This is a genomic window from Rhizobiaceae bacterium (assembly GCA_023953835.1).
Lineage (GTDB): Bacteria > Pseudomonadota > Alphaproteobacteria > Rhizobiales > Rhizobiaceae > Mesorhizobium_G.
This window is the reverse complement of record JAMLJB010000004.1, coordinates 1-54,427: the sequence shown is the minus strand read 5'-3', so window position 1 is coordinate 54,427 and position 54,427 is coordinate 1. Positions and strand designations below refer to the sequence as shown.

Sequence of the window (54,427 nt, the reverse complement as noted above, 5' to 3'; positions counted from 1 at the left end):
GGTCTTCGGCCAGATACGAATAGGCCAGCCAAGGACCGAGATGACTTCGGTGAGGGGCGACATTCGATCATCCTTTCTATTTTCTGGAATCATCGAAATTTAAGGTATGAAAGAGCTATGCCGCCCTATGTTCGGAGGACTGCGCGCACTTGGCGTCGAGACAGCATTCGTCCACCAGAAAACCGACGAGCCCGTCCATGGCGGGATAGTTGGCGCGGCAGATCAGCGTCGTCGCATGTCGCTCCTGCGTCACCAGCCCGGTGACGATCAGCCGCTGTAGATGGTGCGACAGCGTCGAGCCCGGGATGCCGAGCTTTTCCTGAAGTCCGCCGACCGCCAAACCGGCGTCGCCGGCCCTGACGAGAGCACGATAGACTTGCAGCCGGGTCGGGTTGCCCAGCGCCTCGAGCTGTTTCGCTGCTTTTTCGAGTTTCATGGAAATAAGGTATGCTTCGAGGGTAAAGCCGTCAAGCATAATTTCGAAAAATCTCGAAATATAGCCTCAGATCGAACGCTGGCTCACCCGCTTGGAGACCTCTTCCGCGCTCTCCACGCGCTCGGAATAGCGGTCAGTGAGGTAATCTGCCTGATCGCGCAGGAGAAGCGTGAATTTCATCAGTTCCTCCATCACGTCGACGATCCGATTGTAATAGGGCGAAGGCTTCATCCGCCCGTCGGCGTCGAACTCGTTGAACGCCTTGGCCACCGAAGACTGGTTGGGGATGGTGAACATGCGCATCCAGCGTCCGAGCACCCTCAACTGGTTGACGGCGTTGAAGCTCTGGGAGCCGCCGCAGACCTGCATGACAGCGAGCGTGCGGCCCTGCGTCGGCCGGACCCCGCCCATGGAGAGCGGCAGCCAGTCGATCTGCGCCTTCATGATGCCGGTCATCGAGCCGTGGCGCTCCGGCGAACACCAGACCTGGCCCTCGGACCAGAGCGACAGCTCGCGCAACTCCTTGACCTTCGGATCATCGGCGGTCGTCGAGTCCGGCAGCGGCAGCCCGGCGGGGTTGAAGATGCGGACGTCGGCTCCGAACCGGCGCAGGATGCGGGCGGCCTCCTCCGTGGCGAGCCGCGAGTAGGATTTTTCGCGCAAGGAGCCGTAGAGCATGAGGATACGCGGCGGATGGCTCGCGCGCGAAACCTCGAACAGCGCTGTCTGGTCGATCGCGTGGAACTGTGCTTCGTTGATGTTCGGGAGCGTGTCGAGTTGGGAGGTGTCGTCGGTCATGAAACTCCGTTTCGCCACTTCCTCCCTAGCAGCTATTTCGATAAACTTAAAAATATGGATAGAACACCTTCCGCCGATGATCAACCTCTATTTCCGCTTTTGTCGAAATTTTCAGGCGACGCGCTTGCCTGCCTCGTCGATAATTACCTCGCCGTCCTCCTTGGTGAAGGGGCCGATATTCGGATTGGGGAGGATGTCGAGCACGCCCTCGGACGGACGGCAGAGCCTCGTGCCGAGGGGCGTCACCACGATTGGACGATTGATCAGGATCGGGTGGGCCAGCATGAAGTCAATAAGCTCGTCGTCGCTCCATTTCGGGTCGGCAAGACCGAGTTCGGCATAGGGCGTGCCCTTTTCGCGCAGCAACTGGCGCGGCGTCATGTTCATGGCGGCCAGGAGCTCGACCAACCTTTCGCGCGACGGCGGCGTCTTCAAATATTCGATCACTTCCGGTTCCTCGCCGGACTGGCGGATCATGGAGAGCGTGTTGCGGGAGGTGCCGCAGTCCGGATTGTGGTAGATCGTGATCGTCATTCGGCTGCTTTCAAGTTTTTTGAGACGAAGGATGCCGCTCGCTCAGGCGCCGGCAGCAACCAGCCGGCCAGCGCCATTGCGACGAGTGCTCCGAGAAGTTCGGCGACAATGAAACCCGGCACATCCATGGGGCGGATGCCCGAGAACGTATCGGTAAAGGCGCGGGCGATGGCGACGGTCGGGTTGGCAAAGGAGGTCGACGCGGTGAACCAGTAGGCGGCGGTGATATAGAGGCCGACTAGCCAGGGAATAGCGTCGGAGCGGAAGCGCAGACCGGCAAGGATAGTGAAGACGAGGCCGAAGGCGGCGACCGCTTCCGCGATCCACTGACCTACACCCGTGCGCGCATGCGTCGAAAGCTGGAACAGGGACAAGTCGAACATTGCATGCGCGATCAGCGTCCCTGCCACGCCGCCAACAACCTGGACAGCGATATAACCTGTCGCAGCATCGATCCGGATTTCGCGCCGGAGGGCAAAGACGACCGTGACCGCGGGATTGAAATGCGCGCCCGAGACCGGGCCCAGGATGGTGATCAGGACGACGAGGATCGCGCCTGTGGGCAGCGTGTTGCCGAGCAGGGCGAGCGCCGTATCGTCGGTCAGCCTGTCGGCCATAATGCCGGAACCGACAACGGTGGCCACCAGAATTGCGGTTCCGAGCGCCTCGGCGACGAGACGCCGCGACAGGCCGATGTCCATTTTTTCAGCCTGCTTCGGGCAGGTTGCGCCCGATCTCGTCCAGGTGCTTCTGCAGCGAAAGCTTGTCGATCGCCTTCATCGGCAGGCTGACAAAGATCGAAATCCGGTTGTTGAGCATGCGGAAGGCCTCGGCGAAAGCGAGATGCTTCTCGGCGTCCGTGCCTTCGGCCGCGGCTGGATCGGGCACGCCCCAGTGCGCCGTCATCGGCTGTCCCGGCCAGACCGGGCAGGTCTCGCCCGCTGCGTCGTCGCAAACGGTAAACACGAAATCCATCTTCGGCGCATCCGGCGCGGCGAACTCGTCCCACGGCTTCGAGCGCGCGAAGGACGTGTCGTAGTTCAGGCTCTTGAGCAACTGGATGGTATAGGGGTGCACTTGGCCCTTTGGGTGCGAGCCTGCCGAATACGCCTTGAAACGGCCGGCACCGAGCCGATTGAGGATCGCCTCGGCCATGACCGAGCGCGCGGAATTGCCGGTGCACAGGAAAAGCACGTTCAAGGGTTGGTCCGTCATCGTTGGTTCCTCAGCAGTTGCAGGTCACGGCTTTGATCACGGGTTGGCAGAGCTCGGGCGAGCCGTTGCAACAGTCTTCCATCAGGTAGGCGAGCAGGTCGCGAAAGCCGGTCATGTCGGCGACGTAGCGCACGATACGGCCGTCACGCTCGGCCCTGACCAGTCCCGCATGCGAGAGGATCTTCAAATGCGCTGACGTCGTGTTCTGGATGGCGCCCAATCGTGTTGCGATCTCGCCAGCCGGAACGCCTTCCTGCCCGGCACGAACCAGCAGCCGGAAGATGTCCAGCCGCGTTTCCTGTCCGAGCGCGGCGAGTGCCGCCAATGCCAATATCTTATCCATATATCCATGATTCCAGATTAATTACCTGTAGGTACCGCATATGACACCAGTGTGACAAGTCTTATGTCAAACAAGCGGCTCGAAACGAAGGCTATCGCCGTACTCGACGGCGTCCTTGTCGGGCGGCAGCAGCGCAATCCCGTCGGCGAGAGCCATGGCGGGAAGACTGGAAGACGAGCCCCGGCCGAGCATTTGGATCATGGGGACGCCGTGCGTATTGCGGGTTTGGATTCGCACGGGCACGAACTCCGTTCGGCCGAGCGGTTTCCTGTACGAGAAGCCGGAAATGGCGGGCTGTAAATCCGGGTCAACATGGTGGAGCCCGGCCGCCTTGCGGATGGCGGGCAAGACAATCTGCCGGAATGTCACGAGTGCGGCATTCGGATTTCCGGGAAGAGCGGCGATGAGGGTCGCGCCGACGCGGCCGATTTTCACCGGTTTGCCGGGCCTCATCGAGACCTTGAGGACGTCCAGTTCGGCGCCACTATCGCGCAGGACCGCTGCCACATGATCTTCTTCTCCGGCCGACACGCCACCGGTCGTTATCAGCACGTCCGAACCGGCGGCGGCGCGCTTTAAGCTGGTCAGCAACCGTTGACGGTCGTCAGGGACGATACCCCAATCCACGAATTCGACCCAGACCAGCGAAGCGAGGCTTGCGATCAGCATGGTTCGATTTGAATTGTAGATCTGGCCGGGCTTGAGCTCCTCGCCCGGATCGCGCAGTTCGTTGCCGGTCGAGACAATTGCGACGCGAACTTTCCTAAGAACATCCACCCCGCCAATGCCCGCACCCGCAAGCAGCGCCAGTTTCTGCGGTGAAAGCGCAGCACCGGCACCCAGCAGCAGATCCCCGCGACGCACGTCTTCGCCCATCGGGCGAACATTCTGTCCTGGCCTTGGCCGGTCTGGAATGATCACCGAATTGCCGTCTCGCTGGCATCGCTCCTGCATCACGACGGTATCGAAGCCTTCGGGTATCGGCGCGCCTGTGAATATTCTGATCGCCGATCCGGCTGGCCCGACAATGCCGGCATCCCCGGCGCGCATGCGCCCACGGACCGGCGGCGTCCACGGTCCGGATCCTTCCAGGTCGGCCATGCGGATCGCGTATCCGTCCATTGCGGAGTTCGCAAATGGCGGCAGTGCGATCGGCGAAACGATATCGCCGGCAAGGACTCGCCCCGCGGCGTCCAGCAGCGGGAGCCGTACGACCTCCGTCACGGGGCAAACGGCCGCGATCGCCTTGGCCGAGGCCACGTCAACGGTAATCACCTCTCTGCCTGTACCGGACGAGCAAAAGGCATGGGGCGACTGAGCGGTTGCGTCCATCGGTGCGCCTATCCCGAAACGCTTTTGAGGTAAGCGATGACATCCTTGATCTGCTGCGGGTCCTTCAGGCCCGGAAACGCCATCTTGTTGCCCGGCACTTTCGCCTTTGGATCCGCGAGATATTCGGAGATGTTCTGCTCGTCCCATACCAGACCGGCGGTCCCCGCCTTCTTCATGGCGGCCGAATAATTGAACCCGGCTTGCGAACCGGCTGCTCGTCCGATAACGCCTTTCAGCGTCGGGCCAATCTTGTTGATCCCCTTTTCGGCGTCATGACAGGCCATGCAGCGCGCGAACACCTTCTTGCCAGCGTCGATGTCCTGAGCCCAGCTTGCACCGGTTGTTGCCAGCAGCAAAAGCACGACAATGATCGCTTCTCCTATCCGCGACAAATTCAATCTCCAGATCGTTGACGACGCAATGACTGCCGTGGCCGGGCCACGGCAGCGCAGATATGAAGAAGCACTCACGCGGCGCTGTAGTGCTTGTCTTTGAACGACAGGTGCTTCACCGACGCAGGCGCGTCGGAGATCTTCCTGATGTTCCCCCAAGTCTGCTTGTAGTTCGGGATGATCAGCTCGTTTGTGCCCGCATTGACGACGTTGCCCTGCACGCCCGTCGGGAAGGCGAAGAGCATGAAGGTCTCGCCCGGGCGCGCCGTCGGCGTCGGGTAGACCATCGCCTGTGTCGAACCGGCGTCATTGTAGACCTCGACGAGATCGCCCTCCTTGACGCCGACCTTTGACATGTCATCCGGATGCATCTCGATGAACGGGAACGGCCAGCGGTCCATGACGAAGTCGTTCTCGACGTCGAGATAGGCGGATTGCCAGATCTGGTTGGCGCGGCCATTGTTGATCAGGAAGGCGTATTTGCCTTTCTGCTCTTCCTTGCCAGGCGCCTGAAGGCCGCGCCATTCGGCTTTGAGGAATCGAGCCTTGCCGTCCTTGGTGTTGAACTTGCCGTCCGCGAACAGGCGTTTGGTCCCGACGATCTTGCCGCCCTCGAAGCCCGTCGCCGGCTCCTGGAAGCCATTCGTGCCCATGGCGCGCAGACGTTCATAGGTGACGAATTCGCCACCGCCGGCATTCTTGTGATAGCCGTCCATGAAGGCGTCCTCCTCGGTCTTCCAGTCGAAGCCGTCGAACTTCGCCGCGATATCGGCCTTGCCCATTTCGGTGAAGACGCGCTGCAGATTGTTGGCGATGCGCGCCGCGATCAGGCAGTCGGGCATAGCCTGACCGGGCGGGTCCATGTAGCGCTCGGTTAAGCGCATGCGCCGCTCGCCGTTCATGGAGGTGAGGTTCGCCTCGCCGCTGGTGGCTGCCGGCAGCACCACATGGCAGGCCTGTCCGATTTTGGTCGGCACGATGTCGATGTCGACTGCGAACAATCCGCCCTCATCGATGGCCTTGACGATCGCCTCGACCATTGCTGTGCGGTCGCCATAGGGCACCGAATTCATTGCGTCCTTCACCTTGTCTGTGCGCTGCTTGTAGACGCGCTTGAACTGGTCGGCGTTGAGCGTGGTCTTATAGTGGTCGCAGCCCCAGATATGATGCACGCCGCCCTGCCCGCCGATCAGCAACTGGTCGACATAAGCCGCTGGGCGTCCGACATGGCTGTCGGAAGGCCGCACATAGCCTTCCTGATGACCGCCGAGACGCACGACCCCGCCGCCGGGCCGTCCGACATTGCCGGTCGCGAGCGCGATGTTCACCAATGCTCCGTTGGTGCGGTAGTTGTCGTTGCCCCAGATCAGGCCCTTCTCGTAGGCGAACATGGTGCGGCGACGCTTGCCGCCCTCCTTCGGCTCGGCGATCCAGCTTGCCGCCTTGCGGATGTCATCGGCCGACACGCCGGTGATTTCCGCCGCTTGCTCCGGCGTCATGCGGTTTCCTTCAACGGCGGTCTTGAAGTCGGTTAGGGCGGCCGGGTGGGCGCCATCGGCCGGCGACCCGTCCGCGTCGGACGCGATGGTGCTTGCTGCGATGAAGCCCTTGTCGACCCAGCCCTTGTCGGCGATTTCGGTGAAAATCGCGTTGAACAGCGCCAGGTCGGTGCCCGACTTGAGCTGCAGGTGGAGCACATTGTCCTTGCCGGCCTCCGCCTCGCACGCTGCAATGGTGACGGTGCGACGCGGATCGACGATGACGATGCGCGCCGGCGCATGCGGCTCGTCGGGCAGTTCCTTCTGCTTCTTGTCCATGGAAGTCCCGCGCAGGTTCGGGATCCAGTGATTGAGGAAGTAGTTGGTTTGCGTCTCGAGCGAGTTCATGCCGACGGCGAAAATCGTGTCGGCAAGCTCGGCATCCTCATAGCAGTTGTTGAGCTCGCCGACGCCCATGTCGCGGGTGGCGTGGACTTCGGAGTTGTAGGCGGGGCGATTGTGGATGCGGATGTTCTTGATCTTCATGGCCCCGAAATAGAGCTTGCCGGTGCCCCAGGTGTTCTCATAGCCGCCGCCGGCGCCGCCGTGGTCGTAGGCAGAGACGAACAGTCCGTCCTCGCCCTTGTCGGCGATGATGCGGGCCGTCACTCGCGCGACGAGGTCGAGCGCGTCGTCCCAACTCGTCGGCTGCATCTGGCCGTAACGCCAGACCAGCGGGTCGGTGAGCCGCTGCATCTGCGTCGAGCGCTGGCGCGAAAAACTCATCTCGGCGATGCGCGCACCGCGCACCGAACCGAGGCCGGAATTGACCACACAGTCCTTGTCCGGCTTGATGACGATATGGACGTCCTTCCCGTCCTGCTTGACGATGTTGTACATCGACGGCGCGTACCAGGCGGCGGTCTCGGCGCCCTGCTGTTCGGCCAAATTAACGCCGAAGGCGTTTGCGGACGCCTCCGTCCCGCCCTGCTTGTTGACCGGCCAGGAATAGGCATGATAGCCGCAGCCGACGATGCAGTAGTGGCAGGTAACATTCTGCTTTTTTGCGTCCGCCGGGATAATCGGAAGGCGGTCGATCTGTCTCTTGTAAGCCATATTCGCCTCCCTTTCAGAGCACGTTGGACAGCCGGCCGTAGAGGAGTTCATCGACTCCTTCGGCATAGATGTCGCCCTTGTCGTCGACCCGCAGGACGTATTGCGGCAGGTTCTGGGTGGCATGGCCCCAGATCTGCTGCCCGCCCGCCTCGCAGTCGAAGCGCGAGTAGTGGCCGGGGCAGGAAAGCGTTCGATCCTCGGCGCTGTAGTTGAGCGGAAAACCCTTGTGCGGGCAGGTGGTGGTGAAACCGACGATGTCACCGTCGGGTCCGGCGCCGCCCTCGACGGGTTTGCCGAGCTTCAAGAGAACGCCCGGCGCGTCATCGTCGGGATAGGCGACGTCGAATGGCTCGTTCGGCTTGAGGTCGGAGACGTTGCCGAGCTTGTTCGACGGATATTCAACCCGCGCCATGGCGGGAGCCGGCTGGGCGGCCGCTTCGCGCGGCAAGGCCGCCGTTGCCGCCACGCCGGCAGCGGCAAAGGCGCCGCCGCGCAGGAACTGGCGCCGGCCGACATCGACCAGCTTTTCGCATCTTGATGACATGGAGTCCCTCCCATCGGGTACATTGACTTCGACAGGTGTTTTGCAATCGGCATGCCAGATGCGGGGATCGCGAAAAGCGCAGGGATTTTCAGATCGCGAGACGCAAGAGCAGTGAAGGCCGTTCGGATTCCCGAACTTACTGCGGCGCCGAAGGTTCAGAGTTCCGAACGTTCCTTGCCGACCAGTCCCATGCGATTCATCTTTTCCCAGAGCGTCGTTCGCGAGATGGCGAGCAAGGCAGCCGCCTTACCGATCTGGCCCCCTGTCTGGTTCAGTGCCCGCTCGATCTGACGCCGCTCGGCCGCGTCGCGCACCTCTGCCAGGGGTGTGAAACCGTCCGCGAAGGGCATCGCAGCTTTGTCCGAGAACAAGTCTCCCGGCAGGATCCATTCGCTGTTGGTGATTGCGACCGCACGCTCCACCCGGTTCCTGAGCTCGCGCGCGTTGCCAGGCCAGTCGTGTGCGAGCGCCGCGTCTTCTGCCAGCGCGCTGAAACCGCGAACCGCCGAGTCCATCCGGCTTATCGCATTGTTCAGAAACCGCTCCATGAGCCAGGAGATGTCCTGCGGGCGCTGCCGGAGTGGTGGAATTTCGACCGGCAACACCGCAAGCCGGAAGTAGAGGTCCTGGCGGAAGCCCGACGCCGACGCCTCCTTGGCAAAATCGCGATGGGTCGCGGCGACGATGCGAGCACGGAACGGTATCGCTGCTTCGCCGCCGATCCGATGAAAGCTGCCGTCCTCGATCAAGCGCAACAGCTTCGCCTGCAGCGGGAACGGCATGTCGCCGATCTCGTCCAGGAAAAGCGTTCCAGTTCCCGCGCGCTCCGCGTAGCCGAGATGGCGCGTTTGGGCGCTGGTGAAGGCGCCTTTCTCATGACCGAAGATCTCGCTCTCCATGAGCTCGGCGGGAATCGCCGCGCAGTTGACGGCCATGAAAGGAGCCGACGCACGCGGCGAGATCTGGTGCAGCAGCCTGGCCGCCACCTCCTTGCCCGAACCGGTCTCGCCGGTGATGAGCACAGGCATGTCATGCCGGGCAAAGCGGTGAAGCAGGTCTTCCGCGTGACGGATGGCCGGCGACTCACCCAGGTAGTAGGTCGATGGTCTATCGCCGGCTGCAGCACTGCGCCGACCTGCCGCGATGCGGGTCAGGAATTCCTCCATCGCGAATGGTTTTGTCAGGAAATCGGCGGCGCCCAAGCGCATCAAGCGCACGGCCTGGTCGATCTCGCCATAGGCGGTAACGAACATGAATGGTGGCGTGCCCGGGTGCTTGGCGAGTTCGCCGAAGACGACTTCTCCGGACATGTCCGGCAAGCGTATGTCGCAGACGACCAGATCGATCGCATCCGGCCCGGTCGAGATCGCGTCAATGCCCTCCCGGCCCGATTGCCACCAGTCCACGACCATGCCTTCCAGTTCCAGACGCTGAACGATCGAGCCGCCCATGACGGGATCGTCCTCAATTAGGCCGATATGGGTTCGGTCACGCGGCATTGGCCTGCTCCCTCAATACAAACGGCAGCGACAGGACTACGACCGCTCCGACAGCCGGCGTCGAGGATACGGATATACGGCCGCCGAGTTCGTCGACCGTGCGCCGTACCACCCAGAGGCCCAATCCCCTCCCGGTCCGCATCGCCGGACCCGGATCTCCGCCGGTGAGAATTCCGGCTATCGCCGGCGGAATGCCCGGCCCTTCGTCGCGGATTTCGATGTTCAGCTCGCCGTCGGAAGCGGCAGCATCCAGGCCGATCGCACCGCCCTCGGGCGTCGCCGCGCTTGCATTGAGCAGCAGGTTGAGCAAAGCCTGCCGGACCGGGCCGCCGTTGATGGCGGCGACCCGGCCCGCTCTCCAGTCGACCGTCCAGCCGAGCCGCTGCCGCTTGCGCCGGAGTTCCGGCGCAATGAGCAGGCGGACATCCTCAAGATCGGCCGCGGTCAGCGGCCGCGCCGATCGCTCCGGACGATAGGTGGCGAGAGCCGCGGCCACCACGTCACGAATGCCATGCAGGCCGCGCTCGATCAGCGCGATCGAGGTCTCGCGCACGCCAGGCGTGCTGCCGTGTGTCTTCAGCGTGTCGATGGCGTTGAATAGACCCCCGAGCGGATTGTTGATCTCGTGCGCCATGCCAGAGGCCAAACGCCCCAAGCTGGCAAGCTTTTCTTCTTCCGCCAATTGCATGGCGAGATCGGCATTGTCGCACTGCGCCTTAACAAGTGCATTGTAGCCGTTGAAGAGATTGGCGACCTCTTTGTCCCCCGTCGGTATCTGGTTTACCGCAATTGGCTCGGCCGGGCCTTCTGCGGCCGCACGCATATGATTTTCCAACAGGCCCATGGGCGCCGTAATCCGGCGAACGAGCCAGAAGCCGCCGAATGCGAACAAGGCGGCGAGGCTTCCATTGGTGACAAGCAGCGTGAGCAGGATTTCCCGCCGCTCGTCGAACAGATGCGAGACGTCGAAGCGGGCATAGATGGTGCCGACCTTCTGCCCTTGGTACGCGAGATCCCGTCGCGTCGAGCCTATCATCGTCTTGCTGTCGATGGCGACTTTGCGTTCCGTAAATCGCGCCGTGTAATCGTCTGCAAGACGAGAATAGGTGGCGATCCGCTTCGGGTCGCTTGCGGCAAGGACCCTTCCGTCGATGCCGGCAACAACTGTTTCGACGGGGGCCAGGGACCGGTAGGCGGACGAGGACCGGTCGAGCGCGTCGAAGATTTCCCAGACATCGCCCCGCATGACCGCAGGTATGATCGCTGCCGAAAGACCGTCCAGGTAAGTCTCGGCAAGACCGTTCAGAGATTCGCGTTGGCTGGTCGAAAGGCGGTCGAGAACCCGCTCCGAGATCGCGGCGCTGATGATTATCATCAGCAGAACCACCAGCACCGGCACCCGATAAGAAATCGGCATGGAGCCCCAGTTTCGCAACAGGTTCATCCCAACCGCCTCACAATATCCATCTTGGCGGCGATCGTGTCGAAGAGCCGGGGCTGGGTCACGACGAAGCCGTCAAGGCGCAAGAGGTCGAGCACTTTCTTGCCCTCCGGCTCGTCCGCCATGCTCGTCAATGCCTCCTGAAACACCGCCAACCGCGGTTCTCCCGCCAACACTCTGGGCGAGGCGACAGGCGGGAACCCAAGCCACTCAGAACGGCGAAGGACGCGCGTCTGCCCGACCAGGGCCGGCTCCGTCTCCCGCATGACTTCCCAGACATACCCGTCGACGCTGCCAGATTGCGCCAAGCCGGCAGCAACGGCGCGCACGACGTTTCGATGTCCATAGGTAAAGAAGTGGTGCGAGAAGAAGCGGTCGGGCGTCAGCCGGTTTTCGGCAAGCAGAGCCGTCGTCACCAGATAGCCGGAATTGGAGTCGGGATCGGAAAAGGCGTGGACATCGCCGCGCAGTTCCTTCCAGTCGCCGACTTTCCGGCTTGCGGGGACGATGATGTAGGACTGATAGAGCGGCTTGCCATGCCAGGACGGTGTCGCGACCAGATCAAGTTCGCTCTCGAATTGCACATAGGGGTACCCGCAGATCCACGCCGAATGCAATTGCCCCGATACCAGCAGAGCGGTGATCTCCTGGTAAGTCCGGCGCGTGACCAATTCCACAGGGCCGTCAAGGCGCTTTTCGAGATAGTTCTTCAGGTGATCGAGGAGCTCAAGGTCGTTAAGAGGGCGTTTGGAAATTAACCTTGAGCGAGCCGGTTGAGCATGAGGCGGGCTGCTGCGATGTCGATCATCGTCTCTGACGTCTGTACACGGTACTCATAGTCCTTGCTAAGCCGACGATTGCGACCGAGCCAGGCGAAGCTGCGCTCGACGATCCAAGTCAAGCCCGTGATCTTGAAGGCGCGCTGACGACGCTTGACGATCTGCAGCCGCCAACCTTGCTGTTCTGCCAGCGCGCGGGAGAGTTTCTTGCTCTCATGACCCGCGTCGGCGATGATGGTGGTGATCGCCGGAAAGAGCGCGCGCAATCCGTTTGTCAGCAAGGCACCGGCGCGCCGATCCGAAACATCGGCAGCTTCGACGCGGTTGGCGATCGGCAGGCCGAGCGTGTCGACCAGAATGTGACGCTTTCTGCCCTTCACCCGCTTGAAGGCGTCAAAACCGCGGGTTCCGCCGACCTCGGTGGTCTTGACCGACTGTCCATCCATGATCACGACGGTCGGACATTCCGCGCGACCGGCCCGAAGTCGGGTAAGCCGGTAGAGTTCACGTTGCAGACAAACCCAGATGCCGGTTCGCTGCCATGACCGAAAGTACCAGTAGACCGTGTTCCAGGCAGGGAAATCTCTCGGCAGTTGGCGCCATTGGCAGCCGGTACGCAGCAGATAGAAGATCGCGTCCAGGACGGCACGAAGACTGATCCGTCGTCGTCGGCCGCGCCGGCTCGCTTTCGGCAGTAGCGGCTCAACAATCGACCATTGTTCATCCGTCACGTTCGATACGTACTGGCTACCGCCCATCCCTTGCCTCCGTTCAACGGACGGCAAGGAACACCGCAATCCTTAATTTCCAAACGCCCTCTTAGCGGTGCAAGCGGGGAACGTCGGGAGGGCGTAGCCCGACCAGAGTTTCCCGCTTGCAGCGTCGGCCATTTTTGAGAGGGGTTTCAGCCGGCCTTTCGGGCACGGCTTTGGGCGAGGCGATAGCTTTCGCCGTTCATCTCGAGGATATTGACGTGGTGGGTGACGCGATCGAGCAGCGCGCCCGTCAGACGTTCTGATCCCAGCGTTTCGGTCCATTCGTCAAAGGGAAGATTGCTGGTGATCAGGGTTGCGCCGCGCTCGTAGCGTTGCGAGATCAGCTCGAACAGCAATTCCGCGCCGGTCTTGGAGAGCGGCACGAAGCCCAGTTCGTCGATGACGAGGAGCTTGTAGCCGGCCATCTGCTTCTGGAAGCGTAACAATCGCCGCTCGTCGCGTGCCTCCATCATCTCGCTGACCAGCGCGGCTGCTGTCGTGAAGCCGACGGACAGGCCCTTCTGACAGGCGGCCAGGCCGAGGCCGAGGGCGACATGGGTCTTGCCCGTGCCGCTGGGACCGAGCGCGATGACGTTCTCGCGCCGCTCGATCCATTCGCAGCGTGCCAGTTCCAGCACCTGCATCCTGTTGAGCTTCGGGATAGCGGCGAAGTCGAAACTGTCGAGGCTTTTGACGACAGGGAATCTGGCCGCCTTGATGCGGCGTTCGACCTTGCGGCGATCCCGCTCGATCATCTCCCTTTCGGCGAGCCGAGCAAGATATCCGGTATGATCCACGCCCTCGGTGGCGCAGTGCCGGGCCAGCTTCTGATACTCGCGCAGGAAGGTCGGCAGCTTGAGGGTCTTGAGGTAATGGGAGAGCAGGATTTCGGGGGCTTCGGCGCTCATGCCGCTTCTCCCGCATTCGTCGACAGAAGACGCATGTAGGCCTTCGCCGAGGTCGTCTCGACGTTCGCCTTCGGCAGGTAGGGGTAGATGGACAGATCCAGTCTCGGTGGCCGGCGCTCCACCCGGCACAGGAGAAGATGCTTGACGGCGTCGAAGCCGACCGCACCGAGATGCAGGGCCTGCTTCACCGCCGCATGCAGATCGGCGAGTTCGAAGCTTTCCAGCAGGCGCAGCACCTGCACATACTCGCGCCGGCCGTGCTTGTTCATCCTCGCCTCCATCAGGCGGCGCAGCGTGGCGAACTCCCCGGGAAGGTCCCAACCCTGCAAGGGCGCTGCCTGATCCAGTGAATTGATCTTCTGCTCGATCAGCGGCAGGTAGTGCAGCGGATCGAAGACGACGTCTTCCCGCTCCCAGCTGCGGGAATGGCGAGCGATGATATCGCCGCGGCAGCCGATCACCACCTCGTCGACATAGCCCCGGACCCAGACGTCCTGATGGCCGAAGGCGACCGGCACCGAATAGTCGTTGGTCTTGTAGCGCACCAGCGACTGCGCCGTCACTTTGGCGCTGGCCTGGTCGCAGGCATCGAAGGGCGAAGCCGGCAATGAATGCATGGCAGCAAGATCGCGCTGCAGCCGTTCCCCGATCGTCTCGTTCTCGCCGCGCAGTCTGTCATGCTGACGCTTGCGGCATTGCTCTTCCAGCCAGACGTTGAACTCATCCCATGTCGCAAACTGCGGGATCGGCACCATGAAGTTGCGCCGCGCATAGCCGACGAGGCCCTCGACGCTTCCCTTGTCATTGCCCTTGCCGGGACGGCCGTAACGGTCCCGGATCAGGTAATGAGACAGGAAGCCGCTGAACAGCACCGCGCGCTTGCGCGTGCCGTCGGGCAGGATCTTCGCCACCAGGCAGCGGTCGTTGTCGTAGACGATCGACTGCGGCACCGCGCCGAAGAAGGCGAACGCATGGATGTGGCCATCGACCCAGGCCTCCGACACCGCCGCCGGATAGGCACGAACATAGCAGGCGTCGCTATGTGGCAGGTCGAGCACGAAGAAGCGCGCCTTCCGTTCTATGCCGCCGATCACCACCATCGCCTCGCCGAAGTCGGCCTGCGCGTGGCCTGGCGGATGCGCCAGCGGCACGAACACCTCCTGGCGACGCTGTTCCCGTTCACGCATGTAGTCCTTGATGATCGTGTAGCCGCCGGTGAACCCGCATTCGTCTCGTAGCCGGTCAAACACCCGCTTGGCCGTATGGCGTTGCTTGCGCGGCACTTGTCTGTCCTCGTCCAGCCAGCGATCGATGGTCGAAACGAACGCGTCGAGCTTCGGCCGCCGGACCGGTGACCGCCGACGGTAGCCCGGAGGGGTCGAATACGACAGCATCTTGGCTACGCTGTCGCGCGATATGTTGAAATGCTTCGCCGCCTGACGCCGGCTCATCCCTTCCGAGCAGGCCAGACGGACCTTCAGATACAATTCCACGGTGTAGATCCCTAACCCTCCTGCGCTCGTTGCAGAAGGACAATAGGTGGCCGGCTTTTACGCCGCCCGAAGCGGGACTATCCCGCCGCTACCGTGGCCGATTTTTGCACCGCCGCTTATATCTATTGCGAGAATCTTCACCCACTCGACCAGTTCCGCGCCTTCAAGACCCTGCGCGACCAGGGGATAGATATCACGGAAATCGCCGCCCACTTCTTCGTCACACCCCTCTATGTCAAGCAGCGCCTCAAGCTTGCGATCGTCTCGCCAAAGCTGCTCGAAATCTATGAGCTGGGAGCATATCAATCTGACCGGCATCTACACTTGGGATAGCCAGCAGCATCTGCCGGAAGGCTTCCGGTTGCTCAGACTTCCGGCTCGGCTACGTCACGCTGCATGACATTCATGCTCTGTTCGAACTTAGCGTGTCGCTGGGAACAGTTCTTGTTCCGCCCCCTGGTTGAAATCGAACGATCAGATCGCAGGGCCGGAGGGAATGATTGCGACAGATACAACTTCTAGGGTTGCCGTCGTCTGGCAACCTATTTGCGATCACTCGGGAGCCATGCGCTGGGTAGCGAGCAGAGCTTCCTCAGGGTAGGCGCTGGAATTGTCGGCGCCTTGTTTTCGGCGCCGACATTTGTTTGCCAGTAGGTCGCCCGGAAAGAAGAGGCAGACGCGGAACGATACGATCTGGTCGACATCGTGACGCTGCTGTGCGGCGTCACGATCTTTGCCATAACACGCTACCGCTCCATTTCGTGCTGGACATGTTCCTCGGCTTCCTCGGCGGAAAAACCGGGCACGATGTCTCCAGCCAGCAGCTTTTCCTTGGACAGCAGCCCGGCGTCCTCGATCGCCTCGAAGTCGGGCAGGTCACGCAGCGTGTCATCCATTCGCGCCAGCGCATCTCCGGCGGCAAATGATCCAGCTCCCGGTCAAACAACTGGTCAGTTGGTCGGTCATCACCGCCCTGCCCTGCCCGTCGTCGCCTTGCCGCGCTTTCCGCCATCACGGTCACAACCCGTATAGCCGAAACGTCGGCCGACCGGACAGTTCGCGCACGGCGTCAAACATCTGCAGCCGCCCGAACAGGCGGCGCGCGCCCCAGCGCGTCAGTTTTTCCGTTTGCAGCGTGCCCGGCACGGCATCCTGGCTGAGCAGCAACTGCACCACCGCACCGGCCCCCTTGGCGCGCAGTTTCGGCCTGATCGCCAAAAGCCGCGCCGCGCGCGGCGCAAGTGTGCCGGCTACCCGGCAGGCGTCGGCCGCCGCCAGCGCCAGCGCCACGCAGACCGCCCGGTCAAATTTTTCTTCCCCCGGGCGGATTCTACCGCGGCTGTCGGCATTGCGGAACGCTGACCCGCGCGCCTGGGTGATCAGCAGCGGCACGGCGAACGGCCAGCGCAGCCGCGCCGCGATGACACAATCGGCCAGCCACCAGCCGAGCAGGTTTGCGTCGGGGCGCAGCCGCTCCACCTCGGCTAGAATCGCGGCGGCAAGCCGTGGCGCCGGCCGGCCGGAACAGACAAGATCATCGAAGAAGTCCGGCAGCGCCAAAAATTCGTCGCCCCGGCGCAAGCCGAGCCGACCGGTGACCGCGGCCAAAATTTCGGCATCGAGGTGCGGCGAACGGTCCGCCAAATGGCGCCAGGCGGCAAAAAAATGGCCGGCCGGGCCCGGATCGGCGCCGACGGCGCGCAGACACCAGGCATCGCGGATTTGTCTCTCATCCTCCGTACGCCCGGAAAGAGACGCAGCCGACGCCGCGCAGGTGAGGGCGAGCCGCTGGCACCAGGCGCCGGCCCAGACTGGCGCGCCGCGCACCAGAGCGTCGAGCGAATTCAGGGCCGCACCGGCCAAAAACCCCGCCTCGCTGTCGCTGTCGATCGGCCCGCGCGACATCGCCCAGCCGGGGACGGACGGCGGTTTTTGGCGGTCGGGCGAGGTCGAATCGGACAGAAGCATCGCCGATAACGGTAACGCATCGGTGCCCTTTATGCCATTATTATAGGAAAAAACCGCACAGCCTGTCTTGCGTGACAAAAGAATGATAATGTTGCATTATCAGTCGTTCTGTGATCGACATCGGAAATGGCCCGAAACGTCGATCAAAACCCCGAAAAACGCTGTCAGCTGACCGGAATTCGTGAGATTCGGCGCCTTTTTGAATCGGTTTTCGTGAGACTACGTGCACAGTGCCGAACTGGCCTCCTATTAAGCCATTGATTTCACGCTCATATTGATGTTGACCGCGTGCCATCCGAGTTTGTCACGTAGTCTCACGATTTCCGACTCGGATGCAGATAGTCTCACGAATTCCGTTCCACCCGGCGGGCAGAACGCCAGCAATTCCGAGCATCCGAAGTGCCTGGGGAGGACCCTTTAGCCCCCTGCCCACGCTAAACTGCCCAATTTGCTCGGTTTCAGCCATAAACGGCCCAGGAGGCGCCTTGGGGCGTTTTCGGCTCCCTCGGGGCATCCGGAGCCCGTAAAACCGCTCTGCGGCCGTTTATGAGGCTCGATAAAACACGTCTGCAACTGGCCAGTTGATCATAGCCGTCGATACTGTACAAACGGCCGTGAAACATCCCTCGAAAGCCCGCCATGGCAAAGGCCCCCTCCCCTCCCCCGCGACCGCGCCGCCTCATCGGCTATGCACGGGTCTCGATGGAGGACCAGGTTACCGATGCACAGGCCGACGAACTCAGGCAAGCCGGTTGCGCCGTCATCCACCACGAACAGGGTTCCGGCGCGTCGCGCTCGCGGCCGGTGCTGGCGAAGCTGATGCGCGAGATCCACGCCGGCGATGTTCTGGTCGTGGTCAGGCTCGACCGGCTTGCCCGATCGGTCAGCCATCTTCTCGAGGTGATCGAGACGCTCGAAAAGCGCGGCGCGCATTTCCGCTCGCTGCGCGATCCGATCGACACTTCGACGCCGCAGGGCATGTTCTCGCTGCAAGTTCTCGGCGCGGTCGCCCAGCTGGAGCGCGCGCTGATCGCCGAGCGCACGAAGGCCGGAATCGCCGCCGCCAAGGCGCGCGGCCGGCTGCCCGGCAACCCTGGGCTGCGCGAGCGGAGGCCGGAAAGCATCCGCGCCATCGCGGCGGCCCGCGACAGCGCCTATGTCGGCGACCTCATCGCCTCGGCACAGAACTGGCTGCCGGTCGTGCGACGGCTGCGTCCCCAGCACAACTGGGACGATGTCGTGCGGGTCCTGAACCACAAGGGGCAGAGCTGGACGGTGGAACGCCTTCGCCGCTCGGTCTATCGCCTGGTGCGCGAAGGCCTGGCGGAGCCTGAGCTTGTCCAGCGCGCGCCGCGGCGGCAGCCGGAGGACCGGTTGATGACGCTCGTGGCCGGCATTGCCATCGCAGACCCTGATCTCAGCCTGCGGGCGATAGCCGCGCAGCTCGAGGCGATGCGCGAACGGGCGCCACGCGGCGGCTGGCGATGGGCGGCCTCGTCGGTCAAGCATCTGCTCGATCGCGCCAGGCGTCTCGGCCTGAAGGTGCACGAACCCGACGGGTGAAGCAGGCATTCTTCGCCGTTCCCCTGCCCTCTCCTCTCGTCGTCGTGCGGCGGGCGCCGCGAGCGACAGCGTTACGGATCCCGGTCGGCCAACGGTCAATCAGCCCCAACACTTTCTTTCGGCCGAACTCATCGGTGGTCTCCAGGATGTGGGCGACTGCGGTGGCCGGATTCTTCAAAAGCCGAGCAAGGCCGATTGCGATGGCGTAACGCTCCGCGAAGGGCGCATCGCGCAAGCCTGGCAGAGCACGCGGCAGAAGCTGGTTGTAGACCGGGACGGCGCTGTTGAATTCGGGCACGAGAATGCCGAGCACCGGCCGGGGACACGGTCGCGAAAGCTCCATCGCATGGGCCTGCTGGTCGGAGCGCGCCAACCTGGCCAGTTCCCATGGCGCCGGCGGCGACGGCTTGCGATGCGGCGCGAGCAACAGGGAGATCGCGGCGTCGACGGGCACGACGGCGGTTTCGCCGCCTTTGGCCCAGTTGGACAGGATCGCGGCGCCGCGGCAAGCTGATCCGACATCGCTCAACACACTAGCGCCCCTTGTATCCGGGCTTTGCAGTGGCTGACGGTGCCGATCGCAATAGAAGCTGAAGGCGAAAGACCACGTTCGCAACCTTGGCGGTCGCTGCATGCCGCGCGAGCAGATCGGGCAGATCTCACGAGCGTCGGGCCGAAGCAGGCTGCGACAACGCGACGATGCATTATGGAAGGTCATGCCGAACAGGCGTTCAACCGAAGAATTCGTCGCGGCAGCGATGCGTTCCATATCGGTCTGCACGGGATCGATCTCGAGTTGCAGCGCAGGCCGGGACCATCCAACATGGGCTCGCAGATCATCGAGCGAAACCAGATAGACGTCGGCGATCCGCTCCAGCCAGGAACTCAGCCGTTCGTCCCGAAAGGGCGGCGGCACGACCGGCAGCGGCGCCCTCCCCTCCCCCGCCATGAGTCAGGCCGCGAAGGTCGTCGGCGCGGTGACGCGGTGATCGAGGATCGCGGCCGACGTGATCCGTTCTTTGCCGTTGAGGATGGCGTCTGTCGCCAGACCCCTGACCATCTTGAAGATCGCGTCGGTGATCCCGCCATTAGCCTCGACGAGACGCTTGAGGGCGCTGTCCGTCAGCTCCGACGGCAAGCGCAACGGCAGCGAGTACAGAAGACCGCCGATCAGCCCGTGGAAGTCGGCATCGGGCCGCCACGGCGCCAAGCCGTAGGGTTCGAAGCGGCTGTTGAGATGGGCATCGCCCCGGATTGCATCGCGTGCCTCGTGCGAACCGAGGCAGATCAGCGGAATCCGCAGCTCATTGCCGAGGAAGCGCAACAGATTGAGCATCCTGCGCTGCTCGCGATAGGTACCGGCGATCAGATTCTGGACCTCGTCGATGACAAGCATGCGCGGCGCGATCTCCTGGAGCAGCCGCAGTGCCTGTGTCTCGAGTTGCCCGAGCGTCGCGCGGGTCGGCGGCGGTGCGCCGATCACGGAAAGCAGGCGATGATAGAAACGTCCCTCGTCTGGGGAAGCGACCATCTGCACGACGATGACCGGCCGATGATGGATCCCGCTGCTCTCATCGAAGCTGGGCGGATTGGCGCGCACGAACTTCTCGATGATCATCGTCTTGCCCATCCCGGAAGCGCCGAAGATCAACAGATTGGGCATGCGGGCACGCTTGGGAAACAGAAGCAGTTCCTCGAGCTTGTCGAGCGCATGGCGGGCACGCGGATAGTCGATCCAGCGGTCGACCCGAATATGTTCGACACGCTCGCGGTCGGGCAGATCGGCATGGCCCTGAACGGCGGGATCGAGGTGCGGATAGGCCGTCATTCCCAAACCTCCACCGGGAAATGCGGCAAGGCGATCACCGGCTCGTCGGCCGGTGCGCTTGCCGGAAGCGCCGGCCTTGGTTGCAGATGGGCGCGGCGAGCCCGTAGCCTGCGGGTTTGCGTGGTTTCCCGCGTTGCCTGGTCCACCAGGGCGCGCTGTGCGGCGATCGTCTGGAAGATCGTCTCCTCATCGATCTCGCGGCGGCCGCGAGCCCGCTGTACGCGCAGCGCCGCCTTCTGCTCCCATAGCGTGATCGCCGGGCGCCCGGGATTGCGCGTCGGCGCCATCAGATAGTTCTCGCCAAGCTTGACGAAGACCTGATGCAGGTCCCGCGGATCGTATTTGACGAGCACCTTGTCGTCGCACCGGCCAATCCAGCGCGCAAAGCCGTCCGACCAGTAGCAGATGTTGTTGAGATGAATGCCGGTCCGCCGCAGCACGCGCGGCTCGAACGGCAGGAAATCGATCAGGAAGGCGAGCGGATCGCGCACGTGCCGCGGAGGACGCGCGCCTATCGCCTCGTTCCAGGCCGCGACCGGCGGCCGACCAATGCCGCGGTGCAGGTCGGAATGGTAGGCGATGATTTCCAGCGCCAGCCAGGCTTCGAGCTCGCGCATGGTCATCACGGCGCGCGCCTCGGGATCGTAGTCGCCCCGGTCCAGCACGTTGGAGAAGTGCGTGCCGGGCAGCAGGTGCACCGCGCCCATCATCGTGCCGATCAGGCGTTCGATGTGCCCGCCGAACCGTGGCGTCCCCGGCGGGCGGTAGGAGATAGCGATGTTGTGGTCGTCGCAGCCGCGCTTGAAGGCGCGAGAGTGGAATTCGGCGCCGTTGTCGACGTGAATGCATTCGGGTAGGCCGCTCGTCGGCCATTCCACCGATATCCCGCGATCTTCCAGCCAGCGCGTCTTGTCGATGATCGCATGCGTCAGGCAGAGCGCTACCGATGTCACGGACGGCGCCTCCAGGGACAGGTAGAAGCCCAGAACCATCCGGGTACAGACGTCGATGGCGATGGTCAGGATAGGACGGCCGATCGGCTGCCTTTCGATCGGATCGACAACCGTCACGTCGACCTTCGTATGATCGATCTGGACGATCTGCAGCGGATGCTGCACCGAAAGCTCGCCTGGGAGCGCCAGAAATTGCGCTTCGGCCCGTGCTTTGCCCTCACGACGGCGCTTCAGTGCCTCGACATCGAGCGTGCGCAGGTAGGCCTTGAGCCGCCGGATCGACGGCGGCGGCAACTGTTCTGCCCGGCAATCGGATGAGATCCGCTTCCAAAGCCGCGTCAGCGTCGGCCTTTCCGGCATCGCGTAGAACGTCGTGATGTTGTGATCGACGATCGTCTTCAGAGCAGGATCAAAGGCATCGATGCCGCCGTGCCGCCCCGACTTCCGGTGAAGAAGCGCTGCAGCGCGCTCCTCTGTTCGATACCGCTTCAGCCAGCGGAACAGCGTCGCACGGCTGACCGCGAGGTTCGCCATGGCATCGGCCACTTCGCCCGCAGTGGGTCGCAGCGGCAACCGCCGCAGAACGTCCGCATGCCGAAGCACGTCCTGCCATTCTTGTTCGTTGAGCTGGTCACGTCGCATGCCCTTCACGCGCTTGGTGTATCAAGGTAGTCTCACCATATCTGAATCGCGTGACAGTTCAGTCTCAACGAAACCGACTCGGTCTCACGAAATCTGAATCGGCTAACGCTTTGAAAATAAATGACGACCAGTCTCACGAAAAACGGTCAACTGACACCCACCAAAATCGATCTCCCGGCCGAGAATTCGCGCAGCGGCGACGCTCTTGGGGGCGAAATGCCCGACGTCGTCGATCTCGTCATGGCAATGGGCGCCGCGCCGCCGACGCCGCGTGTCCCGGCGCGCCTCGAAGCCCTCATCGAGACCGCGACGGCCTACGCCAAGGCCGCCAGCTCCGAGAATACCCGCAGCGCCTACGCCAAGGATTTTTCCCACTATTCCTCCTGGTGCCGGCGCAACGGCTTCGATCCCCTGCCGCCGGATCCGAAGCTGATCGGCCTCTATATCAGCGCCTGTGCCGCCGGTGGTGCCAAGCTCGGCGCCCCTGCCCTTTCGGTTGCGACCATCGAGCGCCGGCTTTCCGGCCTTTCCTGGAATTTTACCCAGCGCGGTTTTGTCCTCGACCGGGCCGATCGCCACATCGCCACCGTGCTCGCCGGCATCCGCCGCAAGCACGCAAAACCGCCGCGTGTGAAGGAAGCCGTTTTGGGCGACGACCTCGTCGCCATGCTGGCCACGCTTGGCCACGATCTCAGGGGGCTGCGCGATCGCGCCATCCTGCTGCTCGGCTTCGCCGGCGGCCTGCGCCGCTCCGAGATCGTCGGCCTCGACATCGAGCGCGACGACCACAGCGACGGCTGCGGCTGGATCGAGTTTTTCCCCGGCAAGGGCGTGCTGGTCACATTGCGGGGAAAAACCGGCTGGCGCGAGGTCGAAGTCGGCCGCGGCTCCAGTGACGACACCTGCCCCGTCGCCGCGCTCGAAACCTGGATCAAGTACGGCCGCATCGTGCGCGGCCCGCTGTTCCGCCGCATTTTTAAGGACAACAAGACCGTCGACGTCGAGCGGCTTTCCGACAAGCACGTCGCCCGCCTGGTCAAGCAGACCGTGCTCGCCGCCGGCGTCCGCGCCGATCTGCCGGATGCGGAGCGCGTGCTGCTGTTCGCCGGCCATTCGCTGCGCTCGGGCCTCGCCTCCTCCGCCGACATCGAGGAGCGCTACGTGCAAAAGCAGCTCGGCCACGCCTCGGCCGAGATGACCCGCAAATACCAGCGCCGACGCGACCGGTTCCGGACCAACCTGACCAAGGCGTCCGGACTGTAGAAAAGCCCCCTCCCCTGCCCTGCCGTCAGTGCGCGGGAGCCTGGTTAGTCGGGGCAGCGTCGCCATCTTTCAACGTGAGAGCACGCAGCACGGCCTCGGGCTCTCGGTCCATGACACGAAGCAGCGTGCGGGCAGCGCCGCTTGGCTGCCGCTTGCCCTGTTCCCATTTCTTGTAGCCGGAAGGGCTGGTTCCCAGCACAGTCGCCATCTCGTCCTGTGTCAGATCGAGCTTCTTGCGGATTGCCTTCGCGTCCACCGCGCCGACATCGACGGTGTGGATCTTGATGCCCGGAACGTCCTTGCCCTGCGCGTGCGCCAGAGCCTCGGACATGGACTGAATCAGGTCGGCGCCGAACTTTGTCATCTCGCTCATGTCCTGCTCCTGTTCGCTGCCTTGATCGCCTTGGCAAATGCCACGACCGCCTTCGCCTCTTCCGGTTTCAGATCGACCTTCTCGTTCTTGCCATAGGCCAACAGCGCATAGATCGGTGCGTCATCGCTGTACCAGTAGTAGATGACCCTCGCACCGCCGCGTTTGCCCTTGCCTTTCGCGCCGAACCGCATCTTGCGCACGCCACCGGTGCCTGGAATCTCGTCACCCACCTGCGGATTGGCCGCGAGAAAGTCGATCAGCTCCTTGCGTTCATCGTCGCTGAACAGCTCCGCCGCCTGCTTGATGAACAATGGTGTCTCGGCGACGGTCTGCATGCGTTTCCTATAACCCAATGGGTCATATATGCGTTGCTGCTGGGCAGAGTCAATGCCAGATTTCCGCGCCAGTTGCCGGAAGAACGGCTGATGACGCTGGTCGCCGGGATTCACATCTCCAATTCGGATCTGACGTCGCGCGAGATCGCGGGCAGCTCGAGCGCCTGCACGAACGGACGCCGCGCGGCGGCTCGAAGTGGTCCCTCTCCTCGGTGAAGAGCCTGATTGACCGAGCCCGTCGTACCGGGATGATCGGCGCCGAGAGCACGGCCGCGACAGGTGTCTGAACTGGGCATCGTCACCAGCCCTTCTTCTTCATGCTATCGCGCAGCGCGTTGCTGATTGGGAGCGGGTGGTCGGGCGGGGCGGCATTGGCCCCCGGCCCGACCACCGGCGCCGACGAACCTGATGCGACCGCCTTTTCCAACGCCTCCATCCGGGCATTCAGCAGCGCGGTGATCATCGGCCAGACCGAGAATTTCTGCGCCCGTGCCCGCTCCGTCAAATCGCGCAGATAGCCGCCGCGGCTGCGGATATGCTCGGCCCGTTGCAGGATCGCCGCCAGCACGATTGCGGCGGTCTGTTGGCCCATCACCTCGACCGCTTCCTGCCAGGCGCTTGGGCTTACCCCCATGCTCGGCCGCGCCCGGTCGGCAGCACCGCCGAGATCGCGCCAACTGCGGATTTGTCCGCCCTCGGCGTAAGGCACAATGTCCGGGCAGGCGCTCAGCACCATCCCCAGGGGCAAATCCCGTCTTGGCAGGCTGCGTACGTTGTCGGTATGCTCGGCGGTGCCGCTCGCTTCTTCTTTTTCTCCTAAGCCGTATTCAGTTTCACCGGTAGGATGAAAGTCTGAGTTTGAATTTTGTATGTGGCGTTCAGAATGGGACTCATTGGCGTTCGATTCTTCTGATTTAACGAATGATTCCAACGTCTGATGGACGTCCGCCCAAAGGTCTTCCAACTCGTCGGCGATCACCTCGAGGACCTGTCGTGGCGCCGTGCGCGGAAGCCGGGCGACAATCGTCTCGTAGCACCGCTGGAAGCCACGCCAGTTGCCTGGCACGCTCTCATTGATGCCAGCCTCGATCATCTTGACGACGTCACGCCGGCAAATCGTCAGCCGCTCCTTGACCAGACGAAGCGCCTTACGCTCGGCCGCGACGGCTTCAGCCAACTCACGGAACTCCTCGGCCCGAGCCACGATCGGCGACAGATCGAAGCCGTAGGCTTGCTCGATCTCGCCGCCCCGCCCTTTGCGGGCAAACCGCTTGCCGTTCGGGCTGTCCCGCCGGATGATGAGGCCAGAGGTCACGAGATTGGCCAGATGACGCCTCAGCGTCGTCGGGGACACGCCGTTGGCGCGCCGGATCAGTTGCTCGTTCGACGGGAAAACGATCAGGTTGGCCTCTCCCGTCAGCTCTTCCTCGCGATGGAAAGTCAGCAAGGCGTTGAGAATGGCCAAGGCGCGATCGGTTGCGCCCAGGGCTTCCTTGGCTTCACGGATGTCGCGAAACACCTGCCACTTCGAGACTTTGGCGCCCTGCTCTATGTTCTTCGCGGCGGCTTGGCTTGAAATCAGGCCAAGCGTCATCGGCCGCCGCCCAAAGGGCGTCGTTGCGGTATGCGTGTGCATTTCTTCCTTCGCCTTCTAATCAGGCAAAAGAAACCTGCTCGCCGAATCGACGCCTAGGACTCTTGACAGTGATTCGCGGAAATGAGATTCTCAAGTTGCTAGACGTTGAGAAGGGCTTCCGCGAGAGATCGTTCGGGGGCCTTTTTCTTTTGCGGTTTCAGTTCTCCTGCTTCGACTTCCTGAACGCCTCGTAGAGGCTGTCCAGATTGCCTGTAATCCAGTCCGCGAAAGGCTTCGCGTCGGTTTTCGTTATCTCGATCGCGACGCCTTTTGGGCGCGGTTTGGCGACGACGCTAACTGATTTGTCCTTAGGAGCCCAGGATTTGGCTGCGGCGGCCTTCTGCCAGGGTTTTACGGCAGGTTTATCCAGATGGCGGGTCAACAATTCCAATCGGCTGTCGCTGTCGGCAGCTTTGAAATCGTCCGACCTGAGCATCTCCTCACCGGACTTTGCTGCGCCGTCTTCCCTGAACTTGAGAGCCAACTTGTACCAACGGTCACGGCCGCTGTTTCGGGCGGCTCCGATGGCAGACACCACGTCGGCCGGGATGTCGTTGAGGACAGACAGCATCTTGGAGACGACGGTTTTGTCGACCGACAACGCTTGCATGATCACATCGCGATCGTAGCCCTGACCTTCGAGGCTGCCTGCAAACACGGCCTTCTCGATAAAGGAGAGGTCGGCTCGAGCAGAATTTTCCTGCCCCTGGGCAATCACGTGATCGCGGTCTTCCATCTCACGGACAACCGCCCTCACCTTCCGGCCTAGTGTCTTGGCAACCCGATGCCGCCTGTGGCCGAAAACGATCATGTATCGGCCATCGAGCCCAGGATGCGGCCTCACAAGGATTGGAGACGCCTGCCCGTGCTCCTTGATCGCCTCGAGAAGCTCGTTGAATGCAGCCTCGTCGTCGCCCATGCGGTCCGCGACAAAGGAAGCGTCGACAACAGACGGGTCGAGTTCGATGACGACAGCGCCTTCCAGGAGCCGCGCCTCGATTTCGTTTGCCTGTTGCGCCCGTTCGGCGAGTTCGTCGATGGAACGGGTGATCGCGCCAAAAGCCCCGCGGTTACGGATTCTGTCCTGTGCTGGAGAGGCCGCAACTGGCTGAGCAGGCGAAGAGTTGACCGCAGTCAACTTTCGCTCGGTGAGAGACGACAACAGGTTCTTTCTGGACATCAGCGTCGACCCCACGACTTGTGGATGAGATCGGTGATCTCACCGTTGACCCGATGCAGCGCTTCCATGGCCCGGTCATAAGTCGACCGCGTAAATTGCGAACGCTCGACTTCGTAGAGCGTCTGCTTCGTGATTCCGGCATCCGAGATGGCCGTCGATTTCAGCATCTCGTTGACCAGGACGTGGTGCTTGAAGATGGCGCGCATGAAAGCGACCATCTGGCTCTGCGGGCCGTCTGTCGGCTCGTAGCGGGTAACGAGATAACGCAGCCAGTCGAGACGCATGTTGGCCCCTGCCCGCTTCAGCGTGCCCATTACCTCTCCCATCATCAACAGGAACTGGCACATCGACATCACGTCGAGCATTTGCGGGTGAACGGTGATGAGAACCCCGGTCGACGACGAGATCGCGGTCATCGTGAGATAACCAAGTTGCGGCGGGCAGTCGATGACGATGACATCGTAGTTATCAGCCACATCAGCCAGCGCGTCATCCAGCCGGCCAAAGAAAATACGGCCCATGGAGCCGTCATTGCGCGATAGCGCCAGAGGGGTATCGTACTCGTACTCCTGCAGCTCGAGATTGGCAGGGACGATGTCCAGCCCGGGGAAATTCGTTTTCTTCACCAAAGCCGAGAGCGGCTTGCGGTCGTCGTCGTAGCGCAATGCCTCGTAAAGGGATTCATTCTCGTCGACTTCGGGTTGAAAGCCATGCAAGGCCGACAGCGACGCCTGCGGGTCGAGATCGATTGCTAAAACTCGGTGTCCGGTAAGCGCTAGATGCTGAGCGAGGTGAGCGGAGGTCGTGGTTTTAGCCGACCCGCCTTTGAAATTGACGACCGCCAGAATCTGAAGGTGCTCCGAACCCTTGCGGTGCGGCACGTAGCTGGTCCCGCGACCGTGCTTGTCGAGGAAGTGACGCATCTCCACGATCTGGTCGGCCGTGTACGAACGGCGGCCGGACGGCGTGACGGAGGGCAGGGGGCCTTTGCCCTCAAGAGATAGATTCTTGAGATGGCCGCTGGTTACCCCGATATACTGAGCGACCTCGGAAAGCTGAAAAGGGCGGAGGCCTTTCTGGGCGTTCGGCGGAAACATCTCGAGTCTATGCTCGTGCAGCATTTCCGACAATTCGCTTGCTTGCTGTGATACAAGCACATCGACTTCTTCGATCGCGTCAGCGATTTGGGTCTGCATATTCATCGGTTTTTTTCGCACATGCGCTTTGAACCCTATTCGCTTCAAGAAATCGCATTTAGAACCGATTCTACTGATCCGGCAACAAATTTAATCTTAACAGAAAGTTAACGGCAGCAAGCGGTGCCAGTTGACTGCAGTCAACTCTGTGCGAAAAAGGGGCGTTCTGACTCACGTGAAGCACCTTCTGGATGCAAGGCACCTGCAAAGGAGCCCTGTAGTGTCATTTGGGGAGAAGAACTTCACCCATGGCTGCCGACATCATCTACCTCGCGAACCATCGCTAGAAAGGAACCTGACATCGAGAGCTTTCGACAGCAGATCGCTGACCGGAGGGCTTTTCATGAGGAATACGATCTCCACATGCGGAACGCGTTCGGGGTCGTCAGGGCGCGCCGCCCTGGCGTGATCGACGAGAACGCGCAGCGAAGGGCTTCTAAGAGTGGAAGGCCCCGCTCACTTGGTCGGAATACTGGAAGTGGCAATGGGATCGTCATCGCCATTTTCTAGGCGGCGCTGCCGCCTGCGGAATCCTGATGGCCGCTATCTGGTTGTGAAAGATTGTTGAACGGGCGCCTCATCGTGAGCGGCGATCAGTTCTCTTACACTGGTTGAGGGTCGCACAAAGGCGGCGTCGCGGATTGAGTCGACTGCCCGGGCGATGTCGTCGAGCTTCTCGAGGATCCGTATTGCATGATCATCGGCCGGCACGACGTTGTCGCTCATGAGATCACGAAACACCTTCGCAATGTCGCGAATTGTCAGATGGACGTGCTCAAGCTGCAAATCGTGGTCGTGGAGAACGGTTGCGGTTTCGGAAATGGTGCGATCAACGAGAACTTTGAGAATAAGACCCGGTGACGTTTCAAGCCGGTCGGCTAACGCCTCAAGTTCGTCTGCCTGGTGTTGAGGTATGCGAAGGAAATACTGTGGGCTAGCCATGATCAGTCCTTGTGACGCGCAAGGCCGGCCATAATGTATTCCTCCATCAGCGCCGTGTAGCGCTTGCCCTGCGACCGGGAGATGGCGAATAGCTTCGTGACGACATCATTGTGTAGCTGGAGCGCGACGCGCGAATAGTCTGGCGATGTTGTCCGGTTGATGCGCGCTTGCGCAGCAACCGGCTTCTTTTGAGGGTAGGGGGGCGCCGAGCGGTCTCCAGTGGGAACTTCCGGCCCCGGCCGCTCCGGTTCCGGTTTTCCTTCTCGGCCTTTCATCGACGGATCTGAAGCATCAACCGACTTTAGCTCTGTCGGGGCCGTCGGCGCCTCAGCCTCGCGAGGCGGCTTGGATGAAGCGGATGCCATCAACTCCTCGACCGAAACGGTGGGAGGCTTGAAAGCAATTGCAGGATCGGCGGGATCAACAGGGTCCATCTTGCGGGTTCTTGCGATGACGGCGAGATTGCCGGCAACCTGGACGCGATTTTTCGGTTGAGCTGCCATGGTCATGCTGCCTCTGCACTGATGAGGTTGATGAACTCGTTGTTCAGGCCCTTGATTTGGTCGATGGCGTCGAGAACGCTTTCGCGTGCGCGCTTCTTGGCCGACGGCGTGGTGTTTGGATTGGAATCGATTTCGTTGAGCTTCGAGTAGAGTGTTCCGTAGCCTGCGCAAACATCGCTGAAATGGTTGGTCTTGCGAATGATGGTGCTGAAGATCGGCACGTTGCCGGCATTAAGCAGCTTGATGACCTCGGGGATGGCCCGGTTCCTGGTCAGGGCGATGTGATCGACATGGTTCCAGATGGCTGCATGGGGAACAACTTCACGTCCGTGTTGCTCGGCAAGCTGGTGTAGCAGTCTCGATACGTTAATGGCCTGGGTAGCGCTGGTAGCTTCCAGGATCACCGGAATGATGACTGCCTGAACGCGCATGAAGACCTCGATCGCCCGGCGATGCGCGTGGCCACCCACATCGTAAATGTGGATGTCCGCGGCCGGCACCGACTTCATCTTTTCATTGAGGTCCTCACCGGGAAGTACCGCGATGGCATTGATGTTGTCGGCGTCGGTCAGGTATCGGCGCTTGACGGAGGTCTCGTACCACCGAACCAGGGATTGCTGCTGGTCGCAATCGATCAGGAGTATCTTGAGACCCTGGCTGGCAAACTCGCCGGCGAGATTGATGCTCAGGGCCGTCTTTCCTGCGCCACCCTTGAAGGTGGAAACGGCGAGTGAGACGGAGGGGGGAGGGGGGTGACGGGTCATAATTGGGTGTCCCTGAACGTCGATCCGCAGGGCTCACACTATTACATTATCGTGTAATTTGGACAATACCGCTTGCGCACAATGAGCGGTTTGCTCAGTCACGTATTTACGCAATTCCGCAATAGCTTATCCCAGCAATCATACATTACCGTATTGCGGCCTTGGTTGGTTGCGCGATTTACGCAAAAGGCTTTTCAATCAATCGCTTAATGTCCCTGTTGCACAGTGTGCGAAGAGGGCAGTGCGCTAAATGGTGAATGGCGCAGTTGCGCGAGATCAGCGCCATATCGGTCCATCACAAGCCCGCGCCGGTCTTGCAAAACCCGCCATAAACCGCGTAGGAATCGGCGCTCCTTCCCAACCATTTGAGACGAAGTCGGCAAGCGTCCCGCAGGCGCAACGGCTATCTGTCATCAGATAGCCTATCCTGCCATTTTTATTGGTAGGCTGGTGGGCCAGCGCCGTAGCCAATGATTTGGTCGTGCAATTGCTTGCAATGCGCGCGGCTTGATCGTTGGCCGGTGTCCGACGCAGCCTTCCGATCGCGCAGCGAACGGAAGCAAGGAGCGACAACGACTCACGGCGTTGGCCCACCAGCCTACCAATAAAAAGTCCGAAGCGAGCACCGAGAATCGCGTCACGGCGAGCAGTCAGGAGCGCAGCGAATGGCTGCAAGGTCGTTATGTCGATCGAGGCGCGAGCGCACCGGCAGGGCAGGAGAGGAGGGCATCGGTTGCGAAGGCAAGCGATGCCGACCGACTGCCCGGATTGATTGGCGAAGTCGCGGCAGCGTCCATATATCGGCCCGAAAGGCCGGCCGCGAAGCGGACATCAAGGAGAGAGGGGTGTGGGGGGAGAGGCGGAAGTCTCTTCCCCCACGAGGCGCCGAGGAGCTCGATGCTCCGAGGCGACCGCCAGGGCCGGGCGCACCCGAAGGGCCGAAGCGAAGCGGAGGACGGCGAAAGCCCTAGCGCGAGAGTCGTGCGCACGATGAATGGAAGAGGGCGGTTAAGCCCGCTCGCGGATAAATTGCTCAATAGTAGAGCAATTCGATCTCGCGGCCATGAGCCTCGATGATACGCATCGCCATCCAGTTGGCCTTTGCCGTCTCTTGGGCTTCGGCGAGATCGTCCCACGGTGCCAAATTCTCAACCGGTTCGTAGTCGCCGTATTCATCGTCCCAATTTCCACGGATGTACATTGGGGCGGATTTCACCGCTTCAAGGCAGCGTTCGAGGTGATGAACCAGCGCCCATGCTTCGCGAAGGTCGTGCCAGTATTGCTTGCTGCCGCCGTCGACGGTGATCACGTCGTTGCTCATGCTGCACTCCTGATGGTGTCGGGGAAAAGAAAAGGAAGCCGAGGCTGCTGGTGAGCCTCGGCGATGATGTCCTTGCGGGATGTGATCAGTGCTGGCAAAAGTAGTCTTCCGCGCAGCCGTCATCGGGATCGCAATAGCTGGAAAGCGATCGATCCGTACGAAACCCGGCGTCGTATTCAACGGCGGTATCGGCGAAGCCACGAATTTCGGCCAGACGCGAGACGGTGACATGACCAAGCGTCTGTTCGTGACGGTCGGTGTCGTAGACCAGACCGAAGAAGGTTTCCGTGGCGGGGTCGTACTCGGTCAGAAGCCACTCGGCGTCGTGCAGGGGCACGGTGAACCGAATGAGGGGCTGATGGTCGATCGGCGCCTGACCGAGATCGCGGCCGATGGCGTTGGCGAGTGCGTTGCGCTCCATGATGGCAAGCAGCGCGGCGGGGATGTTGAAAACCGTCATGATGATCATCTCCTTCGTTTCAATGACGAAGGAGGCTCATCGTTTATCGACGAGCGGGTCAGGGACCGCGCAGCGGCGGCCAGAGGCGGGGAGCGGGGGAGCCGATTTTGCGTACGGCCCGAAGGGACGCGGCCAAAGGCCGGCAAAATTGGGGAGACCGCTCATCCTTGACGCGCGAGGAGATGCGATAGACTTGGACGTCATTGACAGAGAGAAGAAAGCGCGCGACCAGCGCGCTTTGCCGCATCTGACCGGCAGGTCAGATTATGACCGACGGTGCGAACTCTGCGACGTTGAAATGGAAGCATGAAAGCGCGCGGAAACGTCGTCACGCTCCCGCACGCTTATGAGGATATTTCCGGCCTAGACCGGAAACTCCTCTTGATCGGCTTCCCACTTTGCGAGCATGGCATCGCGTTCTGCGATGGCCTTGGCGAGCTCGGTCTCGATCCAGCGGCGCTCGTCGCGGTACACCGCATTGCGCAGTTCGGCCCGAAGTTCCTCGATGTGCTGGTCAATGGACATGATCATCTCCTTCGTTTCAATGACGATGGAGGCTCATCGTTGGGCGACGAGTGGGTCAGGGACCGCGAAGCGGCCGCCAGAGGCGGGGAGCGGGGGAGCCGATTTGCGGACTGCCTGGAAGGCAGCGGCCGAAGGCCGGCAAATTGGGGGGACCGCTCATCCTTGACGCGCGAGGAGGTTCGATAGACTTGGACGTCATTGACAGAGAGAAGAAAGCGCGCGACCAGCGCGCTTTGCCGCATCTGACCGGCAGGTCAGATTGGAGATCGTGCCGCATGGCGAGGGTCACGAGTTGGTTATCACGCGAGGGACGTGCTGATCGTGCCGATCGCTGAAGGTTCCGTGAGCAAAAAGATGGCCCACTCCGAAGAGACGGGCGAGGTGGCCGTGCGGCCTTGGGAGGTCAGTGGAAGTCGATGCCGGCGTAGTCGAGGATCAGGTACGGATCGTGAAGACAGACGTCGAACAGATCGGGGCGGGCGGCACAGGTTGATGCATAGATGGTCAGATAGACCGACGGAAGGCTGGTGATCTCGCCGGCGTGCGCCATCCAGGCTTTTTCGATGTCGGATGCGCAGCCGCGCCCGCCAGCACCACACAGGTCCGGATCCATCGTGGCAGAGTGGCCTTTGGCGGCCGTGTTCTGCTGGGCGAAGGAAGACGCGCTGACGGCCGAGAGGAGCGAGAGGGCGAGTGCTGCGGATGAGAGAAGACGGAACATGTCGGGCTCCTGCGGTTCGAGGGAAGAGGAGAGCCCCCGCCTGTCGGCGGGGGCGCCTCGCGGGTCAGTTGACCTCGCGGGGGTTCCAGATGAGGACGAACTTGCCTTCCTCGTCGCCAGGCGCCGGCGCCATGTTGGCGTAGATGGTGCCGAACTCGGGGGCGCGGAGCGTCACGGAGACGTATTCATTGCCGGTGTTCTGGGAGACACGCTTCCAGCCTGCGCCGAGTTCGAAGCCGTTGCGGGACGCGATGACGCGGAAGTCGGGCTCGCGGCCGTCGTCGTTCTTCTTCTGGTTCGCGACCAGTTGGATCGGTGCGCGGATGGCAAGCGTGGTGAGAGTGCCGGAAAAGCCGTTCTTGGTGGCGGTCAGTTGGGCGATGGTTGCAGACATTTCAGTTCTCCTTGGTGAGCGGGTTAATTCCCGAAAACGCCCTGTGAGCAATCGGCAGGTGAGGCCGCGGTCAGCCGAGCTTCAGCGAGGCCCTGACCGTGACGCGAAGAAAAAAGGGGGAGGGGGATCGCCCACCCGAAGGGCGGCGAGCAAGGCGATGCCGTGATCGCGCAGCGATTATGGGGATACCGCCTTTTTCTGGCCCGAAGGGACGCGGCGCGGTTGATCCCGGCCGAGACGCCGATCGAATAAGGGCGTAAGGGAATTATCTCGTCTTCGTCACCGAGGAGACGGCATTATAGTCTGTATTGCCGGACTGACGACGCCATGCGGCGATTAGACCAGTGGCCCGATACACTTGAGCAGACCGTTCGATGGAGCCTGGTCGTGCCGGAAGCTGCAACACGATCCAGTCGTGTCCGCTATCCTCCTATCGCGATCCGGCGGTTGCGGGCGCGGATGCATGGCGGGCGTTTATCTTCCGTCGTCACCTGAGTGCTTGTCGCCTCCGTGTCGCTGCGCCTTGCCGGTTCAGTCCGCGTTTAGCGGCAACTGCCGGACGCTCGATGAGGAAGATGCGCATATCTCTCTTGATCGGCGAGAGGTCAGGATCGTCAGCGTCCTGCTCAGACAGGCGGGGAATCGCAGGAGAACCGTGCGAACAGGTCCGCCTGTAACGGTTCGCCTGCTTTGCGCGCGATACCGCATCGTGCGCTGGGGCAGATGCCGTATTTGCCTGCCGCGTCCGCGGCGAGATCGCGGGCGCCATGGACGCCGTGCTTGAAGATGGGATGGCCGGAGGGGCGCTTGCAGGGGGAGCCGATTCCCGCGCGACAATCGGGACATACGACTTCGAGCGCCGGATCGCGCGGCCAGGACCGGTCGCATCCGGGCTTTTGACAGTACATCGGCCGCCCCGTCATGACGATCGGGCCGGTTTTTGCACGGTGGCGATGCGGGCGACTTCGAAGCTCTCCGGGATCATTCTAAAACCTCGTCTGCTAAGGGGAGGGGGCTTTTGCGCAGGCTGATGCCTGTCAGGCCGCGTAGCGGTCTGCGACAGGCTGGTAGGCCATGCGGTGGTGATGTTCGCAGTAGGGCGATGCGAGCTGCCTGGGCTGCCCACAGAAGCCGGAATCCGGTGATCGCGGATCGCCGAACGGCCATTTGCGCTGGTGGGAGCCCAGATCGGCGAGGAACAGCACAAGGGGCGTGGTCGGCGCTTCGAGCGGAGCACGGGCAGCGTTCTGAGGGTTTGCCGGTTTTGGTCGTTCAGGCCGCGTTGCGGGGAACGGCGCCGAGTCATTGCGGCCTTGCGCCTTGGGCTTGCCGCGACGATTTGTGCTTTTGAGCCCCTTGACCCGCGAGATGGTTCGTACCGTTGCGCGAAGCGGGTGACCTGTCAGTTGATCGGAACATCTGGTGTAAACGCCAATGACGGCGTTGCGCGTGATGCCAAGCTTCTCGCCGATGCGTCGGGCCGAAAGGCCCGGACGCCATACGGCCTTGATGGCATCGGCCTTTTTTGTCGGGGTGAGTGTTGTCCAGTTCGTCATGACGGGTTCTCCGTTGATGGTGAGCGTGCAGGGATGCGGTTGAAGTAGGCGATGGCCTGGTCGAGCGTGTGGTAGCGGGAACCGTGGTGCGCGCCGTCGATTTCGTAGGACACGGCGAAACAGCCATTGTCCCAGCGCATGGCGGAGCCTGCGATGGCCCAGCCGGCTGTGCGCGCGATCAGCTTCACCTCGATTTGATGCCAGCCGATCTTGGTGTCGAGAACGGTTTCGACCGGACGGGGATCGTCGTCGCTGAGTTGCGCGTATTCGGCGATCAGAACCTTGCCGGCGGGGATGTCGCGGTCGAGGGCGTGGACGTCGGGAACGGTGTCGATCATTTCAGTCTCCATAGTGGCGCACAGGTGCGGCGCGGCGCAGGGCGTCGAGACATTCGAGGCGCTGGCGTGCCGATGAAGGGAAGTCGCCGATCTCGGGCGGGCTGTCGTATGAGGTGTAGTACCGGCCGGTAGGCAGCCGGACCCAACGATAGAGGACGCCCTGCCTGCTGATTGCGCCGATCATCTGCCCATCGGCGTCGAGCAGCCGCAGTGATCCGGCGAGCACCTGGTAATAGCCGAAGTCGCCGCAGCGCCTGGTGCCAAGCGGGACGAAGGATTTGCCGTTAAGGGTGATAACGGTCATCGGGACGCTCCACGGATGAAGCGGCCTTGCAGCGTTGAGGGATAAGCTCTCCGATGAGCGCCGAGACGCGATTGAAGATCATTGCGTATGCCGGCCGGCCGGCAACGCCGGCGATGACAATCGCGGGAAGGTCTGGAATGGTTGGCATGTCAGCTCCGTCAGGAGCGGGGGGAAGAGCCTCTCTCTTCCTCTAACCCGGTCCAATCGGGACCGGTTGCCTCTCCCTCGCCCGTCAGGGCAGGGCAGGGGCGAAGGCGGCTTTCGCCGCCGCCGTCACTTCGGCTTGTCGATGCGGGTTTCATAGCTCACCTCGACCTTGGCGATGAAGGGGATCGAGAAGGACAGGCTGAGTTTAAGTTTGCCGGTCTGAGCGAAGCGGGCCACGAGACGGTTGATGAATTTGCGCACGCGGCGGCCGGTAAGCTGGCAGTAGGTTACGAGCGTTTTCATGAGGCGACTCCCTGAGAAGCAGTTTTGCGTAATCGCGGAGTACGAATACCGGGAGCGCGCGCCGCAGCACCGCATAGCGGCCGAAACGCAGTGGAGGACCCGTAGGGTTGCGGCGGTGAAAAGCGCGAGTGGTATCGTCGCAGCATAAAGATTACGAAGAGCTGCTTCGGAGATCGCCGGCAACGCGCGGCTTGCGTCAGCTTGGAACCTGGTGAGCGTGTCCAAAGGCGTCGGTAGACACCGATGCGAGGCCGACACTAGCCGGCAAACTCAAATCCAGCCTGTCCTTCGTGTCGTGGACGCAAGTGAGCTATGAAACCCGCATCGACAGGCCGGGGCGTCGATTGCCAAGCTGTGTTGCCTTTTTGGCCACCAAGTTGTCTTTGGTTAGGAACACTATCTTCTGCAACGACTTCAGCAGCGTCCAACAGAAAACCACTGTCGCGGGTTTCGGGAATTTTGCGACTCTATTGTCGTAACCGATTGCAGAACGCGCCAGCCCAAGCTATTTGTGCGCGCGCTGGAGCACGAGGCCAAAACTGACCAAGGCGGCGGAGATGAACCGCCAGGCTCCCCACCCTTCCTTGAGCAAAAGCGTCGAGATCAGCGCCGCGAATAGCACGCTAGTTTCCCTGAGCGCGGAGACCATTCCCATCGGGGCCAGGGCCAAAGCCCATACGATAATCCAGTAGGCCCCCACCTGCATCGCACCGCCAGCAACGCCGGTCGGCAGATTGGCTCGCGCAACACGCCAGACCGCGCCGCCCTTCCACGCGAGAGCCAGAAGAAACGTCAACAGGCCATCGCCGATGGTAAGCCAGACAGCGAAGCCCAGAGCTGAACCCGCCTGCCTAGCGCCAAGCCCGTCGACCACCGTATAAGAGGCGATGCACGCGCCTGTCGCCAAGGCGAAACAGACGGCTTTCGGCTGTTTCGCGATGCCGCTGGTTTTATCGAACGTCAGCGTTATTACGCCCACGGCGAGACAAAGAACGCCGACGATCGCCAACGGCTCCAGGGCTTCTCCCGCAAACACAAAGGCTCCTGCCGTGACAAGAATAGGAGCCGACCCGCGCGCCATCGGGTAGACTTGGCCCAGATCGCCATGATCGTAAGCGACTGGCAGGAAAAAATGATAGCCCGTGTGCAGAAGGATCGTCGTAGCCAGCAACGGCCAGCTTGCCGGTGCGGGGCCTTCGACGAAGAACAGGAAGGGGAGCGAAATGAGGCTGCCCGCCAACGTCACGAACGCCATGACGGCGACGCGATCGCCGCTGATCTTGATTAGTGTGTTCCAACCTGCGTGCAAGGCGGCCGCCAGGAGGACGATCGCGGCAACGTCAAAGCTCATCGGGATGCTCCCATAGTTCTTGTTATCATAATTCCGACGAGGATTGTCATCGCAGAAAGCAATCGCCACCGAGTCGGATAGCTGCCGTCCCTGTCGCGCAATTCCTAAAGCCTGCTACGTGGCCGGTTTCGAAGGTTTTTTCATCGCTTCCGCGAGCAGCCATTCGCGGAACACCGCAACGGGGGAGTTCTCCGCGACCTCTATTGGAGAAACGACATAGTAGGCAAATTCCGGTGGGCTGTTGATGGCCAGATCGAGCGGCCGGACGAGACGGCCGGCTGCAAGATCATCGGCAACCAGTGACGAATCCCCGAGAGCGACCCCCTGCCCATCTATGGCGGCCTGGAGGGCAGAACCGGATTCATCGAAGTGCAGTCCCGACCCATTGTCGAGAGCATCTTCGATGCCGGATGCGCGCAACCATGTCCGCCAGTTCGGCCGGTCGCCATCCTGGCCTTTCCACGAGACATGAATCAGGCGGTGGTGCATCAGGTCGCGCGGTTCACGCAACGGTGTCGAGCGCAGCAGGGCTGGGCTGCAAACTGGAAACACGACGTTTTCGAACAGGCGCTCGCATTGCAGGCTGGGGTGAGCGACCTTTCCCCAGCGAATGACAATATCGGCATCGTCGGGGGAGAAGTCGCGAAGATGGGATGAAATGTCCAGCCGGACATCTATGTCAGGCCGCAACTCTATGAATCTGCCGATGCGTGGCACCAGCCATTTGGCGGCGATCGACGCCGAGGCAATGACCTTGAGCTTGTTACTGTCGCTGGCATCCTCGATCCGCGCCATTCCGCGTGCGAGGCTCGCAAGAGCGTCGCGCGCTGCGCGATGAAGAATCTCGCCGGCCGCCGTCAATTGCATCGAGCGGCTGGTGCGGGAAAACAGTTCCACTCCAAGCTGGTCTTCGAGTTCACGCACCTGATGACTGATAGCAGCCGGCGTCACGCCGAGCTCGACCGCCGCATGGCTGAAGTTCAAGAGGCGGCCGGCCGCCTCGAACCCTCGCAGCACGCGCAGTCCTGGAAAATGCACGGCCATCATCAATCCATGAGGAAAGTTATCACCTGCTGCAAGAACTACTCGTTTTTCTCAGTTTTCTCAAATGGTTAAGAATCCGGGCATGATTTTTCCCAAGCAACCCTAACAGTTACCGGTCATGATACTCGCGCGTCGGAAAGGAACCGTCCAAGGCTGGAATGCGCTGGCCTGCCTCGCCCGGTGCATTTTCCCGAGCCATGGATTGTGTGACCAGAACCTTGCCGGCCTCAACGAGCGGCAGTTGCAGGACATGGTAATTAGAACCCGAAACATCGCCACCATGGTCGATCATGACATGAGCAAGCTGCTCTGCCGTGATCTCTGGCGACAAGGGCCAAAAGGCGGGACATGACCCCCGAAGTATTTTTCCTCGTTCTTCTGGCCGCTTTCCTGCACGCCCTATGGAACGCACTGGTGAAGGTCGATGGCGACGGCATATCCTCCATGGCTGTCATCGTCGCCGTGCAGGCGGCAATCTCCCTTCTGTTGATCACCTTCGTTCCGATTCCCGGCGCGTCGGGCTGGGCCGTTTCTTCTCGGGGCTGCGGTGCTCCATACTGGCTACAGGCTGTTCCTCGTGGAATCTTACAGGTTCGGGGATCTCGGTCGCGTCTATCCGATCGCCCGCGGGTCCTCGCCGCTGATCGTGGCGATCCTGGCGATGGTGTTTGCTGGCGAGACGACTGACCCTCAATCGTTGGCGGCGGTCTTCGTCATCTCGCTCGGCATCATGAGCCTGTCGCTCACACGAGGTCTGGACCGGGTAGGAGACGCGCGCGCGGTCGTCCTGGCGCTGGCGACCGGCACGTTCGCCGCCGTTTACACCATCGTTGACGGCCTGGGAGCACGCCATGCCGGAAGCGCGTCCGCCTACATGATATGGGTCGGCCTCCTCGATGCCGCCGCTTTCCTGCCGGTGGTGCAATTCCGGAGACGCCATGCGCTCTGGCCTTCATCTGCGAAACGATGGACGGCAGGGGCAATTGCCGGCGTGACCGGATTTATCGCCTATTGGCTTGTCGTTTGGGCGCTGACGATCGCGCCGATGGCGTCGGTATCGGCGCTACGCGCGACAAGCATCGGCTTCGCGGTCGTGTTCGGAGCTGTTTTCTGAAGGAGCCCGTGACGACCTTGAAAAGCGCGTCCGCGATCGCGATTGCGGCGGGAACCGCGATGCTGAAATTCGGAAAATAAGGGCATGAACCGGGACCGGCGTCGCATTGACCTCGACAAAGCAGACGTTGGGATTCTCCTAACGGTCATTAGATGGCAAGCTGGAGGGTTCCAGCACCTGATTCCGGAGGATCGCGGCCCGTGACGATTGACGCTACCCAACAACGTGTCCAAGCCCACCCTATCGTTTTCCTCGCGGCATTTGGGACGGGCGGCCTTCTCAGCTTGATGGTGCACTTCAACGGCGAGCTTGCCCATTATGGGAACGCGGTGTTCTCGGCATGGGTAGCGCACGGCACGGGTACGATCGCGGCGGTGATTCTTCTCACCGTTTTATACCGCCACCGAAGCCCGATTGCCGAAGGTCCCGCCTGCGCCTGCATGGGCCTATCTCGGCGGCGTCTCCGGCGCTGCAACGGTCATATTGGCCTCCACAGCCGTGAACACGCCGGTCGGGCTTTCCGGCACATTGGCACTCGGCCTGGCCGGACAGGTGATCTTTAGTTTGGCGGCCGATACATGGGGCTTCTTTGGATTGCCGAAGCGCCGTCCCGATGCCCGCGACCTTGCTACGCTGGGTCTCATTCTCGCCGGCAGCGCGCTCATTATCTTTGCGAGGGACGTTGCCACATGACCCTATCAGTGCTTATCGCGTGCTGCGCCGGCATTCTCGTTGGGCTGAACCGCCAGCTTAACGGGCGGCTCAGCCTTTCAACCTCGCCGCTTATTGCCTCCTTCTGGAATCACATTGTGGGATTCGGTGTGCTGACCGCACTCGGCCTTATCATCGGCGGATTGTTGCCATCGGGTGCAGCCGGTGCGCCTTGGGTCGCCTATCTCGGTGGCCCGATAGGGGTCGTGTTCGTCGCGGCCGGAAGTTGGTTGATCGCTCGGATCGGAGCGATCAATACGGCCATTCTCATCATCGGCGGGCAAATGGTGTCGGGCGTAGCGCTCGATCTTCTCCGTCCAGCCGCCCTGTCGCTATGGGCGAGTAGCCTGGGAGTGATCTTGATCATCGCCGGGATGGTAATAGCCCAACGCCGTGACAAAGACGTGTCGCGGAAATCCTGAAACCTGCACCACGTTCGTTGCGGCTGATATTCACGGCCGCGAAGTGTCACAAAAGCTTGTCGTGCATCTTCGACTTTCGCACCCGACTTTTGCGACTGAATTTTAACTGAAAATCCAGTGCCGGCGATTTTGTCACGACAGTGGAATGACGCTGTAGGGTGGAGACGGGCCATACGGGTCTATGTCGTAGGAACCAGAAGTACCGAGGTTCCAGTGCCCGCCACGGCACGGATTGCTGCGGAGATTTGCCGAAGCGGGCCATGAGCGATGAGAGTCTCTGCTGTTGGCTGTTTCCCGTGGCCAGGGTCGACATAAGCCGAAAACTCTCGATCTATGTCGCCTATCGCCAGGAATGAGGTCGCGACAATATCTTCGCCGCAGGCCGCGCAACGGAGGACGTACGAGCCGAATTGAACGGTCGATTCTATTTGGTTCGATCCACACGAATTGCAGGCCAGCATGTTGTTCATCGGCTTCTCCGAACGGCTTGGTTGGGTCGATTTCACTCGTTGCCGTGCGTCTCGGAAGGTCGAACCTACCGGCCCGCCTTTCGCAAAAATCAAATAACCGCCGACGTAGTGACTTTCAGGAATTGCGCGACAGAATGCATACACAGCCGATTCTGCTAAAAGCGCACGGGGCGGGTCTGCCACCCCGTCCGTCATATCTGGGCGGTGCTACTCAGCCACGGCTACCGTGTCGGCGAAGCAAGACGCGATCGTCTTGTTCGCGCCAAGGTTTCTCGCCCACTTCGCAATTTCGGGTGCCTCACTCTTCTCCGCGACACCACCCCAGACATCCTTGAAGACCGGTTTGCCCGATGACGAATCGAAGAAGAAATAGCCTGGGTCTGCAACCGGGACCTCGGCAAACACCACGGTCCATGTGCCGGACTGCTTGAAATCCTGAACGTCAACCTTCGAAGGCTTGACGTTCCGATCGAGGCTCTTGGCGACAAGCTTGGCATAGTCAGCTTCGCGTTGCGCCGTGAGTTTTGTATCGACGCCTTTGCAATGGTCCGCCGCCAGCGCGGCATGATGGGGAAGGATGATAATGCCCGCAAGCAGGCCAATTGCTCCAAGTTCTCTAAAAGATCGGGTTGTCAAAACGTCCTCCTATGGTCGCATCCCCCTTTCACCTTCTCGACTTGAAGCCCAGGCCGCGGGGATCGAGCATATCGGGGCCGAGCATCTTTTCGAACTTCTGGATCTCGGCTGGCGCGACGTCCATGCGATGCCGGACGGTGGCGTAGCCAAAGAGAAACAGGAGCAGCCAGGAGCCGATCGCCAGCGTCTCGATCAAGATGAAGGGAATGAAACTGGTGAGGCTGACGAAATAGAACACGTTGGTGGGGATTCCGAACAGCATGTCGCGCGGATCGAAAGTTGGGGTCATGTGAAGGCATCTCCTGGCGCTGACGGCGTAAGCGGAGATGGTAAGAGCGTCAGGGGAACGCCGCAAGGTTTGGAAAGCTATCGGCTGCGATCGCGATCGTTCGACCTGGGTGGTGTGATCACGGTGCGCGCCGGGCTGGTCCTGGTCTTATCTTCGCCGCGATCGGGTTCGGATCGGGTATCGGCCTTTGCCGGCGTGGAGCGATCGAGTTCGACGGTCTTGGACTTCGACAGCGGCTCGAGGGCGTGGGCGATGACGGCGCCGGCATGTTTGTTGACGATGGGCGGTTTCTCGAAATTCCTGTCCGAGACGGCCTGGACGGAACGGCCGTTTCCGATCAGCACGGTGTTGTAGGAGATGTCGATCACCTGGCCAGAGACTTTGTCGCCCTGTTTCGGGAAACCGATCTCCGGCTTGCCCATGAAGCGCAGGACATGGGCCATCTGAGAGGTGATGCGGCCGAGCTCGGGGTGGTTGCGATCCTTGCCGATCTGATGAGCGGTGAGGATGGTCTTTATGAGGTCCTTGGGCTGGCCGACACTGGCTTTGGCGAGCGCGTCGCGGGTTTCCGAAGCGCGCTCCCAAAGCGTGTCGTGATCGAGCTCGAAGCCGCGTTCCTTGGTAAACTGGCGCACGAGGGCGCCGACGGTGCGCGTGTTGCCTTCGCGGAAGGCGTGGATCTTCCAGATGGCGGTCATGTTGGAGGCGAATTTCGACGCGGAGGTGAGCTTGTTCTTGTCGTCCCACTGGAATTTCGACAGCGCCGACATCTCGCGGTCGAGATCGGCGTTGATGGTCTTGTGGTCGCCATAGTCCACCGATTGGCCGCCCAACACGGGTTCCGGCTTTTCCACGTTGTAGATGCGCGGTTGCCCGGCCCATTCGTAGAACTGGCCGAAGATGCGCTGGTGGAACTGACGGAAATGTGCGCCGTCGTATTTTCCCGTGATAGGCGTGTGCGAAATATCTGCGAGGGCAGTCTTGGTGATGACCTGTTCGTTTCGCGATGCGGAGACCGCATCGGTGATGCCGTATTTGTTGATGAGAACGTTCGTGCCAGGATAGCAGTACGGGTCGTCAGCCATTCATGATCTGCCGTGATCAGGAGAAGGTGGTTGTAGAGATAGACTCTTTGGCGTGTTGCGGCCAAGTGTCTCCAGCCGCTCGATGACGTCTTTCAGATGTTTCGGGATCGTTTGGGCGCGCTCGACGGTCTTACCGTCGCGCAGGCGGAGAACGAGCCGGAAATCCCTGTGTTCGTTGTCGCGGACGGTGGTCTCGTCGGCAATCGACGCCGCCTCGGGCAGTTGCTCGATGATTTTGTCGAAGCGGCGGGCAATCGCGTCCGCCGGGATATCATGACCGCCCTTGGCGACGCGCTCTGCGACACGTTCGGCCGATCGTGCCGCGCTTTCGAGCGAAATGAATTCGAGCTGGACATGGAAGCCGGCGTCCCTGGCGGCCTGCATGTCGCGGAGCGGCTGGCGGCCGGCAAGGGTGGTTTCCTGGGTGAACGATCTGCCGGCTGCAACATGGTCACGGATTTGGCGCAGCGCTTGGACGCCGGCGGATAGGGCGGCACAATCGGGGTTATCAGGATTGATCTGGCACGCGATGGCGTCGGGATCGATGCGGGTTCCGATGGAGTTGGCTTGAGCGAAGGTCGATTTGCCGGACCCGTTGGGACCGGCAATGATGAGGAATACGGGTTTTGCCATTAACGAGCCGCGTCAGGCAGCCGTTTGATCGTTTCGACCTTCCATGCCCTGCGATCGCCAAGCCAGGTGACATGTTGCAGATAGCGCGCACCGTCGGGAAACTCGCGAATGGTATGCAAGGCTGGAGTATCGTCCTCGGAGTAGGTGATGGCGACGCCCGCCTCTAGCGTGTCGAGGGCTGCGGCGCCATAGCCGAGTTTTGAGAGCATGGCGCGGTTGAGCCGGATTGGTGCGCCCGGTGTCGCCAGTGACGCCATGTTCGGCGTCACCGTGACGTGCGGCAGGACCGGAAACCGGTCCTGCCGCTGTTGGGGCTTGAGCAGAGCGACCATGATCAGGCCGCCTCTGACTTCTTCCAGTCGCTGTAACGTGCATTGTAGGCAATCACGTCCTCCACGGCGATGATCTTGCGGCCGAGCACGAGGGACAGCAACTCGCACATGGGATCGAGCTCGTTGCCAGAACCGCGCATGATGGCGATGCTGGAACGATCATGCTCATCGGACATGGCCTTGATGTGCCTGGTGAAGACTGCATCGTCGCCGGTCGCGAAGAAGGCGTCGACGACTGTGTCGACCTGCGCCTTGGTCTCGATGATATCGGGAATGCGCGCCATGTCGGAGCTCCTCGTTGAAGTCGCAATATAGGCATTTCGGAGCGAATTTTCCAGTGGAGTCAGGGTGTTCGAGGCCATGGTGATGATCCTTTCCTTTGAGAGGCTGAGGGGAAGGCGGCGGCTCATGCCGCCACCTCCTTGCCGATGCGCAGGACCGGAATTCCGAGGCGGCGGGCCTTGTCGACCAGGTTCTCGGTAATGCCGGTGCCCGGCGCGGCGATGACGCCGACGGGCATCTGGTCGAGCAGGACGTCGTTGCGCTTGAAGGGAGCGGCCTTTCGGTGCGCATTCCAGTCGGGCTTGAAGCTGACCTGCTTGACGTTTCGTGCCTCCGCCCATTTCGCGGCGATCAGCTCCGCGCCATGCGGTGTGCCGCCGTGGAGAAGGATCATGTCGGGGTGCTTCTCGAGCGTTTTGTCGAGCGTTTCCCAGATGGCATCGTGATCCTGATAGTCGCCGCCGGTGAAGGCGATTCGGGTGCCTCGCGGGCAATGCGTTTCCGCTTCGAGACGGCGTTTGGCCGAGATATAGTCACGGCTTGCGATGACGGAAGCGGTGAGACTGCGGTGGCTGACCTTGGAGCCTGTGCGCGGCAACCAGGCCGAACCGGTTTCGACGCGGTAGTGATCGGCCGCAAGATCGCGCATGGCTTCGAAGGCGTTGCGGCATTCGGTCAGGGAAAGCCCTTCATTGGAGAGACGTTCGAGCTCGACGGACTTGACTTCGGAACCGTCCTGTTCGGTGAGGCTTGCACGCTGGCGGGCTTCGTTGTCGTCGAGCCGCTTCTGGATGAAGCCGAGACGGCGATGGAAGATGTTGGTCAGCGACCAGAGCATTTCTTCGGTTTCGTCCTCGAGACGGGTCTCGCGGAACATATCGGTCATCGTCGAGACCAGGGCGGCTATGCCGTTTTCGACGACATCGACTTCGGGCAGCGGCCGGAAGTCAGCCTCGTCGGAGAGCGGCTTGACGCCGTAGAGCGCAAGCTCATCTAGGAGCGGCGCAAGCGAACTGGAAGTGGGTGCGGTCTGGTGCATCGATCTGTCCTCGTCTGGTGAGGGGCGCTAGGCCCGGACGGGCGATTTCTCAAGCCTGCTTGTGGCGGTGGCACCCGCAGGGCCTAGCGAAGCGCCGGACGCGGCGCAGCCGCGTTGCCGCCGTCGCAAAGGGCCTCTTGGCCCGACGCCGGCTTATAAATCGCCTCTAGGACGGGCTGGCACCCCTCACTGGCGGGGCGGTTACACGGAGGCGGCCGGCATCCCGTTTCAGGCCCCGATCAGCCGTTCGATGGTGGCTTGGTCGAGGCAGTGGGAAAGCGTTTCGCGCAGGCCCCCGACGCCGTCGGCGCGGAGATCGTCGTTGAAATCGTTCCGCCGGGGCGGCACCGGCAGGACGTCAATTCCTCGCGGAACGAGGCGACAGGTAAGTTGCGCGAGGGCGTATCGGCCGGCGTCGTCATTGTCGTGCGCTACAAGGAGGCGGCGCACATAGTCGGGCGGCTCAAAGACCGCGAGATGGTTCGCGGTGAGACAAGCCGCGAGCGAAGCGGATTGAAGAGCCGAGCCGACGGAAAGAATGGTTTCGACGCCTTCGCCTGCGAAGAGGTCGGGATCATGCGGAGCGCCGGCGAAGCGAACGGCATTGCCGAACAGAGCTCCGATGACACGCTTGGGCGCATCGATATCGGCAAGCGATGCAGTCTTCGCGTCAAGCCAGGTGCGGGCGCAGCCTGTGACGGTGCCGGCGTTATCGGTGATGGCGGCGAGAAGGGCAGGTAGCTGCTGGCGGCGGCTTGATGAATCGAGAAAATAGACCGCATGATGGTAGTGCAGAGCGGGGCCGATGCGGGTGATGCCGCGATTGGACAGATACCGGGACGCAGGTGTGTCGGCGATCGGACGGCCGAGCGCAAAAAGGCGCTGCCCCGCTGGACGGCTGCGTCTATTTGACGGCAGCGGCGGCGTCGAGACCGGTGGAGCGGAACCAAGAAAAGAACGGGCTTCATCGGCGATGCTGCGCCAATCGTCCGGGGTGACGTTCGCCTGAAGGATGTCGAGCAGATCGCCATGAATTCCGAGGGCATGGTCGGACCACTTCCCGGCCGCGCGTCCGCCGGAAGCCTTCAGGCGAACGGCGAGGCTGCGGCCGGTGTCGCCATGGATGTTGCCGACCATCCAGTAATTACCTACGCGGCGGCCGTTGGGCAGATAACGCCGGCAGAAGTCCTCGGCGTGCGCGGCGAGCGAGCGGGCAAGATCGTGCGCGGTGGACATTATGCGGCCTCCTGCAGCTTGACGTTATGGTGGCTCAGCACAGACTCCAGCACATGCGTGTCGTCGATCGGGACGAACAGGCGGGTCTTCCACGAGATGATCTCGGTGAAGCAGCCGAGAGCCTTGAAGTGGGAAAGATCGGACGCCTGGAAGCCCGTGACCTCGATGCGTGAACGGCCCATGACATAGACCTTTTGCAGGGTGATTCCGCTCGTGAGCTTGATACGGGCGGATTGCGCGTTGAGGGCTCGCAGGAGCGTGTCGGGGGTCCAGTCGATGGCGCCGGTGACGCCCAGGGCCTCATAGACACGGCTGAGCTGATGGTCTTGGACGAGACGGCCGATGATGGTCTCGCCATTTGACGCGGTGAGGCGATAGACGAGGCAATCCTGTTTGGGCAGTGCGGTCCAGATCGGCAGCAGCAAGCCGCAAACGAGCGTGAAGCGGCGGGTTGAGAATTCGGGAATTGTGGCGAGTTCGCGCTTCCAGGCGTCGGCGAACTCATCATAGTCGACGGTCTGCCAGCCCTGATCGGTCAATTGCCTGGTCTGTACACGCTCCTGCGACAGCGGGCGGATCAGGCGGACGCAACGGTGAACCTTGCCGTCCTCGTCGGTGTAGGACGTCGTGTCGTGGGCAAGAGCAGCTTGATCCCGTTCGGGATGATAAAGCGTGACGCAGGACGTGTAGGAGCTGAGGATCTCGCGCGCACGATCGAGACTGACCGGCTTGTTACGCGAGGTTTCGTGTACGGTCAGCGCGTAACTTTGCGCGCGTGTTTTGGCGTGGGTGTAGATGATTTTGCGGTCGGTGACGTCGAACCGTTCAGCGATCAGCGTCTCGAGGCCGATATTGTAGGTGCCGGCGCGCTTGGCGTCTTCGATTGTGTCATCGAGCAGGCCCATATATACGTCGAAGAGACGGTTTTGGACATCGATGCGCAGCGCCAGGCAGCGATTGAGGAATTGCGAGATGGGCGGCAATTCATCCCTCAGCGTCCCGTCCTTGTCGGTCAGGTTAAGGCCGGTCATAGCGCAGAAGTCGTCGAGAGTGCAGTCGTCGATGTTGCCGCGATGGAGTTGCTGGAAGAACTTGCGCAACGCAGCGCGGGCATAATCGCTTTCAAGATTGTCGTCAGCGCGGAAGATTCCTTGTCCGCCGGTCTGGCGCTGGCCCTTGGTGATCGCGCCAAGGGTGTCGAGGCGGCGGGCGATGGTGGATAAAAACCGCTTCTCGCCCTTGACGTTGGAGGCAACCGGCCGAAAGAGCGGGGGCTGCGCCTGGTTGGTGCGGTGCGAGCGGCCGAGACCCTGGACGCCGTTGTCCGCACGCCAGCCGGCTTCAAGGAGATAGTGGACGCGCAGGCGCTGGTTCCTGGCGGTGCGGTCGGCATGATAGGAGCGACCGGTACCGCCGGCGTCGGAGAAGACGATGACGCGCTTGTCGTCGTTCATGAAGGCGTGGGTTTCGGCGAAGCCTGCGGAGGCTGGGCGGCGCTGGATGGAGAAGCGATCGTCGTCGGATTTGACGACGCGGCGTGAGCGGCCGGTGATTTCGGCGACATTATCGGTGCCGAAATGCCAGATGATCTGGTCGAGCGCGCCGTGAACCGGCGGCAGTGCCGCCAGGTGCTCGATGAGGCTGTCGCGACGCGCTACGGCGTCTTGGCATTCGATCTGATTGCCGTCGTCGTCATAGGCGATGCGCGAACGCAGATTGTCGTTCTCGTCGGTGTAGGGCTCGTAAAGCATGGTCGGGAAGGAGTGCATGAGATAATCCAGGCAATATTCACGCGGAGTGATGTCGATGGTGAGGTCCTCCCATTCGCTCGCGGGGATCTCGGCAAGGCGGCGGCCCATGAGGGCCTCGCCGGTCGAGACGAGCTGGACGACGGTGGCGTGGCCGTCGGCGATATCGTTGTCCATTGAGCGCAGGAGCGACGGCGTCTTCAGCGCCGTGATCAGGTGATTGAAGAAGCGTTGCTTGTTGCTTTCGAAGGCGCTGCGGGCGGCGGATTTGGCGTGGCGGTTCAAGGTGCCGTGGTCAGGATCGGTAATCCCGGCCGCTTCAAGCGCTTTTTCGAGGTTGTTGTGAATGATCTGGTAGGCGTCGGCATACTGATCATAGATGGAGCGCTGCTCGTCGGTGAGTTCGTGCTCGAGCATTTCATATTCGACGCCTTCGAATGATAGGGAGCGTGCGATGTAGAGCCCGAGCGACTTCAGGTCGCGGGAGATGATCTCCATGGCGGCGATGCCGCCTGCCTCCATGGCGCCGACGAAATCGACGCGGGATTTGAACGGGAATTCGCCGGTGGACCAGAGGCCGAGACGGACGGCATAGGCGAGATTGGAAACCGTGGTGGCGCCGGTCGCGGAGGCATAGACGACGCGGGCGTTGGGAACCGCGTTCTGCAGGCGCAGGCCGGCGAGACCCTGTTCGGAGGGCTTGGTATCGCCACGATCACTGCTCGAACCGGCTGCGTTGGCCATGGCGTGGGCCTCGTCGAAGGCGATGACGCCGTCGAAATTATCGCCGAGCCAGTCCAAAATCTGGTCGAGGCGGCTGGCCTTGATCTTGTCGCCGTCCTGTTTTTCGGCCGTGCGCAAGGTCGCATAGGTAACAAAGAGAATGCCGGCCTGGAGCGTAATGTCCGCGCCCTGGCGGTAGCGGGCGAGTGGAACGATGTCCGATGCGCTCCCGCCGAGAGCCTTCCAATCGCGGATGGCGTCTTCGATCAGCTTGTCGCTGCGCGAGAGCCAGACGTGACGACGGCGGCCGGCAATGAAGTTATCGAGAAAGACACCGGCGATCTGGCGGCCCTTGCCGCAACCGGCGCCGTCGCCGAGGAAGTAACCGCGACGGATGGTGAAGGCATTTTCGTCACCGTCATTGGCGCGAACGATCGCGCCTTGATCGTCGCGTCGATAGAGGCCGGGAAGGAAGGAAGAATGGGCCTCGCCGGCATAGATGACCGTTTCCATCTGCGGACCAGAGAGGAGGCCGTTATGCAGGACGGCCTTGGGCAAGGTCGGCCGGTATTGAGGGACCGGAGGCGCGACGGAGGCCATTGCGGCGGACTGCACCAGGTCGGAGGGATGAGCCGTAGCGTGGGCGATCTCGATGGCCTGGACCGTGTAGGGCTCATAGATGGCGCTTGTCGTCGTGGTCGACGCGGTCGTAGGCGTTTGGCGCGGGGTATAATCGACAAGGACGGTGTCGGTCTTGTCGAGCGGGTGCCGGGCGGCTTCGATCTGTGCGGCACGAGCCTTGCTGCGGGCTTCCTCGCGAAGATTGCGGGCGAGGTTCGTTCGTGGCGAGGGGACAAGATCGACGGCCGTCGGCTTCGAAGCGTGGCGATCCGGGCAATCGGTAATGATGCGCTCGAGCAGGTCGCGGCAGTTGGTGGCGGGTTCAGAATAGATGACGGCTTCGTCGCCCTGGGCAGTGATCTTGTCGATGACGGTGAGACGGGTTTCGAAAGAGGTTCCGTGGCGGGCGTAGAGATTGCCGGCGATCGCGGACGTGAACCGCAAACGCGAATGCTCGGCGATCGACTGGTAGAAGGGACGGCCGAGATCGGTGTTCGGCGCGAAGTTGGAGCCGGTAATAGCCACGAGACGGCCGCCATCCTGCAGACGGGCCAGTGCCGAGCGAAGATGATTGGCGGTTGCCGCCTGATAGCGTCCGACGACATTGGCGGCGACGGAAAATGGCGGGTTCATAATAACAAGTGTCGGACGAAGAGAGGGATCGAGGCGATCATTGATGGTCGCGGCGTCATGGCGCGTAACGGGCTGGTCGAAGATCGCGGCGGCAAGGTCGGCCCGATCAGGATCGAACTCGTTGAGCGCGAGGCGGGTGCCCGCGATCGCGGGGAAGGCCGCAAGCAGGCCGGTGCCCGCCGATGGTTCGAGAACCATGTCCGTGGCGACAACTCCGCCGGCGTATGCGGCGCAATAGGCGAGGGGCAGCGGGGTGGAGAACTGCTGCAAGCGGTTCTGGTCTTCGCTGCGGCGCGTGTGGCTGGGCAGGAGCGCGAACAGCCGCTCGTGCAGCGCGAGTTCGGCAAAGCGGTCGGGCGTCTGCTTGCGGATGCGGCGGCCGTACTTGAGCAGAAACAGGACGGTGGCGCATTCAAGTGCGTCATAGGCGTCTTTCCAGACCCATGCGCCGTTGGCGTCAGTGTCGCCGAAAGCGTCTTCCATCGCGGTGCGCAGCATCGCAGTTGAGATCTGAGTGCCTTTTTCGAGATGGGCGAGCAGATGGCGTGCCGCGGCGAGAATCGCGGCGGCAGTCTGGGTGGCGCGGGGACGCGCTGATGAGAGATCCATGGTGGTAGCTCCGGTAATGGAAGGGAGGCTTTCGCGCTTTTGCGAAAGCCAATGTTTTCCGGCCAGTCCTCTGCCTCTGCTGGGGTTCGGACAGTCACGGAAAATGATGGGTGGGGCTAAGCGATGCCGCCGCGGTCGGCGGGGCCGCTGGAAAGTCTATTGCGCCGGAAAGGAAAAACGCCGCGCTGCGAGCTGCACGGCTTATGCAAAAGCGCCCGTTGCAGGAGGGTAGCGCGGTGGAACCGGTGAAAGACGTTCAGCGGTCGAGAGCAGCGAGGGCGCGGATAATGTCGCGTGCGCCCTGGTGGAATTGCCCGATTTTCGTTCGCGAGCCGCTGATCAAGGTGCCGATGTGACGTTCCTTGCCGGGCTTCAGGCAAAACAGATTGATGCGTTGGCTGGATACCGTGTGCGTGAGCACGTAGTTGCCGGCATTGAAATCGCCACTGGAGTCGATGCGAGCGTGTTGCTCAGATTTCATGATCATGGTCGTCCTGCTGGGGTAGAGCATATTCGAAGCCGGACCCGTCATGCCGGGTGGGATGGAAAGCCGAACTGGAATAGCGCCAATCAATGACGGGCGAGCCGGGTGAGAACTCGCGCAGTTGCGGTCGTAATGTCTCGGCGATGCAGTCGCAGGCTTCGCTGTCATCGTCGACGTCGACCAGAATTTCTATCGTTGCCATGTAATAGGTCATGATGATCTCCGTGTTGATGGGACGACAGCCGCCTCGGCGGCTGTCATTCGGTTCGAGCGGGCCGCACGACGCTCAAGCTCTTCGGCGATCCACTGGGCGGCGCGCTCGAAATGATGCGGATCTTCGCCCTCGAAATCGCCACCGTCGAATTCGCCGGCAAGCGCAGCCGCCAGCGCGGAGGCCATGGCCTCAAGCAACGGTTTTGTTAGCTTCACCATTTGCGTGCTCCTATAGAACGGCTGTCAGGGGAATTTGGCTTGGCGCCAGTCGAGTGCACGTCGTAGAGCATCGCCAAGTTGCGAGGCGGACCAGGTGAGGCCGTAATAGGTTACGGTCCACCGATCAGCCGTCTCGCGAACGAAGACGGTGACACGAGCGTTGTCATTGCCGTCGAGCAAATCGACACGGGCAATGCCGCTTTCGAAGTCGACATAGCGGCCGTTCTTGCCCGAATGCTTGGCGCGGATGATGGCTTCCAGGACTTCGGCGTCCGAGATGGCGTCATCGCGCGTTTGGGTGCGATGGGGCATGGGCGGTCTCCTTCAGAACGGAAGCGGGTCGTGTTCGGTGATTGGCGGCCGCCGGCGGGTAAAAGGACATTCGCCTGCGCGGATGACGACGAAGGAATCGTCGCTATGGGTGTCGAAGGCCGCCTGTTCGTGGCGCCCCGCGATTTTGTGGGCGAGAGCTTCACTACAATAGGTCATGGGCAGAATGTCGGCCTTGTGACCAACCAGCCCGTCGTGAACCGGGCTGTAAATCGGGATGATCCGGGCGATCTGGAACATAACTGATCCTCAAGGCTCGTGGTGGGATGCACCGATGACGTGTCCGGTGCGCTTCATTTTCTCGTGCCAGGTCTTGGCGTGGTCTTCGGCCTCGTGCCTGGTGTCGAAATAGGCTTCTGCCGTTACCGCGCCGGCGCGATTTTCGACGTAAACGCACCATTGCGGGCAGAAGCGATCGGGGGGAGAGATGTGGATCATTCCTGTATCCTCCGATCAGGTCGAGAGCCTGCTGTACGCCTCACTGTCCTCGTACCGGATGACCGGTTGGCCGTCGCGGATGCCGCCCCACATGGGGCCGATCATGTCGGTGACGATGGGTTGACCGCGCAGCTCGGGGCGAAGGCGGTGATTGGTGCAAGGTCCGACGATGTCGCGGCTGTGGCGTGCAGCGAGGCTATGGATATCCTCGTCGCTGGTGACGTTGAGGCGATTTTCGTCAGCGATGACAAATTCAAAGATCATGATGATGGTGTCCTTGTTTTGCATGGTTGCGGGGGTATGAAGCGAGGCAGCGATTTATGGCGCCGACGTTTCGACATAGGCGCGAAGCCGATCGACGACGCTTTGGACATGACCAGGCAGCGCCGTGACACCGTCGATGGCGTCAATCAGTGCTTTTGCTTCTTCAAGCATGATCGTCGTCCAGCCAGCGGCACGGGCGTCGTCGGGGAGGTCTTTCTCGATGTAGTCTATGGTGTCCGGGTCGCCGGCAACCATGATCTCGCTCAGGTAGATCGAAGTGGGATTGGAGAAATCCGTGTCCTCGGCGCCATGGCCGCGCAACTTGAAGTTCTCCGAGATGATCTTCGGGGTCGCCATGTCGATCGCCTGCTCTTTCGAGCACGCCTCGACCTCAACATACCCATAGGCGCGCACATCCATTGCCACTTCGATTCGATAGGTCTGCATCTCGTCGAGGTTCGTAAGAGCGTCGTTGGGGTCGGTATTCGTGAGAAGCTTCTGAATCTCGCACGCCTGTTTCCACGCTGCGTTGGATCGCGGGTCTGCCGCCTCGTAGAATTTGTGGTCGAGCGGCACCTCATATCCGGTGCCGAGGTAGCGCAGACAAAGCCTTGCGAGCATGTTCGTCTGGTTGACGATCTCCTCATCGGTTCGCATGTGGATTCTCCTTTTGCGCAGCGGTTCAGCCGCTGATCATGTTGATCTCGAAATTGGGGAGCCGGTGGTTGAGACGTAGCCGGGAGTGAAGTTGCTCGATGGCGGCCTTCTGGCGGTCGATCTTTCGCCGCAGTGCGTCGATCTCGGGCCGCCTGTTTTCGTAGACGGCGTCGATGCAGGATTGGTAGTAGCGCTCGTCGGCCGGCGTCCAGGTCGTCGCATGGCGGCCGTACTGGCGGACTTTCGGACGGTCGCGGATCGTCATGCGCTCGGCCGCGGCAAGGATCTGGCGATCGATGACGCGCAGATGCTCGCAATTTTTCAGGCACGCGCTTTCCATGCGGTGCAGCTGGAGGCGGGAATTCTCGAAAGGCTGCATGACGGCCTCCTAATCATGCTCGACGATGGGGCCGACATGCGAGGACGGCATGTTGTGGATCTCCGCGCCGGCGCGGCGATATGCTTCGAAGACGGCGTAAAGCGGCGCGCAGGAATAGCTGTGCCAGGGCCAGGGGTCGGCTCCGCGTCCGATGGCGATCATGGGGCCGCGTGATGCGATCTCGAAT

The 54,427-nt window shown here is 61.8% G+C and carries 65 protein-coding genes and 2 pseudogenes; 7 read left to right on the top strand and 60 right to left on the bottom strand.

All coding sequences use genetic code 11. The features are described from left to right. Positions 1-115 precede the first annotated feature (115 nt). The 16 genes from M9924_21480 to istA form a co-directional block, all read right to left on the bottom strand. On the bottom strand, positions 116-436 hold the full coding sequence (locus M9924_21480; GenBank protein MCO5066942.1) for a metalloregulator ArsR/SmtB family transcription factor: 321 nt from the start codon (positions 434-436) through the stop codon (positions 116-118). A 66-nt stretch (positions 437-502) separates the two neighbouring features. Beyond that, entirely contained in the window at positions 503-1,234 is a 732-nt protein-coding gene (arsH, locus tag M9924_21475; GenBank protein ID MCO5066941.1) for an arsenical resistance protein ArsH, read from the bottom strand. 111 nt (positions 1,235-1,345) lie between these two features. Further along, entirely contained in the window at positions 1,346-1,768 is a 423-nt protein-coding gene (gene arsC, locus M9924_21470) for an arsenate reductase (glutaredoxin) (protein ID MCO5066940.1), read from the bottom strand. Beyond that, complete coding sequence (locus M9924_21465; GenBank protein ID MCO5066939.1) at positions 1,765-2,469, bottom strand: aquaporin family protein; 705 nt, start codon at positions 2,467-2,469, stop codon at positions 1,765-1,767. Before M9924_21465 ends, arsC begins: the two co-directional genes overlap by 4 nt. A gap of 4 nt (positions 2,470-2,473) precedes the next feature. Continuing rightward, positions 2,474-2,983: an arsenate reductase ArsC gene (locus M9924_21460; protein ID MCO5066938.1), complete on the bottom strand. Its 510-nt coding sequence runs from the start codon at positions 2,981-2,983 to the stop codon at positions 2,474-2,476. A gap of 10 nt (positions 2,984-2,993) precedes the next feature. Then, a complete protein-coding gene (locus M9924_21455) occupies positions 2,994-3,326 on the bottom strand; it encodes a metalloregulator ArsR/SmtB family transcription factor (GenBank protein MCO5066937.1) in 333 nt (110 codons plus the stop codon). Between the two features lie 66 nt (positions 3,327-3,392). Then, positions 3,393-4,658, bottom strand: coding sequence for a molybdopterin molybdotransferase MoeA (locus M9924_21450; protein MCO5066936.1), 1,266 nt, complete (start codon positions 4,656-4,658; stop codon positions 3,393-3,395). 8 nt (positions 4,659-4,666) lie between these two features. Then, positions 4,667-5,041, bottom strand: coding sequence for a cytochrome c family protein (locus tag M9924_21445; GenBank protein ID MCO5066935.1), 375 nt, complete (start codon positions 5,039-5,041; stop codon positions 4,667-4,669). Positions 5,042-5,124: 83 nt separating this feature from the next. Further along, complete coding sequence (locus M9924_21440; GenBank protein MCO5066934.1) at positions 5,125-7,644, bottom strand: arsenate reductase (azurin) large subunit; 2,520 nt, start codon at positions 7,642-7,644, stop codon at positions 5,125-5,127. Positions 7,645-7,657: 13 nt separating this feature from the next. After that, on the bottom strand, positions 7,658-8,188 hold the full coding sequence (locus M9924_21435; protein MCO5066933.1) for an arsenate reductase (azurin) small subunit: 531 nt from the start codon (positions 8,186-8,188) through the stop codon (positions 7,658-7,660). A 155-nt stretch (positions 8,189-8,343) separates the two neighbouring features. Further along, the gene (locus M9924_21430; GenBank protein MCO5066932.1) at positions 8,344-9,687 is read right to left on the bottom strand and encodes a sigma-54 dependent transcriptional regulator; all 1,344 of its coding nucleotides are present in this window, start codon (positions 9,685-9,687) and stop codon (positions 8,344-8,346) included. After that, entirely contained in the window at positions 9,677-11,131 is a 1,455-nt protein-coding gene (locus tag M9924_21425) for a HAMP domain-containing histidine kinase (GenBank protein ID MCO5066931.1), read from the bottom strand. The genes M9924_21430 and M9924_21425 overlap by 11 nt, the downstream gene beginning before the upstream one ends. Further along, complete coding sequence (locus M9924_21420; protein MCO5066930.1) at positions 11,128-11,883, bottom strand: PhnD/SsuA/transferrin family substrate-binding protein; 756 nt, start codon at positions 11,881-11,883, stop codon at positions 11,128-11,130. Before M9924_21420 ends, M9924_21425 begins: the two co-directional genes overlap by 4 nt. Next, the gene (locus M9924_21415; GenBank protein MCO5066929.1) at positions 11,883-12,665 is read right to left on the bottom strand and encodes an IS5 family transposase; all 783 of its coding nucleotides are present in this window, start codon (positions 12,663-12,665) and stop codon (positions 11,883-11,885) included. The genes M9924_21420 and M9924_21415 overlap by 1 nt, the downstream gene beginning before the upstream one ends. Positions 12,666-12,811: 146 nt before the next feature. Continuing rightward, positions 12,812-13,570 (bottom strand): IS21-like element helper ATPase IstB, encoded by a 759-nt coding sequence (gene istB / locus M9924_21410; protein ID MCO5066928.1) that lies wholly within the window; start codon positions 13,568-13,570, stop codon positions 12,812-12,814. Then, entirely contained in the window at positions 13,567-15,021 is a 1,455-nt protein-coding gene (gene istA / locus M9924_21405) for an IS21 family transposase (GenBank protein MCO5066927.1), read from the bottom strand. Before istA ends, istB begins: the two co-directional genes overlap by 4 nt. 135 nt (positions 15,022-15,156) lie before the next feature. Here istA and M9924_21400 point away from each other — a divergent pair, with 135 nt between their 5' ends. Further along, the gene (locus M9924_21400) at positions 15,157-15,396 is read left to right on the top strand and encodes a hypothetical protein (GenBank protein ID MCO5066926.1); all 240 of its coding nucleotides are present in this window, start codon (positions 15,157-15,159) and stop codon (positions 15,394-15,396) included. Between the two features lie 413 nt (positions 15,397-15,809). Here the strand turns inward: M9924_21400 and M9924_21395 are convergent, their stop codons facing one another. Both M9924_21395 and M9924_21390 read right to left on the bottom strand, forming a co-directional pair. After that, entirely contained in the window at positions 15,810-15,959 is a 150-nt protein-coding gene (locus tag M9924_21395; GenBank protein ID MCO5066925.1) for a hypothetical protein, read from the bottom strand. Between the two features lie 121 nt (positions 15,960-16,080). Next, entirely contained in the window at positions 16,081-17,031 is a 951-nt protein-coding gene (locus M9924_21390) for a DUF1403 family protein (GenBank protein ID MCO5066924.1), read from the bottom strand. A gap of 639 nt (positions 17,032-17,670) precedes the next feature. Here M9924_21390 and M9924_21385 point away from each other — a divergent pair. After that, complete coding sequence (locus M9924_21385) at positions 17,671-18,594, top strand: recombinase family protein (protein ID MCO5066923.1); 924 nt, start codon at positions 17,671-17,673, stop codon at positions 18,592-18,594. On the opposite strand, the gene M9924_21380 is transcribed toward M9924_21385, so the two are convergent. Genes M9924_21380 through M9924_21370 form a run of 3 tightly spaced genes read right to left on the bottom strand, consistent with a single transcriptional unit; the run spans position 18,533 to position 22,017 of the window. Next, positions 18,533-19,543: a TniQ family protein gene (locus M9924_21380; GenBank protein MCO5066922.1), complete on the bottom strand. Its 1,011-nt coding sequence runs from the start codon at positions 19,541-19,543 to the stop codon at positions 18,533-18,535. The genes M9924_21385 and M9924_21380 overlap by 62 nt on opposite strands. Positions 19,544-19,546: 3 nt before the next feature. After that, a complete protein-coding gene (locus M9924_21375) occupies positions 19,547-20,422 on the bottom strand; it encodes a TniB family NTP-binding protein (protein ID MCO5066921.1) in 876 nt (291 codons plus the stop codon). Then, the gene (locus M9924_21370; protein ID MCO5066920.1) at positions 20,419-22,017 is read right to left on the bottom strand and encodes a DDE-type integrase/transposase/recombinase; all 1,599 of its coding nucleotides are present in this window, start codon (positions 22,015-22,017) and stop codon (positions 20,419-20,421) included. The genes M9924_21375 and M9924_21370 overlap by 4 nt, the downstream gene beginning before the upstream one ends. Positions 22,018-22,233: 216 nt before the next feature. On the opposite strand from M9924_21370, the gene M9924_21365 reads away from it, so the two are divergent. Continuing rightward, the gene (locus tag M9924_21365) at positions 22,234-23,280 is read left to right on the top strand and encodes a tyrosine-type recombinase/integrase (GenBank protein MCO5066919.1); all 1,047 of its coding nucleotides are present in this window, start codon (positions 22,234-22,236) and stop codon (positions 23,278-23,280) included. Between the two features lie 25 nt (positions 23,281-23,305). Here the strand turns inward: M9924_21365 and M9924_21360 are convergent, their stop codons facing one another. Next, the gene (locus M9924_21360) at positions 23,306-23,653 is read right to left on the bottom strand and encodes a type II toxin-antitoxin system MqsA family antitoxin (GenBank protein MCO5066918.1); all 348 of its coding nucleotides are present in this window, start codon (positions 23,651-23,653) and stop codon (positions 23,306-23,308) included. Further along, positions 23,650-23,988: a type II toxin-antitoxin system RelE/ParE family toxin gene (locus M9924_21355; protein MCO5066917.1), complete on the bottom strand. Its 339-nt coding sequence runs from the start codon at positions 23,986-23,988 to the stop codon at positions 23,650-23,652. The genes M9924_21360 and M9924_21355 overlap by 4 nt, the downstream gene beginning before the upstream one ends. A 69-nt stretch (positions 23,989-24,057) precedes the next feature. Here M9924_21355 and M9924_21350 point away from each other — a divergent pair. After that, positions 24,058-24,275: pseudogene (locus M9924_21350) on the top strand (recombinase family protein). Positions 24,276-24,286: 11 nt separating this feature from the next. On the opposite strand, the gene M9924_21345 reads toward M9924_21350, so the two are convergent. From M9924_21345 to M9924_21260, 18 genes are all read right to left on the bottom strand, one after another. Beyond that, complete coding sequence (locus M9924_21345) at positions 24,287-25,624, bottom strand: replication initiation protein RepC (GenBank protein MCO5066916.1); 1,338 nt, start codon at positions 25,622-25,624, stop codon at positions 24,287-24,289. 157 nt (positions 25,625-25,781) lie between these two features. Next, positions 25,782-26,804: a plasmid partitioning protein RepB gene (gene repB, locus M9924_21340; protein MCO5066915.1), complete on the bottom strand. Its 1,023-nt coding sequence runs from the start codon at positions 26,802-26,804 to the stop codon at positions 25,782-25,784. Then, positions 26,804-28,006, bottom strand: coding sequence for a plasmid partitioning protein RepA (repA, locus tag M9924_21335; protein MCO5066914.1), 1,203 nt, complete (start codon positions 28,004-28,006; stop codon positions 26,804-26,806). The genes repB and repA overlap by 1 nt, the downstream gene beginning before the upstream one ends. Positions 28,007-28,543: 537 nt before the next feature. After that, positions 28,544-28,942 carry a hypothetical protein gene (locus M9924_21330; GenBank protein MCO5066913.1) on the bottom strand — a complete coding sequence of 133 codons (399 nt, stop codon included), beginning with the start codon at positions 28,940-28,942 and terminating at the stop codon, positions 28,544-28,546. A 2-nt stretch (positions 28,943-28,944) separates the two neighbouring features. Then, positions 28,945-29,451 (bottom strand): hypothetical protein, encoded by a 507-nt coding sequence (locus tag M9924_21325; protein MCO5066912.1) that lies wholly within the window; start codon positions 29,449-29,451, stop codon positions 28,945-28,947. After that, positions 29,448-30,209, bottom strand: a complete 762-nt coding sequence (locus M9924_21320; protein ID MCO5066911.1) for a ParA family protein — start codon at positions 30,207-30,209, stop codon at positions 29,448-29,450. Before M9924_21320 ends, M9924_21325 begins: the two co-directional genes overlap by 4 nt. Before the next feature lie 1,033 nt (positions 30,210-31,242). Continuing rightward, positions 31,243-31,530 carry a hypothetical protein gene (locus M9924_21315; GenBank protein MCO5066910.1) on the bottom strand — a complete coding sequence of 96 codons (288 nt, stop codon included), beginning with the start codon at positions 31,528-31,530 and terminating at the stop codon, positions 31,243-31,245. An 85-nt stretch (positions 31,531-31,615) separates the two neighbouring features. Next, on the bottom strand, positions 31,616-31,990 hold the full coding sequence (locus M9924_21310) for a DUF2958 domain-containing protein (GenBank protein MCO5066909.1): 375 nt from the start codon (positions 31,988-31,990) through the stop codon (positions 31,616-31,618). Between the two features lie 363 nt (positions 31,991-32,353). Further along, on the bottom strand, positions 32,354-32,515 hold the full coding sequence (locus M9924_21305; GenBank protein ID MCO5066908.1) for a hypothetical protein: 162 nt from the start codon (positions 32,513-32,515) through the stop codon (positions 32,354-32,356). A 403-nt stretch (positions 32,516-32,918) separates the two neighbouring features. Next, a complete protein-coding gene (locus M9924_21300; GenBank protein ID MCO5066907.1) occupies positions 32,919-33,236 on the bottom strand; it encodes a hypothetical protein in 318 nt (105 codons plus the stop codon). Positions 33,237-33,300: 64 nt separating this feature from the next. Then, on the bottom strand, positions 33,301-33,630 hold the full coding sequence (locus tag M9924_21295; protein MCO5066906.1) for a DUF736 domain-containing protein: 330 nt from the start codon (positions 33,628-33,630) through the stop codon (positions 33,301-33,303). A gap of 1,037 nt (positions 33,631-34,667) precedes the next feature. Continuing rightward, complete coding sequence (locus tag M9924_21290) at positions 34,668-35,186, bottom strand: hypothetical protein (protein MCO5066905.1); 519 nt, start codon at positions 35,184-35,186, stop codon at positions 34,668-34,670. Then, complete coding sequence (locus M9924_21285; protein ID MCO5066904.1) at positions 35,183-35,524, bottom strand: hypothetical protein; 342 nt, start codon at positions 35,522-35,524, stop codon at positions 35,183-35,185. Before M9924_21285 ends, M9924_21290 begins: the two co-directional genes overlap by 4 nt. Before the next feature lies 1 nt (position 35,525). After that, the gene (locus tag M9924_21280) at positions 35,526-35,828 is read right to left on the bottom strand and encodes a hypothetical protein (GenBank protein ID MCO5066903.1); all 303 of its coding nucleotides are present in this window, start codon (positions 35,826-35,828) and stop codon (positions 35,526-35,528) included. Between the two features lie 273 nt (positions 35,829-36,101). After that, positions 36,102-36,278: a hypothetical protein gene (locus M9924_21275; protein ID MCO5066902.1), complete on the bottom strand. Its 177-nt coding sequence runs from the start codon at positions 36,276-36,278 to the stop codon at positions 36,102-36,104. A 505-nt stretch (positions 36,279-36,783) separates the two neighbouring features. Further along, positions 36,784-37,629, bottom strand: a complete 846-nt coding sequence (locus M9924_21270) for an EamA family transporter (GenBank protein ID MCO5066901.1) — start codon at positions 37,627-37,629, stop codon at positions 36,784-36,786. Positions 37,630-37,743: 114 nt separating this feature from the next. After that, positions 37,744-38,673: a transcriptional regulator GcvA gene (gcvA, locus tag M9924_21265; protein ID MCO5066900.1), complete on the bottom strand. Its 930-nt coding sequence runs from the start codon at positions 38,671-38,673 to the stop codon at positions 37,744-37,746. A 109-nt stretch (positions 38,674-38,782) separates the two neighbouring features. Further along, positions 38,783-39,004 (bottom strand): hypothetical protein, encoded by a 222-nt coding sequence (locus tag M9924_21260; GenBank protein ID MCO5066899.1) that lies wholly within the window; start codon positions 39,002-39,004, stop codon positions 38,783-38,785. Positions 39,005-39,220: 216 nt separating this feature from the next. On the opposite strand from M9924_21260, the gene M9924_21255 reads away from it, so the two are divergent. From M9924_21255 to M9924_21245, 3 genes and pseudogenes are all read left to right on the top strand, one after another. After that, positions 39,221-39,787 (top strand): DMT family transporter, encoded by a 567-nt coding sequence (locus M9924_21255; GenBank protein ID MCO5066898.1) that lies wholly within the window; start codon positions 39,221-39,223, stop codon positions 39,785-39,787. 287 nt (positions 39,788-40,074) lie between these two features. Beyond that, positions 40,075-40,480 (top strand): annotated as a pseudogene (locus tag M9924_21250) (DMT family transporter). Next, positions 40,477-40,920, top strand: a complete 444-nt coding sequence (locus M9924_21245) for a DMT family transporter (GenBank protein ID MCO5066897.1) — start codon at positions 40,477-40,479, stop codon at positions 40,918-40,920. The pseudogene M9924_21250 and the gene M9924_21245 overlap by 4 nt, the downstream one beginning before the upstream one ends. A 179-nt stretch (positions 40,921-41,099) precedes the next feature. Here the strand turns inward: M9924_21245 and M9924_21240 are convergent, their stop codons facing one another. The 19 genes from M9924_21240 to M9924_21150 all read right to left on the bottom strand — a co-directional run bounded on the left by M9924_21240 (position 41,100) and on the right by M9924_21150 (position 54,240). Next, positions 41,100-41,390 carry a hypothetical protein gene (locus M9924_21240; GenBank protein MCO5066896.1) on the bottom strand — a complete coding sequence of 97 codons (291 nt, stop codon included), beginning with the start codon at positions 41,388-41,390 and terminating at the stop codon, positions 41,100-41,102. Between the two features lie 207 nt (positions 41,391-41,597). Beyond that, on the bottom strand, positions 41,598-42,026 hold the full coding sequence (locus M9924_21235) for a hypothetical protein (protein MCO5066895.1): 429 nt from the start codon (positions 42,024-42,026) through the stop codon (positions 41,598-41,600). Positions 42,027-42,054: 28 nt separating this feature from the next. Beyond that, positions 42,055-42,315 carry a hypothetical protein gene (locus tag M9924_21230; protein MCO5066894.1) on the bottom strand — a complete coding sequence of 87 codons (261 nt, stop codon included), beginning with the start codon at positions 42,313-42,315 and terminating at the stop codon, positions 42,055-42,057. Between the two features lie 77 nt (positions 42,316-42,392). Next, positions 42,393-43,400 carry a Fic family protein gene (locus M9924_21225; GenBank protein MCO5066893.1) on the bottom strand — a complete coding sequence of 336 codons (1,008 nt, stop codon included), beginning with the start codon at positions 43,398-43,400 and terminating at the stop codon, positions 42,393-42,395. After that, on the bottom strand, positions 43,401-44,033 hold the full coding sequence (locus M9924_21220; GenBank protein MCO5066892.1) for a hypothetical protein: 633 nt from the start codon (positions 44,031-44,033) through the stop codon (positions 43,401-43,403). Further along, entirely contained in the window at positions 44,033-44,365 is a 333-nt protein-coding gene (locus M9924_21215) for a hypothetical protein (protein MCO5066891.1), read from the bottom strand. The genes M9924_21220 and M9924_21215 overlap by 1 nt, the downstream gene beginning before the upstream one ends. 2 nt (positions 44,366-44,367) lie before the next feature. Continuing rightward, positions 44,368-44,775 (bottom strand): hypothetical protein, encoded by a 408-nt coding sequence (locus tag M9924_21210; protein ID MCO5066890.1) that lies wholly within the window; start codon positions 44,773-44,775, stop codon positions 44,368-44,370. Next, the gene (locus tag M9924_21205; GenBank protein MCO5066889.1) at positions 44,772-45,686 is read right to left on the bottom strand and encodes a DUF2493 domain-containing protein; all 915 of its coding nucleotides are present in this window, start codon (positions 45,684-45,686) and stop codon (positions 44,772-44,774) included. The genes M9924_21210 and M9924_21205 overlap by 4 nt, the downstream gene beginning before the upstream one ends. 228 nt (positions 45,687-45,914) lie before the next feature. Further along, entirely contained in the window at positions 45,915-46,922 is a 1,008-nt protein-coding gene (locus tag M9924_21200; protein ID MCO5066888.1) for a toprim domain-containing protein, read from the bottom strand. Next, positions 46,922-51,256 carry a strawberry notch family protein gene (locus M9924_21195; protein MCO5066887.1) on the bottom strand — a complete coding sequence of 1,445 codons (4,335 nt, stop codon included), beginning with the start codon at positions 51,254-51,256 and terminating at the stop codon, positions 46,922-46,924. Before M9924_21195 ends, M9924_21200 begins: the two co-directional genes overlap by 1 nt. A 256-nt stretch (positions 51,257-51,512) precedes the next feature. After that, positions 51,513-51,737 carry a hypothetical protein gene (locus M9924_21190; protein MCO5066886.1) on the bottom strand — a complete coding sequence of 75 codons (225 nt, stop codon included), beginning with the start codon at positions 51,735-51,737 and terminating at the stop codon, positions 51,513-51,515. Then, positions 51,727-51,954, bottom strand: a complete 228-nt coding sequence (locus M9924_21185) for a hypothetical protein (GenBank protein MCO5066885.1) — start codon at positions 51,952-51,954, stop codon at positions 51,727-51,729. Before M9924_21185 ends, M9924_21190 begins: the two co-directional genes overlap by 11 nt. Further along, positions 51,951-52,172, bottom strand: a complete 222-nt coding sequence (locus tag M9924_21180; GenBank protein ID MCO5066884.1) for a hypothetical protein — start codon at positions 52,170-52,172, stop codon at positions 51,951-51,953. Before M9924_21180 ends, M9924_21185 begins: the two co-directional genes overlap by 4 nt. A 24-nt stretch (positions 52,173-52,196) precedes the next feature. Beyond that, positions 52,197-52,484 carry a hypothetical protein gene (locus M9924_21175; GenBank protein MCO5066883.1) on the bottom strand — a complete coding sequence of 96 codons (288 nt, stop codon included), beginning with the start codon at positions 52,482-52,484 and terminating at the stop codon, positions 52,197-52,199. Between the two features lie 12 nt (positions 52,485-52,496). Beyond that, positions 52,497-52,742, bottom strand: coding sequence for a hypothetical protein (locus M9924_21170; GenBank protein MCO5066882.1), 246 nt, complete (start codon positions 52,740-52,742; stop codon positions 52,497-52,499). A 9-nt stretch (positions 52,743-52,751) separates the two neighbouring features. Further along, entirely contained in the window at positions 52,752-52,940 is a 189-nt protein-coding gene (locus M9924_21165; GenBank protein ID MCO5066881.1) for a hypothetical protein, read from the bottom strand. A 15-nt stretch (positions 52,941-52,955) separates the two neighbouring features. Then, a complete protein-coding gene (locus M9924_21160; GenBank protein MCO5066880.1) occupies positions 52,956-53,204 on the bottom strand; it encodes a hypothetical protein in 249 nt (82 codons plus the stop codon). Between the two features lie 54 nt (positions 53,205-53,258). After that, positions 53,259-53,861, bottom strand: a complete 603-nt coding sequence (locus M9924_21155) for a hypothetical protein (protein MCO5066879.1) — start codon at positions 53,859-53,861, stop codon at positions 53,259-53,261. A gap of 25 nt (positions 53,862-53,886) precedes the next feature. Further along, positions 53,887-54,240 carry a hypothetical protein gene (locus tag M9924_21150; protein MCO5066878.1) on the bottom strand — a complete coding sequence of 118 codons (354 nt, stop codon included), beginning with the start codon at positions 54,238-54,240 and terminating at the stop codon, positions 53,887-53,889. Between the last annotated feature and the right edge of the window lie 187 nt (positions 54,241-54,427).

Coding starts and splice junctions, on each gene's coding strand:
- M9924_21435 (MCO5066933.1), bottom strand. CDS start 8,188: ATGTCATCAAGATGCGAAAAGCTGGTCGATGTCGGCCGGCGCCAGTTC.
- M9924_21395 (MCO5066925.1), bottom strand. CDS start 15,959: ATGGATGACACGCTGCGTGACCTGCCCGACTTCGAGGCGATCGAGGAC.
- M9924_21385 (MCO5066923.1), top strand. CDS start 17,671: ATGGCAAAGGCCCCCTCCCCTCCCCCGCGACCGCGCCGCCTCATCGGC.
- M9924_21160 (MCO5066880.1), bottom strand. CDS start 53,204: ATGATCTTTGAATTTGTCATCGCTGACGAAAATCGCCTCAACGTCACC.
- M9924_21330 (MCO5066913.1), bottom strand. CDS start 28,942: ATGGCTAGCCCACAGTATTTCCTTCGCATACCTCAACACCAGGCAGAC.
- M9924_21215 (MCO5066891.1), bottom strand. CDS start 44,365: ATGGTCGCTCTGCTCAAGCCCCAACAGCGGCAGGACCGGTTTCCGGTC.
- M9924_21320 (MCO5066911.1), bottom strand. CDS start 30,209: ATGACCCGTCACCCCCCTCCCCCCTCCGTCTCACTCGCCGTTTCCACC.
- M9924_21285 (MCO5066904.1), bottom strand. CDS start 35,524: ATGATCGACACCGTTCCCGACGTCCACGCCCTCGACCGCGACATCCCC.
- M9924_21225 (MCO5066893.1), bottom strand. CDS start 43,400: ATGGCTGACGACCCGTACTGCTATCCTGGCACGAACGTTCTCATCAAC.
- M9924_21425 (MCO5066931.1), bottom strand. CDS start 11,131: ATGAACCTGTTGCGAAACTGGGGCTCCATGCCGATTTCTTATCGGGTG.
- M9924_21230 (MCO5066894.1), bottom strand. CDS start 42,315: ATGACCCCAACTTTCGATCCGCGCGACATGCTGTTCGGAATCCCCACC.
- arsH (MCO5066941.1), bottom strand. CDS start 1,234: ATGACCGACGACACCTCCCAACTCGACACGCTCCCGAACATCAACGAA.
- istA (MCO5066927.1), bottom strand. CDS start 15,021: ATGAGCCGGCGTCAGGCGGCGAAGCATTTCAACATATCGCGCGACAGC.
- M9924_21430 (MCO5066932.1), bottom strand. CDS start 9,687: ATGCCGCGTGACCGAACCCATATCGGCCTAATTGAGGACGATCCCGTC.
- M9924_21455 (MCO5066937.1), bottom strand. CDS start 3,326: ATGGATAAGATATTGGCATTGGCGGCACTCGCCGCGCTCGGACAGGAA.
- M9924_21300 (MCO5066907.1), bottom strand. CDS start 33,236: ATGTTCCGTCTTCTCTCATCCGCAGCACTCGCCCTCTCGCTCCTCTCG.
- repA (MCO5066914.1), bottom strand. CDS start 28,006: ATGAATATGCAGACCCAAATCGCTGACGCGATCGAAGAAGTCGATGTG.
- M9924_21365 (MCO5066919.1), top strand. CDS start 22,234: ATGCCCGACGTCGTCGATCTCGTCATGGCAATGGGCGCCGCGCCGCCG.
- M9924_21345 (MCO5066916.1), bottom strand. CDS start 25,624: ATGCACACGCATACCGCAACGACGCCCTTTGGGCGGCGGCCGATGACG.
- M9924_21205 (MCO5066889.1), bottom strand. CDS start 45,686: ATGCACCAGACCGCACCCACTTCCAGTTCGCTTGCGCCGCTCCTAGAT.
- M9924_21195 (MCO5066887.1), bottom strand. CDS start 51,256: ATGGATCTCTCATCAGCGCGTCCCCGCGCCACCCAGACTGCCGCCGCG.
- M9924_21165 (MCO5066881.1), bottom strand. CDS start 52,940: ATGATCCACATCTCTCCCCCCGATCGCTTCTGCCCGCAATGGTGCGTT.
- gcvA (MCO5066900.1), bottom strand. CDS start 38,673: ATGGCCGTGCATTTTCCAGGACTGCGCGTGCTGCGAGGGTTCGAGGCG.
- M9924_21190 (MCO5066886.1), bottom strand. CDS start 51,737: ATGAAATCTGAGCAACACGCTCGCATCGACTCCAGTGGCGATTTCAAT.
- M9924_21460 (MCO5066938.1), bottom strand. CDS start 2,983: ATGACGGACCAACCCTTGAACGTGCTTTTCCTGTGCACCGGCAATTCC.
- M9924_21305 (MCO5066908.1), bottom strand. CDS start 32,515: ATGTCCATTGACCAGCACATCGAGGAACTTCGGGCCGAACTGCGCAAT.
- M9924_21210 (MCO5066890.1), bottom strand. CDS start 44,775: ATGAGCCGCCGCCTTCCCCTCAGCCTCTCAAAGGAAAGGATCATCACC.
- M9924_21275 (MCO5066902.1), bottom strand. CDS start 36,278: ATGAAAACGCTCGTAACCTACTGCCAGCTTACCGGCCGCCGCGTGCGC.
- M9924_21295 (MCO5066906.1), bottom strand. CDS start 33,630: ATGTCTGCAACCATCGCCCAACTGACCGCCACCAAGAACGGCTTTTCC.
- M9924_21280 (MCO5066903.1), bottom strand. CDS start 35,828: ATGACCGTTATCACCCTTAACGGCAAATCCTTCGTCCCGCTTGGCACC.
- M9924_21390 (MCO5066924.1), bottom strand. CDS start 17,031: ATGCTTCTGTCCGATTCGACCTCGCCCGACCGCCAAAAACCGCCGTCC.
- M9924_21290 (MCO5066905.1), bottom strand. CDS start 35,186: ATGACGAACTGGACAACACTCACCCCGACAAAAAAGGCCGATGCCATC.
- repB (MCO5066915.1), bottom strand. CDS start 26,804: ATGTCCAGAAAGAACCTGTTGTCGTCTCTCACCGAGCGAAAGTTGACT.
- M9924_21155 (MCO5066879.1), bottom strand. CDS start 53,861: ATGCGAACCGATGAGGAGATCGTCAACCAGACGAACATGCTCGCAAGG.
- M9924_21245 (MCO5066897.1), top strand. CDS start 40,477: ATGACCCTATCAGTGCTTATCGCGTGCTGCGCCGGCATTCTCGTTGGG.
- M9924_21310 (MCO5066909.1), bottom strand. CDS start 31,990: ATGACGGTTTTCAACATCCCCGCCGCGCTGCTTGCCATCATGGAGCGC.
- M9924_21450 (MCO5066936.1), bottom strand. CDS start 4,658: ATGGACGCAACCGCTCAGTCGCCCCATGCCTTTTGCTCGTCCGGTACA.
- M9924_21220 (MCO5066892.1), bottom strand. CDS start 44,033: ATGGCAAAACCCGTATTCCTCATCATTGCCGGTCCCAACGGGTCCGGC.
- M9924_21180 (MCO5066884.1), bottom strand. CDS start 52,172: ATGGTGAAGCTAACAAAACCGTTGCTTGAGGCCATGGCCTCCGCGCTG.
- M9924_21465 (MCO5066939.1), bottom strand. CDS start 2,469: ATGGACATCGGCCTGTCGCGGCGTCTCGTCGCCGAGGCGCTCGGAACC.
- M9924_21380 (MCO5066922.1), bottom strand. CDS start 19,543: ATGGCGGGGGAGGGGAGGGCGCCGCTGCCGGTCGTGCCGCCGCCCTTT.
- M9924_21355 (MCO5066917.1), bottom strand. CDS start 23,988: ATGCAGACCGTCGCCGAGACACCATTGTTCATCAAGCAGGCGGCGGAG.
- istB (MCO5066928.1), bottom strand. CDS start 13,570: ATGAGCGCCGAAGCCCCCGAAATCCTGCTCTCCCATTACCTCAAGACC.
- M9924_21270 (MCO5066901.1), bottom strand. CDS start 37,629: ATGAGCTTTGACGTTGCCGCGATCGTCCTCCTGGCGGCCGCCTTGCAC.
- M9924_21480 (MCO5066942.1), bottom strand. CDS start 436: ATGAAACTCGAAAAAGCAGCGAAACAGCTCGAGGCGCTGGGCAACCCG.
- M9924_21240 (MCO5066896.1), bottom strand. CDS start 41,390: ATGAACAACATGCTGGCCTGCAATTCGTGTGGATCGAACCAAATAGAA.
- M9924_21325 (MCO5066912.1), bottom strand. CDS start 29,451: ATGACCATGGCAGCTCAACCGAAAAATCGCGTCCAGGTTGCCGGCAAT.
- M9924_21370 (MCO5066920.1), bottom strand. CDS start 22,017: ATGCGACGTGACCAGCTCAACGAACAAGAATGGCAGGACGTGCTTCGG.
- M9924_21150 (MCO5066878.1), bottom strand. CDS start 54,240: ATGCAGCCTTTCGAGAATTCCCGCCTCCAGCTGCACCGCATGGAAAGC.
- M9924_21360 (MCO5066918.1), bottom strand. CDS start 23,653: ATGAGCGAGATGACAAAGTTCGGCGCCGACCTGATTCAGTCCATGTCC.
- M9924_21200 (MCO5066888.1), bottom strand. CDS start 46,922: ATGTCCACCGCGCACGATCTTGCCCGCTCGCTCGCCGCGCACGCCGAG.
- M9924_21375 (MCO5066921.1), bottom strand. CDS start 20,422: ATGACGGCCTATCCGCACCTCGATCCCGCCGTTCAGGGCCATGCCGAT.
- M9924_21315 (MCO5066910.1), bottom strand. CDS start 31,530: ATGAGCAACGACGTGATCACCGTCGACGGCGGCAGCAAGCAATACTGG.
- arsC (MCO5066940.1), bottom strand. CDS start 1,768: ATGACGATCACGATCTACCACAATCCGGACTGCGGCACCTCCCGCAAC.
- M9924_21440 (MCO5066934.1), bottom strand. CDS start 7,644: ATGGCTTACAAGAGACAGATCGACCGCCTTCCGATTATCCCGGCGGAC.
- M9924_21170 (MCO5066882.1), bottom strand. CDS start 52,742: ATGTTCCAGATCGCCCGGATCATCCCGATTTACAGCCCGGTTCACGAC.
- M9924_21175 (MCO5066883.1), bottom strand. CDS start 52,484: ATGCCCCATCGCACCCAAACGCGCGATGACGCCATCTCGGACGCCGAA.
- M9924_21415 (MCO5066929.1), bottom strand. CDS start 12,665: ATGGGCGGTAGCCAGTACGTATCGAACGTGACGGATGAACAATGGTCG.
- M9924_21185 (MCO5066885.1), bottom strand. CDS start 51,954: ATGACCTATTACATGGCAACGATAGAAATTCTGGTCGACGTCGACGAT.